This is a genomic window from Pseudoduganella guangdongensis (genome assembly GCF_009857475.1).
GTDB classification, from domain to species: Bacteria; Pseudomonadota; Gammaproteobacteria; order Burkholderiales; family Burkholderiaceae_D; genus Rugamonas; species Rugamonas guangdongensis.
Genome location: NZ_WWCJ01000010.1, coordinates 111997 through 167067, shown reverse-complemented (window position 1 = coordinate 167067; position 55071 = coordinate 111997). Strand labels below are relative to the sequence as shown.

The 55071-nt window shown below is 66.2% G+C and carries 52 protein-coding genes (2 of these 52 cut by a window edge); 28 read left to right on the top strand and 24 right to left on the bottom strand.

What is annotated here, in order from left to right:
* The 6 genes from thiD to GTP41_RS15760 all read left to right on the top strand — a co-directional run.
* On the top strand, window positions 1-805 hold the 3' portion of the coding sequence (gene thiD / locus GTP41_RS15785) for a bifunctional hydroxymethylpyrimidine kinase/phosphomethylpyrimidine kinase (protein WP_161026531.1). 32 nt of this gene lie to the left of the window's left edge; 805 of the gene's 837 nt are visible here — the last part of the coding sequence; its start codon lies off the left edge, out of view; the stop codon is at window positions 803-805.
* 13 nt (window positions 806-818) lie between these two features.
* The gene (thiE, locus tag GTP41_RS15780) at window positions 819-1436 is read left to right on the top strand and encodes a thiamine phosphate synthase (RefSeq protein WP_161026530.1); all 618 of its coding nucleotides are present in this window, start codon (window positions 819-821) and stop codon (window positions 1434-1436) included.
* Window positions 1437-1454: 18 nt separating this feature from the next.
* A complete protein-coding gene (locus tag GTP41_RS15775; protein ID WP_161026529.1) occupies window positions 1455-2084 on the top strand; it encodes an ANTAR domain-containing response regulator in 630 nt (209 codons plus the stop codon).
* 156 nt (window positions 2085-2240) lie between these two features.
* Entirely contained in the window at window positions 2241-2633 is a 393-nt protein-coding gene (locus tag GTP41_RS15770; protein ID WP_161026528.1) for a response regulator, read from the top strand.
* Window positions 2634-2683: 50 nt separating this feature from the next.
* The gene (locus GTP41_RS15765) at window positions 2684-3790 is read left to right on the top strand and encodes an S-(hydroxymethyl)glutathione dehydrogenase/class III alcohol dehydrogenase (protein WP_161026527.1); all 1107 of its coding nucleotides are present in this window, start codon (window positions 2684-2686) and stop codon (window positions 3788-3790) included.
* 230 nt (window positions 3791-4020) lie between these two features.
* Window positions 4021-6225 (top strand): M56 family metallopeptidase, encoded by a 2205-nt coding sequence (locus tag GTP41_RS15760; protein WP_161026526.1) that lies wholly within the window; start codon window positions 4021-4023, stop codon window positions 6223-6225.
* 63 nt (window positions 6226-6288) lie between these two features.
* Here GTP41_RS15760 and GTP41_RS15755 read toward each other — a convergent pair whose 3' ends face one another.
* The 6 genes from GTP41_RS15755 to GTP41_RS15730 form a co-directional block, all read right to left on the bottom strand.
* A complete protein-coding gene (locus tag GTP41_RS15755) occupies window positions 6289-6597 on the bottom strand; it encodes a DUF7709 family protein (RefSeq protein WP_202419752.1) in 309 nt (102 codons plus the stop codon).
* A gap of 283 nt (window positions 6598-6880) precedes the next feature.
* The gene (locus GTP41_RS15750; protein ID WP_161026524.1) at window positions 6881-7417 is read right to left on the bottom strand and encodes a hypothetical protein; all 537 of its coding nucleotides are present in this window, start codon (window positions 7415-7417) and stop codon (window positions 6881-6883) included.
* Window positions 7417-9726, bottom strand: a complete 2310-nt coding sequence (locus GTP41_RS15745) for a UvrD-helicase domain-containing protein (RefSeq protein ID WP_161026523.1) — start codon at window positions 9724-9726, stop codon at window positions 7417-7419. Before GTP41_RS15745 ends, GTP41_RS15750 begins: the two co-directional genes overlap by 1 nt.
* A gap of 44 nt (window positions 9727-9770) precedes the next feature.
* The gene (locus GTP41_RS15740; RefSeq protein ID WP_161026522.1) at window positions 9771-10547 is read right to left on the bottom strand and encodes a BPSS1780 family membrane protein; all 777 of its coding nucleotides are present in this window, start codon (window positions 10545-10547) and stop codon (window positions 9771-9773) included.
* Window positions 10547-11503 (bottom strand): homoserine kinase, encoded by a 957-nt coding sequence (locus GTP41_RS15735; protein WP_161026521.1) that lies wholly within the window; start codon window positions 11501-11503, stop codon window positions 10547-10549. The genes GTP41_RS15740 and GTP41_RS15735 overlap by 1 nt, the downstream gene beginning before the upstream one ends.
* A gap of 35 nt (window positions 11504-11538) precedes the next feature.
* Entirely contained in the window at window positions 11539-11937 is a 399-nt protein-coding gene (locus GTP41_RS15730) for a hypothetical protein (RefSeq protein WP_161026520.1), read from the bottom strand.
* Between the two features lie 130 nt (window positions 11938-12067).
* Here GTP41_RS15730 and polA point away from each other — a divergent pair, with 130 nt between their 5' ends.
* The 7 genes from polA (at window position 12068) to GTP41_RS15695 (ending at window position 20207) form a co-directional block, all read left to right on the top strand.
* Complete coding sequence (polA, locus tag GTP41_RS15725) at window positions 12068-14830, top strand: DNA polymerase I (protein WP_161026519.1); 2763 nt, start codon at window positions 12068-12070, stop codon at window positions 14828-14830.
* A gap of 73 nt (window positions 14831-14903) precedes the next feature.
* Window positions 14904-15755, top strand: coding sequence for a dienelactone hydrolase family protein (locus tag GTP41_RS15720; protein ID WP_161026518.1), 852 nt, complete (start codon window positions 14904-14906; stop codon window positions 15753-15755).
* 147 nt (window positions 15756-15902) lie between these two features.
* Complete coding sequence (locus GTP41_RS15715; protein WP_161026517.1) at window positions 15903-16616, top strand: ZIP family metal transporter; 714 nt, start codon at window positions 15903-15905, stop codon at window positions 16614-16616.
* Window positions 16617-16669: 53 nt separating this feature from the next.
* Window positions 16670-17272, top strand: a complete 603-nt coding sequence (gene tagH, locus GTP41_RS15710; protein WP_161026516.1) for a type VI secretion system-associated FHA domain protein TagH — start codon at window positions 16670-16672, stop codon at window positions 17270-17272.
* A 3-nt stretch (window positions 17273-17275) separates the two neighbouring features.
* Window positions 17276-18046, top strand: coding sequence for a PP2C family protein-serine/threonine phosphatase (locus GTP41_RS15705; protein WP_161026515.1), 771 nt, complete (start codon window positions 17276-17278; stop codon window positions 18044-18046).
* A complete protein-coding gene (locus GTP41_RS15700; protein WP_161026514.1) occupies window positions 18043-19728 on the top strand; it encodes a serine/threonine-protein kinase in 1686 nt (561 codons plus the stop codon). The genes GTP41_RS15705 and GTP41_RS15700 overlap by 4 nt, the downstream gene beginning before the upstream one ends.
* Complete coding sequence (locus tag GTP41_RS15695) at window positions 19728-20207, top strand: TssQ family T6SS-associated lipoprotein (RefSeq protein WP_161026513.1); 480 nt, start codon at window positions 19728-19730, stop codon at window positions 20205-20207. The genes GTP41_RS15700 and GTP41_RS15695 overlap by 1 nt, the downstream gene beginning before the upstream one ends.
* A gap of 2 nt (window positions 20208-20209) precedes the next feature.
* Here GTP41_RS15695 and GTP41_RS15690 read toward each other — a convergent pair whose 3' ends face one another.
* On the bottom strand, window positions 20210-20395 hold the full coding sequence (locus GTP41_RS15690) for a hypothetical protein (protein WP_161026512.1): 186 nt from the start codon (window positions 20393-20395) through the stop codon (window positions 20210-20212).
* Between the two features lie 165 nt (window positions 20396-20560).
* Here GTP41_RS15690 and GTP41_RS15685 point away from each other — a divergent pair, with 165 nt between their 5' ends.
* A complete protein-coding gene (locus tag GTP41_RS15685; protein WP_161026511.1) occupies window positions 20561-21319 on the top strand; it encodes a UCP032817 domain-containing protein in 759 nt (252 codons plus the stop codon).
* A 17-nt stretch (window positions 21320-21336) separates the two neighbouring features.
* Here the strand turns inward: GTP41_RS15685 and GTP41_RS15680 are convergent, their stop codons facing one another.
* Genes GTP41_RS15680 through GTP41_RS15670 form a run of 3 tightly spaced genes read right to left on the bottom strand, consistent with a single transcriptional unit; the run spans window position 21337 to window position 24215 of the window.
* Window positions 21337-22191 carry a sulfurtransferase gene (locus tag GTP41_RS15680; RefSeq protein WP_161026510.1) on the bottom strand — a complete coding sequence of 285 codons (855 nt, stop codon included), beginning with the start codon at window positions 22189-22191 and terminating at the stop codon, window positions 21337-21339.
* 8 nt (window positions 22192-22199) lie between these two features.
* Window positions 22200-23114 (bottom strand): DMT family transporter, encoded by a 915-nt coding sequence (locus tag GTP41_RS15675; RefSeq protein WP_161026509.1) that lies wholly within the window; start codon window positions 23112-23114, stop codon window positions 22200-22202.
* Window positions 23115-24215: an aromatic ring-hydroxylating oxygenase subunit alpha gene (locus GTP41_RS15670; protein ID WP_161026508.1), complete on the bottom strand. Its 1101-nt coding sequence runs from the start codon at window positions 24213-24215 to the stop codon at window positions 23115-23117. It lies immediately after the preceding gene.
* Window positions 24216-24485: 270 nt separating this feature from the next.
* On the opposite strand from GTP41_RS15670, the gene GTP41_RS15665 reads away from it, so the two are divergent.
* The 5 genes from GTP41_RS15665 (at window position 24486) to GTP41_RS15645 (ending at window position 28247) form a co-directional block, all read left to right on the top strand.
* Complete coding sequence (locus GTP41_RS15665; RefSeq protein WP_161026507.1) at window positions 24486-24725, top strand: exodeoxyribonuclease VII small subunit; 240 nt, start codon at window positions 24486-24488, stop codon at window positions 24723-24725.
* Window positions 24722-25612, top strand: a complete 891-nt coding sequence (locus GTP41_RS15660; protein ID WP_161026506.1) for a polyprenyl synthetase family protein — start codon at window positions 24722-24724, stop codon at window positions 25610-25612. The genes GTP41_RS15665 and GTP41_RS15660 overlap by 4 nt, the downstream gene beginning before the upstream one ends.
* Before the next feature lies 1 nt (window position 25613).
* Entirely contained in the window at window positions 25614-27482 is a 1869-nt protein-coding gene (dxs, locus tag GTP41_RS15655) for a 1-deoxy-D-xylulose-5-phosphate synthase (protein WP_161026505.1), read from the top strand.
* A gap of 161 nt (window positions 27483-27643) precedes the next feature.
* Window positions 27644-28042, top strand: a complete 399-nt coding sequence (locus GTP41_RS15650; RefSeq protein WP_229502904.1) for a glutaredoxin family protein — start codon at window positions 27644-27646, stop codon at window positions 28040-28042.
* 19 nt (window positions 28043-28061) lie between these two features.
* The gene (locus tag GTP41_RS15645; RefSeq protein ID WP_161026504.1) at window positions 28062-28247 is read left to right on the top strand and encodes a hypothetical protein; all 186 of its coding nucleotides are present in this window, start codon (window positions 28062-28064) and stop codon (window positions 28245-28247) included.
* A gap of 5 nt (window positions 28248-28252) precedes the next feature.
* Here GTP41_RS15645 and GTP41_RS15640 read toward each other — a convergent pair whose 3' ends face one another.
* Window positions 28253-29362: a hypothetical protein gene (locus GTP41_RS15640; protein WP_161026503.1), complete on the bottom strand. Its 1110-nt coding sequence runs from the start codon at window positions 29360-29362 to the stop codon at window positions 28253-28255.
* A gap of 91 nt (window positions 29363-29453) precedes the next feature.
* On the opposite strand from GTP41_RS15640, the gene GTP41_RS15635 reads away from it, so the two are divergent.
* On the top strand, window positions 29454-30188 hold the full coding sequence (locus GTP41_RS15635; protein ID WP_161026502.1) for a M48 family metalloprotease: 735 nt from the start codon (window positions 29454-29456) through the stop codon (window positions 30186-30188).
* Here the strand turns inward: GTP41_RS15635 and GTP41_RS15630 are convergent.
* Entirely contained in the window at window positions 30168-31394 is a 1227-nt protein-coding gene (locus tag GTP41_RS15630) for an SGNH/GDSL hydrolase family protein (RefSeq protein WP_229502903.1), read from the bottom strand. The genes GTP41_RS15635 and GTP41_RS15630 overlap by 21 nt on opposite strands.
* 101 nt (window positions 31395-31495) lie before the next feature.
* Between GTP41_RS15630 and GTP41_RS15625 the strand changes: the two genes are divergently transcribed.
* Entirely contained in the window at window positions 31496-32377 is an 882-nt protein-coding gene (locus GTP41_RS15625; protein ID WP_161026500.1) for a LysR family transcriptional regulator, read from the top strand.
* Between the two features lie 135 nt (window positions 32378-32512).
* Here the strand turns inward: GTP41_RS15625 and GTP41_RS15620 are convergent, their stop codons facing one another.
* On the bottom strand, window positions 32513-33067 hold the full coding sequence (locus GTP41_RS15620; RefSeq protein WP_161026499.1) for a cob(I)yrinic acid a,c-diamide adenosyltransferase: 555 nt from the start codon (window positions 33065-33067) through the stop codon (window positions 32513-32515).
* Window positions 33068-33197: 130 nt separating this feature from the next.
* On the opposite strand from GTP41_RS15620, the gene GTP41_RS15615 reads away from it, so the two are divergent.
* The 3 genes from GTP41_RS15615 to glcF are packed head-to-tail and all read left to right on the top strand — an operon-like array spanning window position 33198 to window position 36968.
* Window positions 33198-34652, top strand: a complete 1455-nt coding sequence (locus GTP41_RS15615) for an FAD-linked oxidase C-terminal domain-containing protein (protein WP_161026498.1) — start codon at window positions 33198-33200, stop codon at window positions 34650-34652.
* A gap of 2 nt (window positions 34653-34654) precedes the next feature.
* A complete protein-coding gene (gene glcE, locus GTP41_RS15610; RefSeq protein ID WP_161026617.1) occupies window positions 34655-35725 on the top strand; it encodes a glycolate oxidase subunit GlcE in 1071 nt (356 codons plus the stop codon).
* A gap of 1 nt (window position 35726) precedes the next feature.
* On the top strand, window positions 35727-36968 hold the full coding sequence (glcF, locus tag GTP41_RS15605) for a glycolate oxidase subunit GlcF (RefSeq protein WP_161026497.1): 1242 nt from the start codon (window positions 35727-35729) through the stop codon (window positions 36966-36968).
* Here the strand turns inward: glcF and GTP41_RS15600 are convergent.
* From GTP41_RS15600 to GTP41_RS15580, 5 genes are read right to left on the bottom strand one after another with little or no spacing between them, the layout of a single operon-like run.
* Complete coding sequence (locus GTP41_RS15600) at window positions 36965-37948, bottom strand: HD domain-containing phosphohydrolase (RefSeq protein WP_161026496.1); 984 nt, start codon at window positions 37946-37948, stop codon at window positions 36965-36967. The two genes, glcF and GTP41_RS15600, sit on opposite strands and share 4 nt — an antisense overlap.
* Entirely contained in the window at window positions 37945-40938 is a 2994-nt protein-coding gene (locus tag GTP41_RS15595) for an MHYT domain-containing protein (protein WP_161026495.1), read from the bottom strand. The genes GTP41_RS15600 and GTP41_RS15595 overlap by 4 nt, the downstream gene beginning before the upstream one ends.
* A gap of 20 nt (window positions 40939-40958) precedes the next feature.
* Window positions 40959-41444 carry a glutathione peroxidase gene (locus tag GTP41_RS15590; RefSeq protein ID WP_161026494.1) on the bottom strand — a complete coding sequence of 162 codons (486 nt, stop codon included), beginning with the start codon at window positions 41442-41444 and terminating at the stop codon, window positions 40959-40961.
* Window positions 41444-42580 carry a PilT/PilU family type 4a pilus ATPase gene (locus tag GTP41_RS15585; RefSeq protein WP_161026493.1) on the bottom strand — a complete coding sequence of 379 codons (1137 nt, stop codon included), beginning with the start codon at window positions 42578-42580 and terminating at the stop codon, window positions 41444-41446. Before GTP41_RS15585 ends, GTP41_RS15590 begins: the two co-directional genes overlap by 1 nt.
* Before the next feature lie 9 nt (window positions 42581-42589).
* Window positions 42590-43633 (bottom strand): type IV pilus twitching motility protein PilT, encoded by a 1044-nt coding sequence (locus GTP41_RS15580; RefSeq protein WP_161026492.1) that lies wholly within the window; start codon window positions 43631-43633, stop codon window positions 42590-42592.
* A 56-nt stretch (window positions 43634-43689) separates the two neighbouring features.
* Between GTP41_RS15580 and GTP41_RS15575 the strand changes: the two genes are divergently transcribed.
* Both GTP41_RS15575 and proC read left to right on the top strand, forming a co-directional pair.
* Complete coding sequence (locus tag GTP41_RS15575; RefSeq protein ID WP_161026491.1) at window positions 43690-44397, top strand: YggS family pyridoxal phosphate-dependent enzyme; 708 nt, start codon at window positions 43690-43692, stop codon at window positions 44395-44397.
* Window positions 44398-44401: 4 nt separating this feature from the next.
* Window positions 44402-45241, top strand: coding sequence for a pyrroline-5-carboxylate reductase (proC, locus tag GTP41_RS15570; protein WP_161026490.1), 840 nt, complete (start codon window positions 44402-44404; stop codon window positions 45239-45241).
* Window positions 45242-45254: 13 nt separating this feature from the next.
* Here proC and GTP41_RS15565 read toward each other — a convergent pair whose 3' ends face one another.
* The 4 genes from GTP41_RS15565 to GTP41_RS15550 form a co-directional block, all read right to left on the bottom strand.
* Window positions 45255-47480 carry an ATP-binding protein gene (locus tag GTP41_RS15565; RefSeq protein ID WP_161026489.1) on the bottom strand — a complete coding sequence of 742 codons (2226 nt, stop codon included), beginning with the start codon at window positions 47478-47480 and terminating at the stop codon, window positions 45255-45257.
* Window positions 47481-47548: 68 nt separating this feature from the next.
* Entirely contained in the window at window positions 47549-49942 is a 2394-nt protein-coding gene (locus GTP41_RS15560) for a TonB-dependent receptor (protein ID WP_161026488.1), read from the bottom strand.
* Window positions 49943-49961: 19 nt separating this feature from the next.
* Window positions 49962-51077 carry an SO2930 family diheme c-type cytochrome gene (locus GTP41_RS15555; protein WP_161026487.1) on the bottom strand — a complete coding sequence of 372 codons (1116 nt, stop codon included), beginning with the start codon at window positions 51075-51077 and terminating at the stop codon, window positions 49962-49964.
* A complete protein-coding gene (locus GTP41_RS15550) occupies window positions 51077-52324 on the bottom strand; it encodes a parallel beta-helix domain-containing protein (protein WP_161026486.1) in 1248 nt (415 codons plus the stop codon). Before GTP41_RS15550 ends, GTP41_RS15555 begins: the two co-directional genes overlap by 1 nt.
* 113 nt (window positions 52325-52437) lie before the next feature.
* Here GTP41_RS15550 and GTP41_RS15545 point away from each other — a divergent pair, with 113 nt between their 5' ends.
* On the top strand, window positions 52438-53439 hold the full coding sequence (locus GTP41_RS15545; protein ID WP_161026485.1) for a GlxA family transcriptional regulator: 1002 nt from the start codon (window positions 52438-52440) through the stop codon (window positions 53437-53439).
* Window positions 53440-53441: 2 nt separating this feature from the next.
* Window positions 53442-54266, top strand: coding sequence for a transporter substrate-binding domain-containing protein (locus GTP41_RS15540; protein ID WP_161026484.1), 825 nt, complete (start codon window positions 53442-53444; stop codon window positions 54264-54266).
* Between the two features lie 6 nt (window positions 54267-54272).
* On the opposite strand, the gene GTP41_RS15535 is transcribed toward GTP41_RS15540, so the two are convergent.
* Window positions 54273-54647, bottom strand: a complete 375-nt coding sequence (locus tag GTP41_RS15535; protein ID WP_161026483.1) for an ElaB/YgaM/YqjD family protein — start codon at window positions 54645-54647, stop codon at window positions 54273-54275.
* 47 nt (window positions 54648-54694) lie between these two features.
* On the bottom strand, window positions 54695-55071 hold the 3' portion of the coding sequence (gene ubiA, locus GTP41_RS15530; protein WP_161026616.1) for a 4-hydroxybenzoate octaprenyltransferase. The gene runs 478 nt beyond the window's last position; only the last 377 of its 855 coding nucleotides appear in the window; its start codon lies beyond the right edge, outside the window; the stop codon is at window positions 54695-54697.

Here is a 55071-nt window from a genome sequence, read left to right as displayed (position 1 = left end):
CGGCGCCGATCCGTCGGGCGGCGCCGGCATGGCGGCCGACATCCAGGCCATCACGGCCATGGGCGCGCATGCGCTGCCGGTGCTGACCGCCATCACGGTGCAGGACAATAACCGGGTGCACGCGGTGATGCCGGTGGCGCCGGAAGTGCTGCTGCAACAGGCGCGCACCCTGATGGCGCAGGTGCCGGTGGCGGCGGTCAAGATCGGCATTCCGGGCAGCGCGGAGAACGCGCAAGCCATCGCCCAGCTGATCGGCGAGTTGTGCGCCACCCACCACCAGGCGGCGGGCGCCGCGCCGTCCTGGGCGCAAAAGCTGTACCGCGAACCGCCGGTGGTGCTGGACCCGGTGCTGCGCAGCGGGAACGGCGATGCGCTGGGGCGCGACGACGCCGTGCGCGCGCTGGCGCCGCTGCTGCCGCTGGCCACCCTGATCACCCCCAACGGCCCGGAAGCGGCCTCGCTGGCCGGTCGCGCGGCCGGTGCAGCGCACGGCAACGCAATGGCGCACGCGCACGTCTTGCGCGCGCTGGGCTGCCGCAACGTGCTGGTCACCGGCGGCCACGACGAAGACAGCGACCTGGTCATCAACCGCTGGCTGGGCCCGGACCGCCAGCAGAACTGGAGCTGGCCGCGCCTGCCCGGCAGCTTCCATGGCAGCGGTTGCACCCTGGCGGCGGCCGTGGCGGCCCTGCTGGCGCTGGGCGAAGGCATGGCGCAGGCACTGACCAAGGCGCAGGGCTACACCCAGCGCGCACTGGCCGGCTCGTACGCGATCGCGCCCGGCCAGCGCATCCCGCAACGCTAAGGAGCACAGAAGAATGCAAGGACTTTACCTGGTCACCCCCAACTGGGACGACACCGACAAACTGCTGGACGTCACCGAACAGGCGCTGGGCGCGGGCGTGGCCCTGCTGCAGTACCGCCACAAGGACGCCAGCCCGGCGCTGCGGCGCGCGCAGGGCGCGGCGCTGCGCGAGCTGTGCCACCAATACGGCGTGCCCTTCCTGGTCAACGACCATGTGGCCCTGTGCCGCGAGCTGGGCGCCGACGGCGTGCACCTGGGCGGCACCGACGCCCCCATTGCCGAGGTGCGCGCCAGCCTGGGCCCGAATAAGCTGATCGGCGCGTCCTGCTACGGCGAACTGGCGCGCGCCCAGGCGGCGCAGGCGGCGGGCGCCAGCTATGTGGCGTTCGGCGGCTTCTACCCGTCCCGGGTCAAGCAATATGCGGTGACCACCGAACCGTCCATCCTGCGCCACGCGCGCGAAGTGATCGACGTGCCGCTGTGCGTGATCGGCGGCATGACGCCGCAGAATGCGGCGCCGCTGGTGGCGCAAGGGGCGCACCTGGTCGCCGCCATCACCAGTGTTTACCTGGCCGATGACGTGGCGGCTGCGGTCCGGGAATTTCGGTCTATAATCAGCCCATTAGCATAACCATAAGGTTGCCGCCCAATGAATGCCCAGCCTCTGCCAAAGCGCCTGATCCTGATTGTCGACGACGACAAGATCCTGACCGAGTTCCTGGGGGAGTTGCTGGTACGCGCCGGCTACGACACCATGCTGGCGCATTCCGCCGACCAGGCCCTGGCCCTGATCGCCGAGCGCGAACCGGACCTGGCCCTGCTCGACATCCACATGCCTGGCATGTCGGGCCTGGAGCTGGCCAAGCAACTGAACCGCAATACCTCGGTGCCCTTCATGTTCCTGTCCGGGCGCGGCGACGCCGACGCCGGCAAGCAGGCCGCCGCCTATGGCGCGGTGGGCTTCGTGGTCAAGCCGGTCGATGAAAAACACCTGATGCCGGCCTTTGAAGCCGGCCTGGCGCGCGCTGACGAAATCCGCCAGCTGCGCCGTACCGAAATCAACCTGAACGCGGCGCTGGCCGCCGGGCGCGAAACCAGCCTGGCCGTGGGCCTGTTGATGTGCAAATACCAGACCGACCGCAACACCGCCTTCGAAGTGCTGCGCGACCATGCCCGCTCCAGCCGGCGCAAGATCAACGAGGTGGCCGACCAGTTGCTGGCCGCCGAAGAAATGTTGAATAGTTTGCATGCGGCGTTTAGCGCACGCTTCAAAAAATAGGCTTTCGCAGGCCTTGCGCTTGCAGTAGACTATCGGCTGCGGGCCCCACCATGCCCGCAGCCGTCTTCCCCCAGCGGCCGCCCCTCCTTCGCGGCCCGGTACTATCCTTCGGCCCAGCTCCGCCGACAATTCCCCCTGCAGTGCGGAGAACCATTCATGAATATGTCGTTTGATTTGCATCCGGCGCCCCGGGTGCTGCACGTCGATCCCGACGAGGATAGCGCCGTGGTCCTGGCCACTTTGCTGGCGCCCGAAACCCAGGTAGTGCATGCCGCCACCTATGAACAGGCGCACTCGCTGCTGCAGCAGGGCGAGTTTGCGTTGCTGGTGATCGACCCCGACTTGCCGGACGGCGACGGCCATACCCTGATCCGCACGCTGCGCCAGCTGGATCAGCACACGCCGGTGCTGTTGTACTCGGCCAGCCAGCCTTCGCTGCACCACCAGGCGCACGCCTTCCTGCCCAAGCCCTGGACCTCGCCGCGCCAGCTGTGGCGCACCGTGTCGCACATGCTCGGGCTGGATGTCATGGTGCCGGCGCGAACATAAACGTGGTACTTCGGCTATGCTGTCGCTTTTAATACATCGGGAGTCAAACGATGAAGACCAAAGCGGCAGTTGCATGGAAGGCGGGCGCCCCGCTGACCATTGAGGAAGTGGACCTGGACGGCCCACGTGCGGGCGAGGTGCTGGTGGAGATCAAAGCCACCGGCATTTGCCATACCGACCACTACACCCTGTCCGGCGCCGATCCGGAAGGGATTTTCCCGGCCATCCTCGGTCACGAGGGCGCCGGCGTGGTGGTGGATGTGGGCCCGGGCGTCACGTCGCTGAAAAAAGACGACCATGTGATCCCGCTCTACACGCCGGAATGCCGCCAGTGCAAATTCTGCCTGTCGCGCAAGACCAACCTGTGCCAGGCGATCCGCTCGACCCAGGGCAAGGGCCTGATGCCGGACGGCTCCAGCCGCTTCTCGCTGGACGGCAAGCCGCTGTTCCACTACATGGGCACGTCCACCTTCTCCAACTACATCGTGGTGCCGGAGATCGCGCTGGCCAAGATCCGCTCCGATGCCCCGTTCGACAAGGTGTGCTACATCGGTTGCGGCGTGACCACCGGCGTCGGCGCCGTGCTGTTCACCGCCAATGTGGAAGCGGGCGCCAATGTGGTGGTGTTCGGCCTGGGCGGCATCGGCCTGAATGTGATCCAGGCGGCCAAGATGGTGGGCGCTAACAAGATCATCGGCGTCGACATCAACCCGGCGCGCGAGAGCATGGCGCGCCAGTTCGGCATGACCCACTTCATCAATCCGAAGGATGTGGAAAACGTGGTGGACGCGATCGTGCAGCTGACCGACGGCGGCGCCGACTACAGCTTCGAGTGCGTCGGCAACACCCAGCTGATGCGCCAGGCGCTCGAGTGCTGCCACAAAGGCTGGGGCAAATCGATCGTGATTGGCGTGGCGGCGGCAGGGCAGGAGATTTCGACCCGTCCGTTCCAGCTGGTGACCGGCCGCCATTGGCTCGGCTCCGCCTTCGGCGGCGCGCGCGGCCGCACCGACGTACCGAAGATCGTCGACTGGTATATGGAAGGCAAGCTCAAAATTGACGAGCTGATCACCCACACCCTCCCGCTCGACCGCATCAACGAAGGCTTCGACCTGATGGAACGCGGCGAATCGATCCGCTCCGTCGTCATCTACTAAAGCCCGCACAGACGGGGTCTGACCCTTGGGTCCGACCCCGCTTTCCCGGGTAAAAAGCATCCTGGCCGTCCCAAACGGCCGTCCATCGCAAATCCCCGCAAGTGGCGCTACGCTGAGGCTACATTTGTCTCCTGAGTCCCCGCAGCCATAACTAGACAAAAAGTTCTAGACACAAAGATCTAGATCATTTAATCTACATTGCAAGGACACCCCATACCGGAGCCGCACCCATGAGCCAACTGCTGAACGCCGTCATCCCCGCCCTGGGCTGGTCCCTGCTGCACTTCCTGTGGCAAGGCCTGCTGATCGGCTGTATCGCGGCCCTGGCCCTGCACCTCCTGCGCAACGCCCGGCCCCAGGCGCGCTACCTGGTCGCCTGCCTCGCCCTGCTGCTGTGCGCAGCACTGCCCCTGGCCAACTTCGCCTGGCGCCTGGCCGACGCCGCCGACACCGGCTACGTCCTGCCCGCCCCGCTGGAAGCGAGCGCCATCGCCGCCATTCCCGGCGCCGCCGACGGCAAGGGCGTCGAAACCGTACTGGTCGACATCGACGCCATGGCCTCCTGGGAATACCTGCTGCGCCGCCAGTTGCCCTGGCTGGTGCTGCTGTGGGCAGCCGGCGCCGCGCTCATGACCTTGCGCCTCTCGCTCGGCCTGCAATGGGTGCGCCGCCGCACCCTGGCCGAGCACTACCACGCCGACCCGGCCTGGCAAGCCCGCGCCAGCGCGCTGGCCCAGCGCATGGGCATCCGCCGCGCCGTGCGGCTCGGCGTCTCCGACGACACGCTGGACGGCCCGATCACGGCCGGCATCCTGCGCCCGATTGTGCTGCTGCCAGCCTCGCTGGTCAGCGGCTTGCCGCCCGACCTGCTGGAAGCGCTGCTGGCCCACGAGCTGGCCCATGTGCGCCGGCACGACTACCTGGTCAACCTGGTGCAGAGCGGCATTGAGATTTTCCTGTTCTACCACCCGAGTGTGTGGATGCTGTCCAAGCGCATCCGCCTCGAACGCGAACAGATAGCAGACGACTTAGCCGCAAGCACGCTCGGCGAACCGCGGCGCCTGGCACTTGCTCTTTCCGAGCTGGATAAATTCCAGTTCACCACCACACACTTTGCTGCCCCCGCGGCACACGGAGGAGACCTTATGTCCCGTATCAAACGCCTGATTCGTCCCGATGCGCAACCACTGAGCTGGAAGATGGCCACCCCACTGTTAGGTATTTTTGCCGCCTGCGCCGCGTTGTATGCCCACGCCATGCCGCAAGCGGTGTCGCTCCCGGCCGCCAGCGCTGCTGCCGCACCAGCAGCGCTGGCCGCGCCGGCCCCGGATGGGGCCCAGTCCGCCGCCTTGGTTGAGCCGGCCGCGCTGGCCGATGCCGCTGAAGCCGTGGCACCGGCTGCGAACGCGGCACCGGCGTTTGCCGCCGCCGAGGCGGAGCCGATGCTATCCGGCGCCTCGGAGGCCGATGAACTCGACCAGTCTGAGCCACCGGCCCCACCCGCACCGCCCGCCCCACCGGCCCCGGCGGCGCCCGCAGCGCCCGCAGCCGCAGCGCTGCCAGCAGTGACCGAGGCGCCCCCAGCACCGCCGGCCATGGCCGCGCCCAAGGCGCCCAAGCCGCCTAAGGCACCCAAGCCACCCAAGGAAATGCATGCCGACAGCTTCTACATCAATGAGCATCGCGGCGGGATCTCGTACGCCATCATGACTGAAGGCAGAGAGACCATGCATATCAATGGCCGCTATGGCGACCTCAGCGAAGCAGCTCGCATGAAACGCGAACAGAAGGGCGACTTCATCTACGCCCGCAAAGACGGCAAGGCCTACCTGATCCAGGACCCAACGCTGCTGGCCAAAATGAAGGCAATCTGGCAGCCGGCCGAAGCGCAGGGCAAGAAGATGGATGAACAGGGCAAGAAAATGGACGTCCACAGCAAGGAAGTGGATGCCCTGACTGCCCAGGTCGAGAAGGAAGTCGAAGCCGCCATGGGCAGCAAGGAGCAGCAGCGCGCCCAACGTGAAGCCGAGCGCGCCATCGAGCGCAAGATGGAGTTGGCAGCGCGCCAGCAGGAACGTATCGGCCGCGCCATGGAAAAAGCCGCGCGCAAAATGGCCCAGGCCGACGACCAAACCCGCGAGCAGCTTCAGCGCGACATGGAAAAGCTGAGCAAGGATATGGAGCCGCTGAGCGAGGAGATGGCCCGCCACAGCAATGAGCTGGCCGCGCGCCAAGCCGCGATCGCCGCCCGTCAGGCCCCGATGGCCGCCATGCACGCCCGTATCGCCGAAGCCGCCAAACCGCTGGGCGATTTGGGCCGCAAAATGGGCGAGCTCGGCCGCGAGCAAGGCCGCCTCTCGCGCGAAGCCGACCGCGCCTCCCGCGCCCTGATCGAAGAAGCCATCAGCAACGGCAGCGCCAAGCCCATCATGTAAGCAATTCGGGGTCAGGTCTGACAATCGGACAAAGGGTGCCCAAGGGCACCCTTTGTCCGATTGTCAGACCTGACCCCGAATCTTTTTGGCCAACTGACCGACCAAGCGGCGGCCTGGATTGTCGCCTGCGATCCATTCCTCTGGCGGGAACAGGTCGAACAGGCCGACCTTGATGACGGTCGGCACCGCCGCCGCCAGTTCCTGCTCGATCGCGCCGCGCGCACCGGCGTTGTACAGCTCGATATTGCGCAGCATGGTGGCGACGGTGCCGGTTTGCACCTTGCTGCCGTCTTTCAGCTGCACCAGCGGCAGGGTTTCACCGTCGGCGAGGATTTTCTGGTTGATGCTGGCCAGCTCGTTCGGGGTTTGCATATGGTTGCCTTTCATGTTGTGGATACCATATCCTTCCGCCCACCGGTGTTTCAATACGTGGAGCCCAGCTTTGGCAGGTGTGCGATAAACGATGGCCGTTAGACGTGAAGCAACCGAATCTGCGATTGCGGAATGACGTCGCCCTCGAAGGGGGCGTTCCGGGCAAGCGGTCATTTCAAACCTGAAGGCCTATCTCGCGAACAGCAAGGGCTTTTTTTGTAATCAGGGGAGCGCCGATTTTCCGCTGAATGGAAGAAGGGGAGGTCATTGGGAGATTGCACTGCTACCCGAGGGCATCTTGCAACAACCGCAGGGCAGGGTAGTCGGCCAATTGCGGGTAGCGGCGGCGGTAGTAGCAACTCCAGTAGCTGATGGCGCGGCGATGGGTGGTGGCGAGGAATTGCGGGTTGTTGGCGGCAAAGTGCCGCCAGGCTGGTAGCACCTCCGGGGCGAGGCCGGCTTCGATGGCCAGCACGATTTCGACCACGTATTCGCCGAGCATGGCGAACAGGAAGGGGATGACCCATTCGCTACGCTCATGCAGCAGGGCGCGCACGCATCGTTCACGCAGGTATCCATCGTGGTGGCGTGTGCCGAGGCAGTTGCGGATGGTATCGTCGAGTGGGTCGCCGCCGCTTGCAGGCAGCTCGCTGCGGTAGTAGAGACGGCTGGGCAGGATGAGTTCTTCGCCGTTGACGTAGACGCGGGGGCCGAGAGGGTGAGGTTTATGTTGCTCGCCGTGCGCCAATTCCTGCGCGATACTCGCCACGTGTTCGGAAAGCGCGGCCGGAAACGCGAGGATTTCCGGCCGCGTTGCCATCAGACGCGTTCCAGCTTGGCGACCGAGAGGTCGAGCACCTTGATGCCGGATTTGCCGAAGTTGATTTGCGCACGGCAGTTGGCGCCGCTGCCTTCGATGTTGATGATGACGCCTTCGCCGAACTTGGCGTGGGCCACCGATTCACCAATGCGCCAGCCGAGCGAGGCGCCGGAGGCTTGGTTGATGCGTGCGGCCAGGCGGTTGTCGGCGCTTGGCACGGACGGCATTTCATCCCACGCCGATTTGCGCGAGCCGGTGCTGAACCAGTTGCCTTGCTGGACGCGCGCGGTCAGCCACTTGAGCGACTCCTCCGGCAGTTCGTCGAAGAAGCGCGACTTCATGTTGTAGCGGGTCTGGCCGTGCAGCATGCGCGTCTGGCAGAACGACATGTACAGGCGCTTGCGGGCGCGCGTGATCGCCACGTACATCAGGCGCCGTTCCTCTTCCACGCCGCCGTCCTCTTTCGAGCTGCTCTCGTGCGGGAACAGGCCTTCTTCCAGGCCGGTGATGAAGACGTTGTCGAATTCCAGGCCCTTGGCCGAGTGCACCGTCATCAGCTGCAACGCGTCCTGGCCTTCCTGCGCCTGGTTGTCGCCGGCTTCCAGCGAGGCGTGCGAGAGGAAGGCGGAGAGCGGCGACATCACGCTGGCCAGCGGGGCGTCGGCGTCGATGATTTCCACGCCGTCGGCCACCACCACCTGCGCGCCGGCAGTGGCGGAAGCCTGCGGGCCGAGGTGGGCGGGCGCGCCCTGGCCGAAGCCTTCTTCCGACACGAACTGCGTCGCGGCGCTGACCATCTGCTCCAAGTTCTCGACGCGGTCGGCGCCTTCTTTTTCGTTCTGGTAGTGCTGCAGCAGGCCGGAGGAGTCGAGCGTGATGCGCACCAGCTCCGGCAGCGCCAGTTGCTGGGTTTCGAAACGCACGCCTTCAATCAGCTTGGTGAAGCCGGCCAGTGCGCTGCCGGCTTTGCCGACCATGTAGGGCACCGCCGCGTACAGCGAGCAGTTATACGCTGCCGCCGCGTTCTGCAATTGCTCGATCGAGCGCGCGCCGATGCCGCGTGCCGGGAAGTTCACCACGCGCAGGAAAGCGGAATCATTGTGCGGGTTGTCCATCAACTGCAGGTAGGCGATGGCGTGCTTGACCTCGGCGCGCTGGAAGTAGCGCAGGCCGCCGTACACGTGGTACGGCATGCCGGCCGAGAACAGCGCGTGTTCGATCACGCGCGACTGCGCGTTGGAGCGGTACAGGATGGCGATCTCGCGGCGCGTGGCGCCTTCCGCGATGCGCGCCTTGGCTTCCTCGATGATCCACTGCGCTTCCTGCAAGTCCGAGCTGGCTTCGTACACGCGCACCGGCTCGCCGTGGCCGGCGTCGGTGCGCAGGTTCTTGCCCAGGCGGCGGCTGTTGTTCGAGATCAGCAGGTTGGCCGCATCCAGGATGTGGCCGTGCGAGCGGTAGTTCTGTTCCAGCTTGATCAGGTTCTGTACCCGGAACTCGCTCTCGAACGCCTGCATATTGCCGACGTTGGCGCCGCGGAAGGCGTAGATGCTCTGGTCATCGTCGCCCACCGCGAACAGGGCGCCGCCGAACGGCGAGCCGTGGCCGGCCATCAGTTTCAGCCAGGCGTATTGCAGGTTGTTGGTATCCTGGAACTCGTCCACCAGGATGTGGCGGAAGCGTTGCTGGTAGTGCTGGCGCAGCGGTTCGTTGCGCGACAACAGTTCATAGGTGCGCAGCAGCAGCTCGGCGAAATCCACCACGCCTTCGCGCTGGCACTGGTCGTCGTACAGCTGGTACAGCTCGACCAGCTTGCGCTCCAGCGCGTCATAGGCCTCCACCTGCGAGGCGCGCAAACCCTGGTCCTTGTTGTTGTTGATGAAGTACATCACCTGCTTCGGCGGGAACTTCTCGTCATCGATATTGTTCGCCTTCAGCAGGCGCTTGATCATCGACAGCTGGTCCTGCGAATCGAGGATCTGGAAAGTCTGCGGCAGGGCCGCATCCTTGTAATGGGTGCGCAGCAGGCGGTTACACAGGCCGTGGAAGGTGCCGACCCACATGCCGCGCGTATTGATCGGCATCATCGCACCCAGGCGCGCCAGCATTTCCTTCGCCGCTTTGTTGGTGAAGGTCACTGCCAGCACGCCGGCCGGCGACACTTGCCCGGTCTGGATCAGCCACGCGATGCGGGTGGTCAGCACGCGCGTTTTGCCCGATCCGGCGCCGGCCAGGATCAGGGCGTTTTGCGGTGGCAGGGTGACTGCTGCGAGTTGTTCGGGATTGAGGTTGTGGAGGAGATTCTGCATCCCGCCATTATACCCGGCGGGCCGTCCGGGGCGCGGCCTGCAGCTTAGCCGGCGTTGTCAGCGCTGGGGCTGGCCGGGCTGCCCGGGGCGCCGAAAATGCCGCAATACGCGGCGTACACCGCGCACTGGAAGATCATGGCGATGATCATCCACAGCGACTGCACCAGCGCCATGCCGAACAAGCCGCCGCCGGCCAGCAGCAGCACCACCTTGGTGGTCAGCATAATGATCAGCACCCAGCAGGCGAAGAACAGGATAAAGGTGCGCAGGGCGCGCCAGACGGCGAAGAAGCTGTAGAACAGGGACTTGCCCACGCCCATCTTCTGCCAGTAGATCAGTGGCGCCGCAAACAGCATTGCCATGCTGAGCGGCAGGGATAGCAGGAACACCACCAGCATGGCCCAGCCAAAGTTGCCCGCCGCCGCCGCTTCCGGCGTCAGTTTTTGCTCGGCCAGCGCGCGGATGGTGTCGCTGCCGACGATGGACACCATGACCACGGCCAGCAGCGCCGCCGCCAGCACGAACAGGGAGCCCAGGCCGGCCAGGCGTGGGAAGATCGGTTTCTGGAAGATCGGACGCAGCATGTCCGGCGTCAGGCGCTGGTTGCCGTCGATTGCGGCGCAGGCCTGGACGAAGACCGCCGTGAAGACCGGGGCCAGGATGAACTGCGCCAGTTGCCCCAGCAGGGGAATGATGCTGAGCAGGGCGGCAACCACCATAAAGGCCAGCATCAGCAGCATCAGCCCGCCCGGCTGTTTGCGGAACAGGCCGAAGCCTTGGCGGATCCAGGCCAGGCCAGCGCTGGCAGTCAACTTACTCATTAGTACAGCTCCGGTGCCGGGACGGCAATGCGCTCACGCAGGATGCGCTCAAAGTGGGTCGGGTCGTGCGGCGTCAGCATCTGCGCCGCGCGCGGCAGGTAAAAATCGTACAGGCGACTGATCCAGAAGCGCAGCGCGCCGGATCGCAGCAGGGCCGGCCACAGGGCGTGCTCGGTGGCCGTGAACGGGCGCACGGCGTGGTAGGCGTTCAGCATGGCGCGCGCGCGCGCCGTGTCGATGCGGCCGCTGGCCAGGTCGATGCACCAGTCGTTGATGGTCACGGCCACGTCGAACAGCCAGGTGTCGCAGCCAGCGAAATAGAAGTCGAAGAAGCCGGTCAGGCGCTCGCCGTCGAACATCACATTGTCGCGGAACAGGTCGGCGTGCACCGGCCCGCGTTGCAGCGCGTGGTAATCGGCGGAAGCATGCAGCGCTTCCTGGAATTTCATTTCCTCGTGCAGCAGGTGGGCCTGGTCCAGCGCCAGGTAGGGCAGCACGGCGGCGGTGGCTTCGCGCCACCACGGCAGGCCGCGCAGGTTGGGTTGCTGCAGGGCGAAGTCCTGGCCGGCCAGGTGCATGCGCGCCAGCATTGCGCCGACGGCGGCGCAATGCACCGGCTGCGGCGCCATTTGCGGCTTGCCTTCCAGCTTGGCGACAATGGCGGCCGGCTTGCCGTGCAGCGGCACGCACAGCTCGCCTTTGTCGTTGGGCACCGGACCGGGGACCAGCACGCCGTGCTGGGCCAGGTGGCGCATCAACTGCAGGTAGAAGGGCAGCTGGGCGAACGTCAGGTTTTCAAAAATGGTGAGCACATATTCGCCGCGCTCGGTGCTGAGGAAAAAATTGCTGTTCTCGATGCCGGACGCGATACCTTTCAGCGCGACGGCCTTGCCAAGCGGGAATTGGGTGATCCAGTGGCCGACATCTTCCAGTGTGACCGGGGTAAAAACTGCCATGAGTTACCGTTTAAGTGTTCGTGTGGGGCGCGCGCTTATTTGGATGCTGGCGGAGGTGGCGGCGGGCCGTCTTCCTTGTCCGCTTCCTCGGCAGAGCGTTTCTTTTTCTTGCTGAGGATGTCGAACTCCAGCACGGTCCACTGCGGGCCACGGTTGGCCATGCCGGCGGCGTCGCCGGGCAGTGCGCTGCCAGCCGGGGTATTCGGCTTGACGGTGTACGTGCTCTTGCCGCTCTTGACCTTGGCTTCGGTCACGCGGCCACCTTCGCGCTTTTCAACGATCTTGGTTTCCGAGCTGGGCTTGGAGGTGACCGTTACAGGATTGTCAACTTCCTCGATTTTTTCCAGCTGCGGCGGCGGTGGCGCGGATTGCGCAAGGGCGCCGGTGGCCAGCAGGAGGAGGGGGAGGGCAAGCCAGGAAGTTGGGGCGCGCATGATGGGATTTCGCTAGTTTTATCGGTTTAACCATTGTATCAAAAGCCCCCCTGTCCCGTTGCAAAACTCTGCGATAATGGAATATTGCGCTTTACGCCACATCCGTTCTCGCCCCTATTTCGCCCTAATTATGCAAAAGACCCTGTTGCTGGTTGATGGTTCCAGCTACCTGTACCGCGCCTTCCACGCCTTGCCCGACCTGCGCAGCGCGGAAGGTTATCCGACCGGCGCCATGCACGGCATGGTCAATATGCTGCGCCGCCTGCGCGCCGACTATCCCGCCGCCTACATTGCCTGCGTCTTCGACGCCAAGGGCAAGACCTTCCGCGACGATATGTATCCGGACTATAAGGCGACGCGCGCGCCGATGCCGGACGACCTGCGCCTGCAGATCGAGCCGATCCACGAGGCGGTGCGCGCCATGGGCTGGCCGATCCTGATGGTGGAGGGCGTGGAGGCGGACGACGTGATCGGCACCCTGTCGGTGCAGGCCGAGCAGGCCGGCATGGACGTGGTGATTTCCACCGGCGACAAGGACCTGGCGCAGCTGGTCACGCCGCACGTCACCCTGATCAACACCATGACCAATGAGAAGCTGGACGAGGCGGGCGTGCTGGCCAAGTTCGGCGTGCCGCCGAACCGCATCATCGACTACCTGACCTTGATCGGCGACACCGTCGACAACGTGCCGGGCGTGACCAAGTGCGGCCCGAAGACCGCGCTCAAATGGCTGCAGGAATACGGCAGCCTGGAAGGCATCATGCAGAACGCCGACAAGATCGGCGGCGTGGTGGGCGGCAACCTGCGCGCGGCGCTGGAATGGCTGCCGAAAGGCCGCGAGCTGATCACCGTCAAATGCGACTGCGACCTGTCGGCCCACATGATGTCGATTTCCCAATCGCTGGGCGCCAAGGATGAAGACCGCGAATTGCTGCTGGCCTTCTTTACCAAGTACGGCTTCAAGACCCTGCTGCGCGAGTTGTCCGGCCTGACCCCGGCCGCCCCGGCGCCGGGCAGCGCCGCTGCGTCGGCCGCCGCCGCGCCGGCGCCGGGCGCCACCGCCGACCTGTTCGCCGCGCCGCCAGCCACCATCAGCTACGAAACCGTGCTGACCGAAGAGCAGCTGGAAGCCTGGCTGGCGCGCATCGACGCTGCCGAACTGACCGCGCTCGATACCGAAACCACGTCGCTGGAACCGATGCTGGCCGAGATGGTCGGCATCTCCCTGTCCACCGAGCCGGGCATCGCCTGCTACATTCCGATGGCGCACCGCTACCCGGACGCGCCCAAGCAGCTGCAGCGCGACTGGGTGCTGTCGAAGCTGAAGCCGTGGCTGGAAGACGGCAGCAAGCCGAAGCTGGGCCAGAACCTGAAATACGACGCGCACATCTTCGCCAACCACGGCGTGACCCTGCGCGGCGTGGTGCACGACACCCTGCTGCAATCGTACGTGTTCGAGTCGCACCGCACGCACGATATGGACAGCCTGGCCATGCGCCACCTGAACCACAAGACCATCGCCTTTGAGGAAGTGTGCGGCAAGGGCGCCAGCCAGATCGGCTTCGACCAGGTCGAAATCGGCCGCGCCACCGAGTACGCGGCGGAAGACGCCGACATCACCCTGCGCCTGCACCTGGCGATGCACGGCCAGGTCACGGGCGACGAAGGCCTGACCCATATCTACAGCAAGATCGAACTGCCGACCGCCGTGGTGCTGCAGAAAATTGAGCGCAACGGCGTGCTGATCGATGCCGGCCTGCTGGCCACGCAATCGAATGAGCTGGGTGCGCGCATCCTGCAGCTGGAACAGAAAGCCTACGAGCTGGCCGGCCAGCCGTTCAATCTGGGCTCGCCCAAGCAGATCGGCGAAATCTTCTTCACCAAGCTGGAACTGCCGATCGTGAAGAAGACCCCGAGCGGCGCGCCGTCCACCGACGAGGAAGTGCTGCAAAAGCTGGCCGAGGATTACCCGCTGCCGAAAGTGCTGCTGGAGTTCCGCAGCCTGTCCAAGCTCAAGTCGACCTACACCGACAAGCTGCCCAAGATGATCAACCAGGCCACCGGCCGCGTGCACACCAACTATGCGCAGGCGGTGGCGATCACCGGCCGCCTGGCCTCGAACGACCCGAACCTGCAGAACATCCCGGTGCGCACCGCCGAAGGGCGCCGCATCCGCGAAGCCTTCATCGCGCCGCCCGGCTCGCACATCGTGTCGGCCGACTACTCGCAGATCGAGCTGCGCATCATGGCGCATATCTCGGGCGACGAAGCGATGCTGAAAGCTTTCGCGGAAGGCGAGGACATCCACCGCGCCACCGCCGCCGAAATCTTCGGCGTGGCCCCGGCCGAGGTGCAATCGGAGCAGCGCCGCTATGCCAAGGTGATCAACTTCGGCCTGATCTACGGCATGAGCGCCTTCGGCCTGGCCGCCAACCTGGGCATCGACCGCAGCGCCGCGCAGAACTACATCGACCGCTACTTCGCCCGCTTCTCCGGCGTCAAGCGCTATATGGACGAAACCCGTGCCGAAGCGAAAGCGCGCGGCTACGTGCAGACCGTGTTCGGCCGCCGCCTGTGGCTGCCCGAGATCAATTCGCCGAACGGCCCGCGCCGCCAGGGCGCCGAGCGGGCCGCGATCAACGCCCCGATGCAGGGCACGGCGGCGGACCTGATCAAGCTGGCCATGATCGCGGTGCAGGACTGGCTGGAACGCGAAGGCCTGCAATCGAAAATGATCATGCAGGTGCACGACGAACTGGTGCTGGAAGTGCCGGACGCCGAGCTGGCCCTGGTGCAAGAGATGCTGCCCAAACTGATGGCCGGGGTGGCAGAGCTGAAGGTGCCGCTGGTGGCCGAAGTCGGTGTCGGCTGCAATTGGGAAGAAGCGCACTAAACGCCAAAATTTGTCATGACTGACAATTTTTGGCAGTGCGCCGGCGACAAACCTTGTCAACAAAGGAGCATGCATGAAGGAATTGCAGCAAACCGGCCTTGAGCGCCGCGATTTCATCAAAACCGCCATCGGCACCGGCTTTGCCGCCGCCGTCATGCCGGTGGAGGCGCAGACCCTGGTCAGCACCGACACGGCCGGCCTGGTCGCCGGCACCATCCACATCCAAGTTGATGGCCAGACGGTGCCCGTGTACCGCGCCCAGCCTGAAGGCAAGGCCAAACCGCCCGTCATTCTGCTAGTTTCCGAAATTTTCGGCGTGCACGAGCACATCGCCGACGTCGCCCGCCGCTTCGCCAAAGCCGGCTACCTGGCGCTGGCGCCCGACCTGTTCGTGCGCCAGGGCGACCCGGCGCGCGAGCCCTCGGTCGCCGAGCTGATGAAAAACATCATCAGCCGCACGCCCGACGCCCAGGTCATGGCCGACCTTGACGCCGTGGTTGAGTGGGCGCGCACTTACGGCGCCGACACCAGCCGCCTGGGCATCACCGGCTTCTGCTACGGCGGCCGCATCACCTGGCTGTACAGCGCCCACAACCCGAAGGTCAAAGCCGGCGTCGCCTGGTACGGCCGCCTGGCGGGCGAGCCCACCGCGAACTGGCCCAAGCTGCCGGTCGACGTCGCCGCCAGCCTGAAAGCCCCCGTGCTCGGCCTGTACGGCGGCAAAGACCAGGGTATCCCGCTCGAAACGGTGGAACAGATGCGCGCCGCCCTGGCGCGAGCCGGCAACAGCACCTCGCAGATCCACGTCTACCCCGACGCCCCGCACGGCTTCTACGCCGATTACCGCGCCAGCTACCGCCCCGACGTCGCCCAGGACGCCTGGCAACGCGCGCTGGCCTGGTTCAAAGCCGCCGGCGTCGCCTGAGCACCCCGGATGTAGAAGTTAGCAAGAATTCCCGCCGGGCGGTAAAATGCCCGGTTTGCACGCAAAGGAAGTACCATCGATCCCGTCCTGACCTCCATCCTGCTGGCCACCACGATTGCCGGCGTTGCCTCTATTACAGCAGCGGCGGTGTTTTCGTTCGCCTTGCTGTCCAAGGTGGTGGAGAAAATGGTCAGCTTGTCGGTCGGTATCATGCTGTCCACCTCCTTGCTGCACGCGCTGCCGGAAGCGTTCGAGTCAGGCACCGATCCGCGCCACCTGTTCGCGGCGCTGCTGGCGGGTTTGCTGGCCTTCTTCCTGCTTGAGAAATTGGCCATTTTGCGCCATTCGCACCACCACGAGCATGACGGCCACCACCACCACCACGGGCACGACAAGGCCGAGGCGGGCCGCGCCGGCTGGATGATCCTGCTGGGCGACGGCATGCATAACTTCACCGACGGCATCCTGATCGCGGCGGCTTTCCTGGCCGACCCGCAGCTGGGCATCGTTACCGGGGTGGCTATCATCGCCCACGAAATCCCGCAGGAGATCGGCGATTTCATCGTGCTGCTGAACGCCGGCTTCTCGCGCACCCGTGCCTATGTCTACAACTTGCTGTGCAGCTTGCTGGCGGTGGCGGGCGGCCTGCTCGGCTATTTCACCCTGGACAAGGCGACCAACCTGATCCCTTACGTGCTGGTGTTCGCGTCCTCCGGCTTCATTTACATCGCGGTCAGTGATTTGATGCCACAAATGCAACGCCGCGCCACCATGCGCGAAACCATCCCGCAGGTGCTGTTGATCGCGTTGGGTGTTGCGATTGTGCTATTCCTGACCGCCGCCGCGCACGATACACATTAAGTAGTTTCCGTCTGGCATCATTTTTGCTACGCTTAGGGGTATAGGAGACCCCGATGCTCGACACTTCGACCGAACACCACACCGCCGATACCCTGATGGCCGCCTTCCAGCGCGGCGCCGGCGTGCAACCGAACTGGCAACTGACGCCGGAATTCATGGAAATGCTGGGCAAACTGGTGGCGACCTCCATCGGCGGCGCCCACAGCCTGCTGGAGGCGCGCGCCGAACTCAAGCGCGATATCCATGCCGATGCCACCGTGGTGGTGGTGCGCAACAACAATCCCCTCAAATTCCTGCCCGACGGCCAGTCGGCCCTGACCCAGATGCTGCGCAAGAAAATGCCCGGCTTCATGGGCCCGGTCGAGGCGCTGGAGGATGCCTTCGCCGACCTGTCGGCGCACCAGCAATGCGTGATGGCCGGCATGGAGGGCGCGGTGGCGGAGGCGCTCGGACGCGTTGCGCCGGAAGCGATTGCGGCGCGCCAGCGCAGCGGCCTGCTGGGCGCTGCCGTGCCGGCGCTGCGCAAGGCGGCGCTATGGGACCGTTACTGCGCCAAGCACGCGGCCCTGGCCGAGGCGACCGCCGCCGATTTCCACGCGGTGCTGGGCGATGCGTTTTTAGGTGCTTACGAGCGCCGCTTGGATGAAATGGAGTAAATCATGGCGGACCTGTTCCAGCGCCTGGCGCTAAACGTGGCGGAGGTCAGCTCTGTCGGCGGCCGTTCTTCCAATCAGGATGCGATCGGCCGCGCCGAACGCGGCGAGTTGGCCTGTTTCGTCGTGTCGGACGGCGCTGGCGGGCATGAAGGCGGTGAGGTGGCGGCGCGCACGGTGGTGCAGTCGGTGCTCTCCAACTTCAGCGAGAAGCCGGGCTTCAGCGCCGACGCCACGCCGGCCATGGTGGCGGAAGCGGCCATCGCGGTGGCGCGCAGCAAGAAGCAGCGCCCGGCCCTGCAGGGCATGAGCGCCACCGTGGCGCTGGCGCTGGTGGACCGCGCCGGCGGCCAGGCGACGTGGGCGCATATGGGCGACACGCGCATCTACCTGTTCCGCAATGGCCGCCTGCTGCAGGCCACGCGCGACCACAGCATGGTGCAGCAGATGATCGATGCCGGCCTGGCGGCGGGCGCCGATCCGCGTAGCCATCCCAAGCGCAACGTGCTGTACGCGGCCATCGGCACCGACAATGAGGTATTGCCTGCGGTGCAGCCGCCGCTGGCGCTGCAGGCGGGCGATGCGATCCTGATCTGCACCGACGGCCTGTGGGAGTGGGTGGCGGAGCCGCAAATGGAAATGCTGCTGGCGCAGTCGGGCAGTGCGCAGCAGTGGCTGGACGCAATCTGCGCCGTGGCCGACGAGCGTTCCGGCCTGGTGCACAAGGCGCGCGACAATTTCTCGGCGCAGGCCATCTTTATCGGCGAGGCGCCATGAACAAGCCGGCCGAATTACCGAACTGCCTGCCCATCGGCACGCGCCTGGGCGAGTTCGAGATCCGCGAGGTGATCGGGGAGGGCGGCTTCGGCATCGTCTACCTCGCCTTCGACCATTCGCTGCAGCGCACGGTGGCGGTGAAGGAATACATGCCGGCGGCGCTGGCGGCGCGTGCCTCCGACCATACGGTGTCGGTGCGTTCCAAGCGCCACGCGGAGGCCTTCGGCGCGGGCCTGCGCAGCTTTATCAATGAGGCGCGACTGCTGGCGCAGTTCGACCATCCGGCGCTGGTGAAGGTGTACCGCTTTTGGGAGGCGCATGGCACGGCGTATATGGCCATGCGCTATTACGAGGGGCGCACCTTCAAGGCGGTGTGCCGCGATAATCCGGAGCTGGTAAACGAGGCTTGGCTGAAGCGCCTGCTGCAGCCGGTGCTGGGGGCGCTGGAGGCGCTGTATGCGGCCAATATCCTGCATCGCGACGTCTCGCCCGAGAACATCATGATCCAGCCCGACGGCCAGCCGGTGCTGCTCGATTTCGGCGCGGCGCGCCAGATCGTGCAGGACATGGCGCAGTCGCTGACCGTGATCCTGAAGCCCGGCTTTGCGCCGGTGGAGCAATACGCGGACGACGAGTCGATGCGGCAGGGCCCCTGGACCGATATCTATTCCTTGTCGGCGGTGATGTATGCGGCCATTACGGGCAAGGCGCCGCCGGCTGCGGTGGCGCGCATGCTGAACGATCCGATCGAGCCGCTGGCGATCGCAGGGCGTGCCGGCTACAGCAACCAGTTCCTGGATGCGATTGATCGCGGCATGGCGGTGCGGCCGGAAGTGCGTCCGCAATCGATCGCGGAGTTCGCGGCGCTGCTTGGCCTGCAGGATGCGCCGGCTAGCCAGGCGCCGTCTGCCAGCCGCGCGCCGGCGGGCAATGCCGCGCCAACTGCCGCACCGCAGGCCGCTGCCGCGCCAGCCGGCGAGCAGAAGGCGCGCGACGCTGCTCATGTGCCGGCGGCTGTTCCCGCGGCGGCCACCGAAGCCGCTGCGCCCGCCAGGCGTCCGAGCCGCAGCAAGCCGGCCTCGGACAGCGGCAAACCGGGGGCAAAACCGGTCGCCAAGCCAGGGCAGAGCAGCGCCAAGGCCGCGCCGCCGTCCCGTCCTGCCGGCGCAGGCAGCAACAAAATGATCGGCGCCGGCGTCGCCGCGCTGCTGCTGGTCGTCGCGGGCGCCTTCTGGTTCGCCGATGGCAGCCCGGTCACCCCGGTCACCCCGGCCGTGGCGGAATCGGCCGGCGTGGAGGATAGCCCGGCCAGCCAGTCCGCCAATGAAGCTTCGGTGGCAGCCGCCATCGCCGCGGGCGCCAGCGCCGCCGCGAGCGAAGCGCTGGCCACGCCGGTCAACGCCAACCCGGTCGCCAGTGCCGCCGCCGGCGCGGTCCCGGACGCCGCCGCCCAGGAAGCACCCGCCGCCCCGACCAGCGGCAACCTCACCATCGCCGTTCAGCCCTGGGCTACAATCTATGTGGACGGCGTACAGAAGGGCATCACACCGCCCCTGAAAAAAATCACGCTGCCCCTGGGCGAACATGAAGTCCGCCTGGAGAACCCCAACTTCCCACCCCATGTGCGAAAGATCACGATCGACGCCAGGAAGCCCGTGACGATCAAGCACGATTTCGGATAATGACAAACAAGATCTACCTGTTAGCCCCCCTCGTCCTGCTGCTGCTCGCCGGTTGCGAAACAATGAACCCGCAAGCGCAGCAAGAGGCGCCGGTAAGCGCAGCAGCGAAAGAGCCGGCGCCTGCCGCCGCCAAACCGGCAGCGGCACCGGTGCCGGTCGCCGCGCCGGAACTGCCGCCTGCGCGCAAGGCGCTGAACGCCGGCATCGACCTGTATAAGGCCGGTAATTTCAACGGCGCCATCAAGCTGTTGACGACGGCGCCGGAGCTGGCCAAGGCCGAAACGGCGGTGCAAGTCGAAGCGCTGAAGTACACGGCCTTCAGCTATTGCGTCACCAGCCGCAGCACGCTGTGCCGCCAGCATTTCGTCAAAGCCTTCAAGCTCGACAAATCATTTGACCTGAACCAGGGTGAGAAGGGCCACCCGCTGTGGACGCCTTCGTTCGAGCGCGCCCGCAAAGAGGCCGGCATCAGGAAGTAGGCTTAGTGGACCAGACGCAGCGTCGGCGTGTGGCGCAGGAGCTTGGCGATCTCCTCGTCCCGGAAACCGTTCTTTTTCAGGAAAACCCAGGCGTGGATGCTGCCCACCTCGATATTGATGCGCATGGCAATCTGGATCACGTCCTGCGCAGCAAAATCCGCAGCCGCCAGCTCTGTTCTGTTCGTCATATAGTTGCCCTCGCGACAAAGCTCCTTATCCCAGAAGGGCTCTCAAGCTTATAGTCACACTTTCCCGACAAAATTTCCAACGGATTGGCGCTTGGTGCGGCAAGCGCGCCACGTTGTCATACACTTGTCACAATCTTTCTCTAGGCTGGGATCATGATCTGGACAATGCTGAATACATGGTACGCGCAACACCTGATGCAAAGTTCGCGCCACGGCAAGGCCCTAAAGGAACTGCCACCGAGCCTATACGATTACTGGAAAAGCAGCGCCCGCAACGAATACCACGGCATCCCGACGGATGCCGTTTTTTTTGCCCGCGCGGCGATCGGCCTGCTGGACTTCTTCGAGTGCGCCGCCCAGGGCAGCGAGCCCTGCGCCTTGCCTTCGAAGGCGGCTGATTCGGTGTGGCACGCCTGGCTGCGGCTCGCGCCGCTCAAGCTCGAGGTGTTCTGCCGCAAGCATTTTGGCCGCGTGGTGCCGCATGTGGAAGGCGCGGCCATGGGCGGGAGCCTGGACGATGCGCTGGCCGTGTGCCTGGTGCGGGCGCGCGAGGCGGCAGGGCTGGCGCCGGAAGGTCCGCGCCTGCCGTCGCTCTTCCTGCTCGACAAGAAGGTGAAAATGCCGTTCGGTTTCGGCTACAGCGTGCAGCATGGCCGGCCCGGCTACAGCCAGCTGGATGCGGCGGGCCGCTTCGACCCCGCCATCGCCTGCCCGCCGCAGCTGGCCGCTGCCGGCCTGCTGGGCGCCGGCCTGATCAGCGCCGTCCAGTATGCCGAATTCGAAGAGCGGGTGCGCCAGCAAGCCAATAGCAGCGGCAGCAGTTGCGGTTCCGGCTGCGGCAGCTCACTCGACTGCAGCAGTAGCTCCTCCAGCTGCGACAGCGGCAGTAGTTGCGGCAGCAGCTGCGGCGGAGGCGGCGACTAGGGCCGGGTGCCTGCCAGTCAGGCGGGGCCGGTGGCGATGGGGCGGGTGCGGTCGGCGCACCATTCGGACCAGGAGCCGGGATACAGGGCAGCGCCGCCCATGCCGGCCACTTCCAGGGCCAGCAGGTTGTGGCAGGCGGTGACGCCGGAGCCGCATTGCATCACGGCCTGGCCCGGCGCGCCGACGATGGGGGCCAGCTCCTGCTGGAGCGTGGCGGCATCTTTGAAACGGCCGTCGGCTTGCAGGTTGTCTTTGAAGAAGCGGTTGCGGGCGCCGGGAATGTGGCCGCCTACCGGGTCGATCGTTTCGTTCTCGCCGCGGAAGCGGTCGTTGGCGCGGGCGTCCACCACCTGGTAGCGGGCGCTGGCGAGGTTTTGCACGAGGTCGGCCACGTTCACGGTGCGCACCAGGGCCGGCTTTTCCGCGATGTCGCCGCGCGGGCGTGCGGCGACTGGGGTGACCAGGGGCTGGCCGGCGGCGCTCCAGGCGGCCAGGCCGCCGTCGAGCACTGCGACGGCATCATGGCCGATCCAGCGCAGCAGCCACCACAGGCGGGCGGCGTACATGCCGCCGTGGGCGTCGTAGGCGACGACTTGCGTGCCCTCGCTGATGCCCCAGGCGCGCAGGGTTTCCACCAGGCGCGCGCGCTCGGGCAGCGGGTGGCGGCCACGGAACACGCCATCGGCCCCGCTCTTGGGACCGGACAGGTCGCTGTCGATATTGGCGAATTGCGCGTTCTGTATGTGACCTTCGGCAAAGACGTGGCGGCCGAAATCCGGGTTCAGCAGGTCGTGGCGGCAGTCGAGGATGACCCAGTCCGGGTCGGTCAGGTGCTGTGCCAGGGTGGTGGCGTCGATCAGGGTGGTGTGCATGGGGCTCCTCAGACTTCGCTGGCAATCGGGTCGGTGTTGGCGATGGCCTTGCCGCGCTCCGTGTTGCGGGTATTGTAGAAGGTGGCGGCGACGCCGGACAGCACGATAATGCCCATGCCCAGCCAGCTCAGCCAGTCGAAACTATCGGCGAACAGCAGCACGCCCCAGGCGCTGGAGAACACTATGCCGCTGTACTGCAGGTTGGCCACCACCAGCGTCTTGCCGACGCGGTAGGCGCGCGTCATGGCGACCTGGGCGGCGGTGGCGCACAGGCCGGTGCCGAGCAGGAGCAGGGCGCCGTAGCCGCTGTCGAGCGGGGTCCAGTGCCAACCGGAGCCGGCCACGTGGCCGCCAAAGCCGGCCACGAAGTTCATGCCGGCGAAGTAGAACACCACGCGCGATTCCGGCTCGCGGGCCAGGCCCAGTTTGCGCACCTGCATATAGGCCATGGCGGTCAGTACGGAGGAGCCGAGCGCCACCAGGGCGGGCGTGAGCTGGTTGGCGTGGAAGGCCGGCTGCAGCAGGCAGGTGACGCCGACGAAGCTGAAGCCGATGGCCAGGATCAGCGGCCATTCGACGTGGTTCTTGCGGTGCCACCAGCCGTGGCCGAACAGCCAGAGTGCGATCCAGATCGGCGACAGGTAGTTCAGGGTCATGGCCGTGGCCAGGGGCAGGGCGGCGATGGTGTAGTACCACAGCCAGAGCGAGGCCACGCCGACCACGCAGCGCCACAGGTGGGCGAAGGGCATCGTGGTCTTGAATGATCCGCCTTGCAGGCGGATCATGGTGCCAAGGATCAGCAGGCCGATAATCCCGCGGTACATCACAATCTCTGAAGTGCTATAGAGGTCGGAGGCCAGCTTCACGCACACGCCCATGGCGGCGAACAGGAAACTGGCAAGTAGCATCCAGAGTGATTGCATTTAGACGTCCAGTTTGCTCCGGTACCATTCATGGAAGTGCTGCATGCCATCTTCCATCGGTGATTGATAAGGGCCGGCGTCGTTTTCGCCCCGCTCGAGCAGGATCTTGCGGCCGGCGTCCATGCGGGCGCCGATTTCATCGTCCTCGACGCAGGTTTCCATATAGGCTGCGCGCTCGGCTTCGATGAATTCGCGTTCGAACAGCACGATTTCCTCGGGATAGTAGAACTCCACCACGTTGCGGGTGCGGTTCGGCCCTTCCGGCCACAGGGTCGAGACCACCAGCACGTGCGGGTACCACTCGACCATGATGTTCGGGTACAGGGTGAGCCAGATGGCGCCGTGCTTGGGCGGCTCGCCGTTGCGGAACTTGAGCAGCTGCTCGTGCCACTTCTGGTAGGTGTCGGAGCCGGATTTCTTCAGGCCGCGGTTCACGCCCACGGTCTGCACGCTGTAGTCCTGGCCGAATTCCCAGCGCAGGTCGTCGCAGGTGACGAAGCTGCCCAGGCCCGGGTGGAAGGGCTCGACGTGGTAATCCTCCAGGTAGACCTCGATAAAGGTCTTCCAGTTGTAGTCGCACTGGTGCACTTCCACGTGGTCCAGCATATAGCCGGTGAAATCGAGGTCCTTGGTCACCGACAGGGTGCCCAGCTTCTCCATCACGTTGTAGCCGTTTTGCTCGAACAGCAGGCCGTTCCAGTTTTGCAACTGGACTTTGGGCAGGTTCAGGCACGGGGTGTCCGGGAAGTGCGGCGCGCCAATCAGCTCGCCCTTCAGGTCGTAGGTCCAGCGGTGCAGCGGGCAGACAATGGTCTCGGTATTGCCGCGGCCATTGAACATGAGCGCCTGGCGGTGACGGCAGACGTTGGACAACAGTTCAATGCCATTGGCGTTGCGCACCAGCATGCGGCCTTCCTTCTCGGCCGCCAGCGTGGCAAAGTCGCCAACGTTGGGCACCATCAGCTCATGGCCGACGTAGCGCGGTCCCTTCTTGAACAGTTCCTGCATTTCACGCTGCAGCAGCGTTTCGTCAAAATAGACGTGGACCGGAAGTTGCGCGTTGGAACGCGCCAGCTTGGCGTGGCTACCCAGATCGGACATCCAAACCCCCCTTAATTAAATATCAAACCAAGAAGAGAAAGATCCGCAAAGACCTGAATTCAGATAATAAAAACGGTATTTCGGACAGAACCAGAGATTATAGCGTGAAATGGACTATCTTCGCTGAACTCTCTTGGGCCGGTCGCGCGCCAGCGCCCGGCGGCGCGGGATGGCATGATTTGCAACGATTTTCGCCGCATTAGAGTGCCGTTTTTAGACCGGCAACAGGACTTTGCTCTAAAATAGCGGGCTATATTAAAGTTATATGCCATGCCAAAGAAAATGAATGCGCCCGCCACCTTCGAGGAAGCCATGGCCGAACTGGCCCAGCTGGTCACCCAGATGGAAGCCGGCCAGTTGCCGCTGGAAGCCTCGGTCGCTGCCTATGCGCGCGGCTCCGAATTGGTGAAGTTCTGCGCCGGCCAGCTGGACAAGGTTGAAGCCCAGGTCAAAGTGCTGGAAGGCGATATGCTCAAGCCTTTCGCCGAAGGCGAGGAGGCAGCCCAATGACCGCACCGTTCCAGGATTGGATGAAAACCGTCCAGGCCGGCATGGAGCAGGATTTGTCGTCCTACCTGCCGGCCGGGGACGTGGTGCCGGCCAAGCTGCACGCCGCCATGCGCTACGCCGTCCTCGATGGCGGCAAGCGCGTGCGCCCGCTGCTGGTGCATGCCGCCGGCGCGCTGACCGGCGCCGACGCGGCGGCCCTGAGCCGCGCCGCCGCCGCCTTGGAAATGATCCACGCCTATTCCCTGGTGCACGACGACATGCCTTGCATGGACGACGATGAACTGCGCCGCGGCAAACCCACCGTGCATGTGGCCTTCGATGAAGCGACCGCGCTGCTGGTGGGCGATGCGCTGCAAGCGCAGGCCTTCGGCGTGCTGGCCGGCGTCGATTCGGTGCCGCCGCAGCGCCTGGTGGGCATGCTGCGCCTGCTGGCCGATGCCGCCGGTTCGGCCGGCATGTGCGGCGGCCAGGCGATCGACCTGGATAGCGTGGGCCTGAGCCTGACGCTGGAACAGCTGGAGCGCATGCACCAGTTGAAGACCGGCGCGCTGCTGCGCGCCTCTGTCGTGCTGGGCGCGCTGGCGGGCAAGGAGTTGACGCAAGCCGAGCTGGCGGCGCTGCACGCGTACTCGCGCGCCATCGGCCTGGCCTTCCAGGTGGTGGACGATGTGCTGGACGCCACGGCCGATTCGGCCACCTTGGGCAAGACGGCGGGCAAGGATGCGGCGGATAACAAGCCCACCTATGTCTCCATCCTGGGCCTGGAACCGTCGATCGCCCTGGCGGAAAAACTGCGGCAGGATGCGCATGCTGCGCTGGCGCCGTTCGGAGAACAAGCTCTGCGCCTGCGTGAACTCGCGGACCTGATCGTGCAGAGGAAAGCTTAAAATGAAACTGCTTGACACCATCAACAACCCGGCCGACCTGCGCAAGCTGCCGCGCCACCAACTGACCCCGCTGGCCGAGGAGCTGCGCTCCTTCCTGCTCGACTCCGTGTCCAAGACCGGCGGCCACCTGTCGTCCAACCTGGGCACGGTGGAGCTGACCGTCGCGCTGCACTATGTCTTCAACACGCCGCAAGACCGCATCGTGTGGGACGTGGGCCACCAGACCTATTCGCACAAGATCCTGACCGGGCGCCGCGACAAGTTCCATACGCTGCGCCAGTTCGACGGCATTTCCGGCTTCCCGCGCCGCGTGGAATCGGAGTACGACACCTTCGGCACCGCGCACTCGTCGACCTCGATCTCCGCTGCGCTGGGCATGGCCATGGGCGCCAAGATCAAGGGCGAGCACCGTCATTCCATCGCCGTGATCGGCGACGGCTCCATGACCGCCGGCATGGCGTTCGAGGCGCTCAACAACGCCGGGGTGGAGAAGGACTGCAACCTGCTGGTGATCCTGAACGACAACGATATGTCGATTTCGCCGCCGGTCGGCGCGCTGAACCGCTACCTGGCGCGCCTGATGTCGGGCCAGTTCTACGCCGCGTCCAAAAACGTGGCCAAGTCGGTGCTGCCGGCGCCGCTGCTGGAAGTGGCCAAGCGCCTGGAAGAACATGCCAAGGGCATGGTGGTCCCGGCCACCATGTTCGAGGAGCTGGGCTTCAACTACATCGGCCCGATCGACGGCCACGACCTGGATTCGCTGATCCCGACCCTGCAGAACATCAAGCAGCTGAAAGGCCCGCAGTTCCTGCACGTGGTGACGCGCAAGGGCCAGGGCTACAAGCTGGCCGAGGCCGAGCCTATCCTGTACCACGGCACGCCCAAGTTCAACCCGGCGGAAGGCATCAAGCCGGCGCTGGCGCCGTCCAAGAAAACCTATACCGAAGTATTCGGCGACTGGCTGTGCGATATGGCCAAGGCCGACAAGCGCCTGGTCGGCATCACGCCCGCCATGCGCGAGGGCTCGGGCATGGTGCGCTTCGATAAGGAGTACCCGGAGCGCTACTTCGACGTCGGCATCGCCGAGCAGCACTCGGTGACCTTTGGCGCCGGCCTGGCCTGCGAAGGCTTGAAGCCGGTGGTGGCGATTTACTCGACCTTCCTGCAGCGCGCCTATGACCAGCTGATCCACGACGTGGCGCTGCAAGACCTGGACGTGACCTTCGCGCTGGACCGCGCGGGCCTGGTGGGCGCCGACGGCGCGACCCACGCCGGCAATTACGACCTGGCCTACCTGCGCTGCATCCCGAACATGGTGGTGATGGCGCCGTCCGACGAGAACGAATGCCGCCAGATGCTGACCACGGCCTACCATTACCCCGGCCCGGCTGCCGTGCGCTATCCGCGCGGCGCGGGCATCGGCGCGGCCATCCAGCAGGAGCTGACGTCGCTGCCGATCGGCAAAGGCGAGATCCGCCGCAAGGGCCAGAAGATCGCCATCCTGGCTTTCGGCTCGATGGTGGCGCCTTGCATGGGCGCGGCCGACCTGCTGAACGCCACCGTGGCGAATATGCGCTATGTGAAGCCGCTGGACGTGGAACTGGTCAAGCAGCTGGCTGCCGAGCACGATTACCTGGTTACGGTGGAAGAGGGCTGCATCATGGGCGGCGCCGGCGCCGCCGTGGCGGAAGCGCTGTCGGCGGAAGGCATCTGCAAGCCGATCCAGATGCTGGGCCTGCCGGACAAGTTCATCGACCATGGCGACCCGGCCAAGCTGCTGGCGCTGGTGGGCCTGGACGCCGCCGGTATCGCTGCGTCAATCAAGGCGCGCTTTGGCGACGAGCCGCGCCTGGTGGTCAACAACGGCTAAACCAGGCCACTTTGAAAAACGGCGCTGCGGCGCCGTTTTTTATGCCTAGCATATTAATAGTGTTGCAACATTGCACATGCGTACATCTTTCAGCTTGAGCAAGCTGGACTCTTCCATTAACGTTGGCTGCGGCGTTCGTTATTCATTTGTCGAGTATCCATATGAGCAAAGGTACGATGATCAAGCATGTGAAAACCCTGGGCATGTATGCCCTGATCCTGGCCGCGGGCCTGGGTGTTGGCGTCGGCGTGGCGAAAGTGCCAGCCATGTTCAAGAAGGACTATGTGCAGGGCGACTACAGCGCCTACTACACGCAGCACAAGTCGAAGGTGGTGTTGTACGGTACCGAGACCTGCCCGTTCTGCGCCAAGGCGCGCGAGTACTTCAAGCAGAACAAGATCGCCTATGTCGACCTGGACGTCAGCAAGCCCGGTCCGGCGCAGCAGGAGTTCAAGAATTTTGGCGGCAGTGGCGTGCCAATGCTGCTGATTGGCGACCGCCGCATCAACGGCTTCATCCCGAAGGTGATTGAAGAAGCACTAAAAACTCAAACTAACTGATAATTTTTGGAGGAATGCGATGATCAAGAAGCTTGCCATGTTCCTGTTCGCGGCCGGCCTGGCCGCCGGCGCCTACGCCGCCGGCACGCCTGAGTGCTACGAAGCGTGCTCCGTCGAACTCGACGAGTGCGTGGAAGCCGGTGGCAACTGGTACAACTGCCGCGCCGACTTCTTCGCCTGCAGGAAGTCCTGCGACGCGCAGTAAAAGCCTTAGGGCAGGCGTGCCACGCGTAGCGTCGGCGCCTGCTTATCGCGGGCATCGAGCGTGACGGCATAGCGGCCGGCATGCTCGACCTTCAGTTTCAGGCTCTTGCCGCGTTGGACCAGCGGCGCGGCCACATCTTGCGCCAGTTGGCGCTTTTCTCCCTCGTTCGCTGTGCCGAGATTGATCGCATGCAGCCCGCGCGTGCCGGCCTTCAGCGAATGCGTGCCTTTTTCCAGCTCCAGCTCCGCGACGTAGATGCCGTCTTCCAGCTTGCGCAGCAGGCTGCGCTGATCGCGCTCGTTGATTGAACCGCTGACGAACAGGGCTTGCAGCCATGGGTTGGCCTTCTCGTCGGCCGTGAGTTCGGGCGCGTAGCGCAGTTCGATGCGCGCGTTGTCCGACCATTCCACTTCCCCGAGCGGGACCTGGAAACCGAAATCCCCCGTTTCGAGCGTCTTGCGGCGCTCACCGTCGACCATTTCCGCGCCATCGATCATGCGCAGGCTGGCGAAGGTGAAGTTGATCTTCTTTTTGTCGACGCTGATGTCGCACCAGTTGCTGGTCATCGCCACCGTGTTGACGAAGAGCGTCAGCATCAGGCCGACCTCTTTTTTGGCGATGGCGACCATCACCTGGCACTCCAGGCGCAGGTCGCCCAGGCGGCGCACGTTGTCCGGCAGGCCGGGTGTGCGCACTTCGGGGCGGCCTTTCAGCACGCCTTTCTTGCGGTTCAGTATCAGGTCGGCGTCGTCGTCGATAGCCGACTGCACGCGCGGCACGCTGAAGGTGCCGTCCGCCGCGATCGGCACCGGGATCGGGTCGCCGTTGCCGACGATGCGCAGGTAGAGCGGTTCCTCGGCGGCGGCGTTGGCCGCGTCCTGTTCCACGCTCGCGCTGCTGCGGGGCGCGAGGCGGAAGCGCAGTTCCGGCACGGCCGGCGCCAGCGCGCGATGCTTCTCGAAAGCCTCCAGTCCGGCCACGACGGCGCGATAGGAGCGCATATCCGGGTTCTTCACGCCCTGAACCTCGACGCTCGGCGTCGCCTCCTGGGCCCCTGTGCCAGCCGCTGCACAGGCGAGCAGCATGGCGAAAACATAGTGTTGATATTTTTGCATGCGCGCAGTCTAGCAGAGCGCGGCTTGTCTTGCACCTGGCTCGCTCGTCGCCTAAATTGGTATAAATCGTTTATGCTAATCGGAGGCGTGTATGCGCTGCTTGCTGCTTGCATGGATGGCGATGGCTGCGCAAGCTGCGGCGCAGGTGCCTGATTCGGGGCGCTGGCAGGAGCTGCGCTTCTCTGCGGAGGAGGTGGGGCTGCGCTCGGAGGACAGCTTTATCGAGCTGACCGTGGTGCAGGCGGCGGCGGGCCGGCTGGATCGCGACCGGGTATTGCTGGCGCGGGTCAAGCGCATCACCGATAGCCTGGTGCGCGCTGCCGTCGTGCTCAAACCGGATGCTGCGGCCTGGCCGTGGGAAGTGCGCCTCACCGACGATCCGGCGGTGGAGGCCGAAAGCCGGGCCGGCGGCAAGCTGCTGCTGGGGCGTGCCTTCATTGCCCGGCTGGCGCTGGACGACGGCGAACTGGCCTTCCTGCTGGCGCATGAAATCGCCCATGCAGTTGCGGAACACGCGCGCGAGACGCTGTCCGAAGCGCTGCTGGACAGCCGGCGCGACTTGCCGCTGGACGTGGTGGAGGAACGGCTGGCGTCCGACATCCCGCTGCAGTTTCGCCTGTCGCGCCTGACGGCTATCCAAGAGCGCGAGGCCGACCAGTTGGGCATCCTGATCGCGCACCGCGCCGGCTGGCCCAGCGACGCCTCCCTGCGCTTCTACCGCAAGCTTGCCGCCGACGAGGCCGGGGCCTCCCTTTTCGCCAGCCATCCCAGCGCCACCTCCCGCCTCAGTCTCGCCAAGGGCATGTCACGTTTGCTTGGTGATTAAGGCTGCGGCGCGTGCCATTTCGGCGTAACCGGCGTCGCTTGGGTGCAGGTGGTCGCCGGAGTCGTAGGCGGGCAGCAGGCGGGCCGGGTGGGCCGGGTCGCGCAGGTGCTGGTCGAAGTCGATCACGGCGTCGAACTCTCCGCTGTTGCGTATCCATTGGTTCACCTCGTGGCGCACGCGGTCCTTGGCGGCGGAATGGTAGCCGGCGAAGGGCGTGCCGTGCAGGGCGCCTTCGAACGGGAGCAGGGTGCCGCCAACAATCCGGACCTGGCGCGCACGGGCTGCCGCGATCAGGGCGCGGTAGCCGGCGATCATGGCGCTGGCCGTGGCCGGTGGTTCCTGCGGCGCGAACGCGCTGCCGGGCCACCCGATATCGTTAATCCCCAGCATGACGATCACCGTGTCGACACCGGGCTGCGCCAGCACGTCGTGTTCGAAGCGGGCGATGGCTTTCTCGCCCATACCATTGGACAGCAGACGCGCGCCGGAAATGCCGGCATTGAGGACGACGACGCCTTCGGCCTGGTCGGCCAACTGGTCGGGCCAGCGCCGGTTGCGGTCGGGCGTGGAGCCGTTGCCGTCGGTGATGGAGTCGCCTAAGGCTACAAGCGTGCGCTGCGCCGGGCCGCGAACTTGCACGGCGCTCAGGAAGGCGCGTCCTGTCAATGCTTGTGCTCCGGACAGGCTGGCTGCGGCGACATGGTTGCCGCCCACGGTGAACGCAGTCTGCTGCGCGCCCCAGTGGAAGGTGGCCAGGGGCGTGTGTTGCGGCAACCAGGTGGAGACCGTCAGGCGCTGCCTCGCAGCTACCGGCAGGCGGACTGCGTCGCTGGTGGCGGACCGCCCGGGTGCGATGCTGACGCTGCGCTGGCCGGCGAAGGTGAGCGCCACGCCGCTGCCGCTTTGCCGGAAGGAAGCTGGCTGCGTGCCGTGCTCCTGGGTCGCCGCCAGCCGCGCCTCGCCGATGACGAGCGGCGTCTTGCCGTAGCGGTTCGACCAGGTGACGCGCACCTGCTCCCCGCCCACGCTGGTGCGCAAAGTCTCGCGCACGGTCTGCCCCTCCAGCGCGGCGGGCAGCATGGTCGGCAAGGCGAATTCGGCGCCCCAGGACGGCATCGGCGCGGCATACCAGGTGGTGCGCCATTCCTGTGCGTGGACGGTGGCGGCGGCCAGCAGCGCGGCCAGTGGAAAGAGCAGGCGTTTCATGGTGTTCTCCATCTCGAATAAGGTGGAGTCATGGTCGTGTATTCCAGTATGGACTGCTAGACTGGAAAATAGACTATAGTTAAGTCCAAAATGGAATAACTATGGACACCCTACGCTCCCTCCAGTGTTTTGTGCGCGCCGTCGAATTGGGCAGCCTGTCCGCCGTCGCGCGCGAGCAGCACACCACGCAGTCCAATATCAGCAAGATCGTCGCCGCCCTGGAGGAAGATCTCGGCGTGCGCCTGCTGGAACGCAGCACGGCCAGCCTGTCTCCCACCGTGCCCGGCCGCCGTTTTTACGAACGCGCGCGCGGCGTGCTGGAAGAATATGCCGACGCAGTGGCCGACGTGCGCGGCGAGAGCGCCGCCGCCAGCGGCCTGCTGCGCATCAACGCGCCCGTCGCGCTGGGGCAGTTCCGCCTTAACGGCTTTGTGCAGGAATTCCTGCGGCAATACCCCGGCATCGAGGTGGAGCTGATCCTGAACGACCGCATGGTGGATATGGTGGAGGAGGGCGTCGATATCGCCGTACGCCTGGGCGGCGAGCTGCCGCCCAATGTGGTGGCGCGCCGCATCGGCGCCTCGCCGCGGCTGCTGGTGGCCGCACCCTCCTACCTGAAGGCGCATGGCACGCCGCAAGCGCCGCAAGACCTGGCCGCGCATGAATATATCCGCTTCGCCTGGGCCAGCAGCGGCGACGCGCTGGAGCTGACGGACGGCACGCGCAGCGTCACCGTCGCCACCCATGGCCGCTACCGCGTCAACAACGCCCTTGCCATCCGCGACACCCTTGCCGCCGGCGGCGGCATCGGCCTGTGCCCGGAATGGCTGGTGCAAGACCTGCTCGCGCAGCGCAAGCTGCGGCGCGTGCTGCGCGACTGGCAAGGCAGCGCGCAGGAACTGCACCTGCTCTACCCCAGCCGCCGCTATCTGCCGCACCGCGTGCGGCTGATGCTGGACTTCCTGCAGCAGCGTTTTGGCTAGTTTCCTGGGATTTTGCGTTTAAGCTCGGGCAACCGGAATGGCAGGAATAGCCAAGGTGCTCGCGCTCATTCGCGACATGATTCGCCATCCGGAGTCTCCACATCGTCCGGTCGGATTCGTTACATGAGAGGCATCTCAGCCGCGCTTGCGGTCGTGGTGCCACAGCACGTCGCTGCCGCCGGCGAAGCGGTTCAGCACGCGGGCCAGCACGAACAGCAGGTCGGACAGGCGGTTCACGTACTGGCGCGGGAAGTCGTGGATGGTTTCCACTTTGCCCAGGGTGACGATGGCGCGCTCGGCGCGGCGGCACACAGTACGGCAGACGTGCGATACCGCGGCGGCGCGCGAGCCGGCCGGCAGGATGAACTCGGTGAGCGCCGGCAGGGTGGCGTTGTATTTGGCCAGCAGCGCGTCCAGGCGCTCGACATGTTCTTCCTTGATCATCTGGTAGCCGGGAATGCACAGCTCACCGCCCAGGTCGAACAGGTCGTGCTGGATCGATACCAGCTCTTCGCGCAGGTCGTCCGGCAGCGGTTCGGCCAGCAGCACACCCAGGTTGGAATTCAGCTCATCGACTTCGCCGATGGCCTGGATGCGTACATTGTCCTTGTCCACGCGCGAGCCGTCGCCCAGGCCGGTAGTGCCTTTGTCGCCGGTACGGGTGGCGATTTTGGAGAGTCGGTTGCCCATTGCAGCCTCATTTTGTCGTTAACGGTGGGAGGATACGACAAATTACCAATGGTTGGGCGGGGAATTCAGCGGCGTGGTGGGATTTGAACTTACAATGAATTAAGAAAAATACCATCCACCCCGGGAACTCATGAACAGCACTGCCGTACTCGCCGCATTGCGGGCGGCCCTGCCGCCCTCCAGCGTGCTGTCCGACACCGAAGATACGCGCCCCTACGAATGCGACGGCCTGACGGCCTATCGCCAGCTGCCCCTGGCCGTGGCTTTGCCGGCGGACGAGGCGCAGGTGCTGGCTGTCCTGAACATTTGCCGTGAGTTCAAGGTGCCCATCGTGCCGCGCGGCGCCGGCACCGGCTTGTCCGGCGGCGCCATGCCGATCGAGGGCGGGGTGGTGCTGTCCACCGCGCGCATGAACCAGGTGGTGCGCATGGACGCCTATGCGCGCACGGCGGTGGTGCAGCCGGGCGTGCGCAACCTGGCCATTTCCGAAGCGGCCGAGCCGCACGGCCTGTATTACGCGCCCGACCCGTCCTCCCAGATCGCCTGCACCATCGGCGGCAATGTGGCGGAAAACTCGGGCGGCGTGCATTGCCTGAAGTACGGACTGACCGTGCACAATGTGCTGCGCGTGCGCCTGCTGACCATCGAGGGCGAGGCGGTGGAACTGGGCAGCGAGGCGCTCGATGCGCCGGGCCTGGATTTGCTGGCGGCTGTCATCGGCTCCGAAGGCATGCTGGGCATCGTGACCGAGGTGACCGTCAAGCTGGTGCCGAAACCGGCCACCGCGCGCGTGATCATGGCTTCCTTTGCCGACGTGGTCACCGGCGGCAACGCGGTGGCGGCGGTGATCGCGGCCGGCATCATCCCGGCCGGGCTGGAGATGATGGACCGCACCTCCTCGCGCATGGTGGAGCCGTTCGTGCGCGCCGGGTACGACACCGATGCCGCCGCCATCCTGCTGTGCGAGGCGGACGGCACGGAGGAGGAAGTGACGGAGGAAATCGCGCGCATGAGTGCCGTGCTGCAGGCGGCTGGCGCCAGCGCGGTGCAGGTCTCGGCCAGCGAGGCCGAGCGGCTGCGCTTCTGGTCGGGCCGCAAGAACGCCTTCCCGGCAGCGGGCCGCATTTCGCCGGACTACTACTGCATGGACGGCACCATCCCGCGCAAACACCTGGCGCGCGTGCTGCTCGGCATCGCGGAGATGGAAGGGCGCTATGGCCTGCGCTGCGCCAATGTGTTCCACGCCGGCGACGGCAACCTGCATCCGCTGATCCTGTTCGATGCCAACCGGCCCGACGAGCTGCAGCGCGCGGAGGCTTTCGGCGCCGAGATCCTGGCGCTGTGCGTGGAGGTGGGCGGCACCATCACTGGCGAACACGGCGTGGGCATTGAGAAGATCGATTCGATGTGCGTGCAGTTCAGCGATGCCGAGCTGGCGGCCTTCTTCGCGGTCAAGCGCGCCTTTGATCCCTTGTCGCTGCTGAATCCGAACAAGGCGATCCCCACGCTGAACCGCTGCGCGGAGTTTGGCAAAATGCATGTGCGCGCGGGCCGTTTGCCGCATGCCGGCTTGCCGAGGTTCTGATGATGGATGCGATCCTCGAGCAGTTCCGTTCGCGCATCCTGGCGGCCAGCGCGGAAGGTGCGCCCTTGCTGCTGCGCGGCGGCGGCAGCAAGGACTGGTATGGCCAGCATGTGACGGGCGATGTGCTGGATACGCGTGCCTACGCGGGTGTCGCCGATTACGAGCCGACGGAGCTGGTGCTCACGGCGCGCTGCGGCACGCCGCTGGCGGAGATCGAGGCCTTGCTGGCGCGGCATGGGCAGATGCTGGCGTTCGAGCCGCCGCGCTTCGGCGCCGCCTCGACCATCGGCGGCGTGGTTGCCAGCGGGCTGTCGGGGCCGCGCCGGGCGGCGGCAGGGGGCTTGCGCGATTTCGTGCTGGGCGCGCAGCTCATGGATGGGCGCGGCGCGCTGCTGTCCTTCGGCGGCCAGGTGATGAAGAACGTGGCGGGTTACGATGTGTCGCGCCTGCTGGCGGGTTCGCTGGGCACACTGGGGCTGATCACCCAGGTATCGCTCAAGGTGCTGCCGGTGCCATTGCGCGAGGCGACCATCCGTTTTGAGATGGACGAGCTTGCGGCGCTGCGCTGCGTGAACGAGTGGGCCGGGCAGCCCCTGCCGATTTCAGCCACCTGCTGGCACGCTGGCGCCCTGACCGTGCGCCTGTCGGGGGCGCAGGCGGCGGTGAAGGCAGCGCTGGCGCGCCTGGGGGGCGATGCCTTGGCCAATGGCGAGGCCTTCTGGACCGGGCTGCGCGACCAGCAGCGCGATTTCTTTGCCGGGCCGGGCGAGCTGTGGCGGCTATCCGTGCCGCCGGCCGCCAGCGCGCTGGTGATGCGCGGTGAGCAGTTGATCGAGTGGGGCGGGGCGCAGCGCTGGTTGCGCGTGGAGCAGCCGGTGGCCGATGATATCCGGCGCGTCGCCGCAGCCGTCGGCGGCCACGCCACGCGCTACCGGCTGGCGCCGGCTGCAAGCGGCGCGGGCGCGGGCGCGGGCGCCTTTCATCCGCTGGCGCCGGCCGTCGCGCGCATCCATGAGCGGCTCAAGGCTGCCTTCGACCCGGCGGGCATTTTCAACCGGGGGCGGATGTACTGATATGCAAACCACGCTGGCAGACTTCATCAAGGGCACGCCCGAGGGCGACGAGGCGGAAGCGATCCTGCGCGCCTGCGTGCATTGCGGCTTTTGCACCGCTACCTGTCCCACCTACCAGTTGCTGGGCGACGAGCTGGATGGGCCGCGCGGCCGCATCTACCTGATCAAGCAGGTGCTGGAGGGCGCGCCCGTGACGGCCAGCACCCAGCTGCACCTGGACCGCTGCCTGACTTGCCGCAATTGCGAAAGCACCTGTCCCTCCGGCGTGAAATACGGCCGCCTGGCTGATATCGGGCGCAAGGTGGTCGAGCAGCGCGTGCCGCGCCGGCTGCCCGAGCGCATCAAACGCTATATGTTGAAGGAGGCCCTGCCGCGCCAGTGGCTGTTCAATCCTGCGCTGCGCGTGGGCCAGGCGCTGCGGCCCTTGCTGCCGAAACCGTTGCGCGACAAGCTGCCGCCGCGCCGGGCCGCGACCGTGTGGCCGCTGCGCGCGCAGGCGCGCACCATGCTGGTACTGGACGGCTGCGTGCAGCCCGGCCTGGCGCCCAATATCAACGCGGCGGCGGCGCGGGTGCTGGATACCCTGGGCGTGCAGTTGCTGGCGGCGCCCGGCGCGGGTTGCTGCGGCGCGCTGCGCTTCCACTTGAACGACCAGGCGGCGGCGCTGGACGATATGCGCCGCAATATTGACGCCTGGTGGCCGCTGGCGGCGCGCGCCGAGGCGATTGTGATGACCGCCTCCGGCTGCGGTGTCACGGTGAAGGAGTATGGCCACTTGCTGGCGCACGACCCGGCCTTTGCGGAAAAGGCGGCGCGCATCAGCGCCATGACGCGCGACCTGAGCGAGATACTGCCGGAGTTCGAGGCGGAGCTGGCGCGGCGCGTGCACGCGCGCCAGGTTAGGGCGGAGCCGGTCGCCTGGCATCCGCCGTGCACCCTGCAACACGGCCAGCAAATACGCGGCAAGGTGGAAGGCCTGCTGCGCGCCATCGGCGTGGAAGTGCGCCTGTGCCGCGATGCCCACCTGTGCTGCGGTTCGGCGGGTACCTATTCCCTGCTGCAGCCGCAGTTGTCGCTGCAGTTGCGCGAGCGCAAGCTGGCGGCGCTGGCCGATACCGGCGCGGCGCGCATCGTCTCAGCCAATATCGGCTGCCAGGGCCACCTGCAGTCCGGCACGGAGACGCCGGTTGAGCACTGGATCGAGCTGGTCGACCGCGCCCTGCACGGCGGCCCGGGCGGCTAGCGCTCGGCCCACTTCTCCATGATCTGCGTGATTTCGGGCAGCTGGTCGAGGAACACGTCGACCAGGCGCGGCTCGAAATGGCTGCCGCGCTGCTCGCGCAGCCAGGCGCAGGCGTCCTCCAGCTTCCACGCCGGTTTGTAGGGGCGCACCGAGGTGAGGGCGTCGAACACGTCCGCCACCGCCACGATGCGGCCGGCCAGCGGGATGTCCTCGCCGCTTAATTTGTTCGGATAGCCGCTGCCGTCCCACTTCTCATGGTGGGCCAGGGCGACGTCGTGCGCCACCGCCAGCAGGCCGCTGTCGTGGCGGCCAATGATGTGGGCGCCGATATTGGGGTGGGTCTGCATGACCTGCCATTCCTCCGCGCTCAGGCGGGCCGGCTTTTGCAGGATGTGGTCGGGAATGCCGATCTTGCCGATATCGTGCATCGGCGCGGCCACGAACAGGTTGTCCACCTCGTCCTCGTCCATGCCGCAGCCCTGGGCGATCAGGCGCGCGTAATGGCTCATGCGGATCACGTGCAGGCCGGTTTCATTGTCCTTGTATTCTGCGGCCAGGCCCAGGCGCTGCACGATGGCGAGGCGGCTGGCGCGCAGTTCATCCATGCGCACCAGGGACAAGTGCAGCTTGACGCGCGCCTTCACCACGGCCGGGCTGATCGGTTTGCTGATGAAGTCCACCGCGCCGGCGTCGAAACCGTCCACCTCGTCAGCGCTGTCGGTCAGGGCGGTGACGAAGATGACCGGGACCGGGGCGGTGAGGGGATTGGCTTTCAGGGCGCGGCATACGTCGTAGCCCGTCATGCCGGGCATCATCACGTCGAGCAGGATCAGGTCCGGCATTTCGTTGGCGGCCAGCTCGATGGCGCGCGCGCCCTCCTTGGCGAACAGCAGGCGGTAATGGTCTTGCAGGATTTGCCGCAGCAGTTGCAGGTTGCTGGATTCGTCGTCCACGACCAGGATGGTGGCTTGCTTCGTCATTGCTCATTCCTTTGCAGCAGCGCTTGCAGCCGGCTGCGCGCGTTGTCGAAATCGAAGTCGTCGACGGCGCGCTGCAGGCCGTCGAGCTGGGCTGGCGGGACGCTGCCGCGCATGCTGGCCGTCAGTTCGGCCAGCACCGCCTGGTCGAAGCTGCCGCGCTCCAGCGATTCCATCAGGGCCATGCCCAGGGCCTGGATGCGCTGTGGGTCCGGGCCGGCGGCGGGCGCCGGGGCGGGCGCGCTGGCATGGGCCTGGCCGGCGCTGCGCGCGGCGGCGATGGCGGGGCCGAACTGGGCCAGCGCCTGTTGGGCGGCGGCGGCTTGCACGGCCTTATCGCTGCCATGCAAAGCCGTTTCCAGCGTGCCCAGGGCCTCGGCCAGCAGCTCCAGGCCAAGATTGGCAGCGGCACCGCGCACCTGGTGCGCCAGCGTCAGCGCCGTCTGCAGCTCGTTGCTGGCCAGGGCTTGCGAGAGTTCGGCCGCCGCGTCTTCATAGCGCTCGGCAAAACCGTGCAAGGCGCGCTGGTAGGCCGGCCCGTTGTCGCCCCAGCGCTGCAGGGCGCGCGCCGCATCCAGCACTTGCGTCGCGGCGGCGGCCAAGGTCGCCGGGCGCGGTATCCCGGCCGGCATGCCCAGCACGCGCGCCAGCTCGGCGGTGAGCGCCGCCAGGTCCACCGGCTTGGTGGTGAAGCCGTCCATGCCCGCCTCGCGCGTGGCGTCGCGGTCGCGTTCCAGCACGCTGGCCGTCATGGCGATGATGGGCGTGCGCGGACGCTCCTTGGCCGCTTCGCCGGCGCGGATGCGGCGCGTCGCTTCCAGCCCGTCCATGCCCGGCATCTGCACATCCATCAGGATGGCGTCGAACTGCGCCTCGCACACCAGCTTGACCGCCATCGCGCCGTCGTTGGCGCCGGTCACGGTGTGGCCCAGCTTGGACAGCAGCAGCATCAGCACTTCCAGGTTCTGCGGCACATCGTCCACCGCCAGCACGCGCAGCGGCGGCAGCAGGATGGCCTGGCGCTTGGAGTGCACCGGCCCGCTGCGCGCCTCCAGCAGCGGCAGCAGCACGTGGAAGGTGCTGCCCTGGCCCAGGGTGCTCTCCACGCGCAGGCTGCCGCCCATCAGCTCCGTCAGCTGCTTGCAGATGGTGGTGCCCAGGCCGGTGCCGCCGAAGCGCCGGTTCATCGAGGCGTCGGCCTGCACGAAGGGATCGAAAATCGCTTCGATGCGGTCGGGCGCAATGCCGATGCCGGTGTCGCTGATGGCGAAATGCAGCATGCGGCGCTCGCCCACCTGTTCGGCGTTCACGGCCAGGGTGACCTCGCCGCTGCCGGTGAACTTGACCGCGTTGTCGAGCAGGTTGGTCAGCACCTGGCGGATGCGCAGCTCGTCGCCGTGCAGCCAGGTCGGCAGCGCCGGGTCGTAGCGCAAGTGCATGCCCAGGCCCTTGCTGCGCGCCGCATTGCCCAGGGTGGAGGACAGTTCGTCGACCAGGGCCAGCAGGTTGAAGTCGTGCAGCTCCAGCTCCACCGCGCCCTTATCCAGCTTGGCGGTGTCGAGGATGTCGTTCAGCAGGCGCAGCAGGGAGCGGCCGGCGCTGCGCACCGTGTCCAGGTGGCGCCGCTGCGAGGCGCTCAGTTGGCCCTGCAGCAGCACGTCGGTGAAGCCGAGGATGGAATTCATCGGCGTGCGGATCTCGTGGCTCATATTGGCCAGGAAGGCGGCGCGCGCGGCGGCGGCCTGCTCGGCGCGCTCCTTGGCCTGGCGCAGGTCCTGCTCCATCACGCGCCGGTTGCTGATGTCGAGGATGACGCCGTCCAGCCATACGATGTCGCCGCGCTCATCGGTGACCACGGCGCCGTTCTCCCACATCCAGTGGGTGCTGCCGTCGCGGTGGGTGATGCGGTATTCCAGCGTGAAGGGGCGCCGCTCCGCCAGCGCCAGATCCAGGCCGCGCGTCACGGCCGGCAAATCGTCGGGGTGGATCAATTCACCGAACAGGCGCCGCGGCGGCTCGCCCAGGAAATCGGCCGGTGGATAACCGGTCATGTTTTCCACCGCGTCGCTGACGAACAGCATCGGCCAGTTGGGCAGGTTCAGGCTGCGGTAGGCGATGCCGGGGATATTCCCGACCAGGGTGCGCAGCTGCTGCTCGCTGGTGCGCAGCGCCTGTTCCAGTTCGCTCACGTGGCGGAACAGGGCGCGGTAGCGCAGCAGGCCGTTGGCCGAGGCCACCAGCGCCGTCAGCAAGGCCGTGACCAGGGTGACGGCCAGCGCCAGGAAGCCGGCGTTGGCAATGCCGCTGGCCGGTTCGTACGGCGCGCGGCCGACGAAGCGGGCCGCCGCCATGCCGGTGTAGTGCATGCCGGCGATGGCGCAGCCCATGATCAGGCCCGCCAGCACCAGGGTGCCGGTTTCGCCCAGGCGCGCGCGCAGGCTGCGCACGCCGCGCAGGCCGACATGCACCCACAGTGCCAGGCAGGCCAGCGCCACCGCCACCACGATGGAGAGCGCGAACATCCACGGGTCGTAGCGCAGTTCGAGCGCGGAGCGCATGGCGGCCATGCCGGTGTAGTGCATGGCGCCGATGCCGGCGCCCATCAGCAGGCCGCCCACCAGCAGGCTGCGCGTGCCGATGCGCTGGCGCCCGATCAGCGACAGGGCCACCGCCGACGCGGCCAGGCTGGGCAGCATGGAGAGCAGGGTGGGGCCGGGCGCGTAATGCACCGGCGTGCACAGGTTGAAGGCCAGCATGCCGATGAAATGCATCGACCAGACGCCGCTGCCCAGCGCCAGGCTGCCGGTGGTGAGGGCCGCCATGCGCAGGCCGAGCTGGCCGGCGCGCGCCGCCTGCGCCGCCATGTGCAGCGCCATGGCCGAGGAAAAGGCGGCCACCAGCACCGACAGCGCGACCAGCCAGGGGTCGTAGATGCCATACGTGAGCAGCGCCGGATCGGCGGGCGGGGAAAACAACTCGATCAGCGCTTGCATGGCGGTACCGCTGCCGCGGCCTATTGGGACAGCAGCTTACGGATTTCGCCCGCCAGGTCTTCCGGCTTGGTGGTCGGGGCGTAGCGGTCGTGGATGCTGCCGTCCTTACGCACGAGGAACTTGGTGAAGTTCCATTTGATGCCTTCCGTGCCCAGGATGCCGGGCGCATTCTTCTTCAGGTGCTTGTACAGCGGGTGCGCGGCGTCGCCGTTGACGTCGACCTTGGCGAACATGGGGAAGCTGACGCCGTAGTTCTTTTCGCAGAAGGCGCCGATCTCGCCGGCGTCGCCCGGTTCCTGCTGGCCGAACTGGTTGCAGGGGAAGCCCAGCACTTCGAAGTCCTGGCCGGCGAACTCCTTATGCAGCGCCTCCAGGCCCTGGTACTGCGGCGTGAAGCCGCATTTGCTGGCGGTGTTTACGATCAGCAGCACCTTGCCTTTGTATTGCTGCAGATTGACGGGTTGGCCGGACAGGCTGTCGGCGTTAAAGTCGTAAACGGTAGTCATCACACGATCCCCAGGTGTTCAGTGCCGGCCGACAGGTCGCGGTTCTTGGCTTCTTTCGATTCCAGCTTGATGGCCAGGCGCAGGTCGTTGACCGAGTCGGCATTGCGCAGCGCGTCCTCGTAGGTGATGGCGCCGGCCTCGTACAGGTCGAACAGGGCCTGGTCGAAGGTCTGCATGCCCAGTTCGCGCGAGCGCTTCATCAGCTCCTTGATCTCGTGCACCTGGCCTTTGAAGATCAGGTCCGCGATGAGCGGGGAATTCAGCATGATTTCCACCGCCACCGCGCGCCCCTTGGCGTCCTTTTTCGGGATCAGGCGCTGCGAGATCATGCCCTTCAGGTTGAGCGACAAGTCCATCAGCAACTGCTGGCGGCGCTCTTCCGGGAAGAAGTTGATGATACGGTCCAGCGCCTGGTTGGAGCTGTTGGCGTGCAGGGTGGCCAGGCACAGGTGGCCGGTTTCGGCGAAGGCGATCGCGTGGTCCATGGTCTGGCGGTCGCGGATCTCGCCGATCTGGATCACGTCCGGCGCCTGGCGCAGCGTGTTCTTCAGCGCGATTTCCCAGTCCTCGGTGTCGACTCCCACTTCGCGCTGCGTGATGATGCAGTTGCGGTGCGGGTGCACGAATTCGACCGGGTCTTCAATGGTGATGATGTGGCCGTAGCTGTTGGCGTTGCGGTGGCCCACCATGGCCGCCAGCGTGGTCGATTTGCCGGAGCCGGTGGCGCCGACCATGATCACCAGGCCGCGCTTGGACATGATCACGTCCTTCAGCACCGGCGGCAGGCCCAGGTCGTCGAATTCCGGGATGGTGCTGTTAATGGTACGCAGCACCATGCCGACCGAGCTCATTTGCACGAAGGCCGAGACGCGGAAGCGCCCCAGGTCGCCCGGGCTGATGGCGAAGTTGGCTTCCTTGGTCTGCTCGAACGATGCGGTCTGCTTGTCGTTCATGATCGAACGCGCCAGGTCGGAGGTATGGGCCGGCGTCAGGGCCTGCGCCGATACCGGCGTCATTTTGCCGTCGATCTTGATGGCCGGCGGGAAGCCGGCGGTGATGAACAAGTCCGAGCCTTTTTTGCTGACCATCAGGCGCAGCAGGTCGAACATGAATTTTGATGCCTGGTCGCGTTCCATAGTGGGAGATCAGCCTGGGAAATTGTCGGGGATCTTGGCGGCGGAGCGCGCGGCTGCCGACGAGATCAGGTTGCGGCGGACCAGGTCCGTCAGGTTCTGGTCCAGCGTCTGCATGCCGACGTTGTTGCCGGTCTGGATCGCGGAATACATCTGCGCGATCTTCGCTTCGCGGATCAGGTTGCGGATGGCCGGGGTGCCGATCATGATCTCATGCGCGGCCACGCGGCCCGAGCCATCCTTGGTCTTGAGCAGGGTTTGCGAAATGACGGCCTGCAGCGATTCGGACAGCATGGCGCGCACCATTTCCTTTTCCTCGGCCGGGAACACGTCGATGATACGGTCGATGGTCTTGGCGGCGGACGAGGTGTGCAGGGTGCCGAACACCAGGTGGCCGGTCTCGGCCGCCGACAGCGCCAGGCGGATGGTTTCCAGGTCGCGCAGCTCGCCCACCAGGATCGCGTCCGGGTCTTCCCGCAGCGCCGAGCGCAGCGCGTTGTTGAAGGACAGGGTGTGCGGGCCGACTTCGCGCTGGTTGATCAGGCACTTCTTCGATTCGTGCACGAACTCGATCGGGTCCTCGATGGTCAGGATGTGGCCGTACTCGTTCTCATTGAGGTGGTTGACCATGGCCGCCAGCGTGGTCGATTTGCCGGAGCCGGTCGGGCCGGTCACCAGCACCAGGCCGCGCGGCTTCATGGCGAATTCGGCGAAAATCTTGGGCGCGTTCAGTTCTTCCAGCGTCAGGATCTTGGACGGAATGGTACGCAGCACGGCGGCCGCGCCGCGCTCCTGGTTGTAGGCGTTGACGCGGAAGCGCGCCAGGCCCGGAATGGCGAAGGAGAAGTCGCATTCCAGCATTTCTTCGTAGGCCTTGCGCTGGCCGTCGTTCATGATGTCATAGATCATGCCGTGCACGTCCTTGTGCTCCAGCGGCGGCAGGTTGATGCGGCGCACGTCGCCGTGCACGCGGATCATCGGTGGCAGGCCCGCCGACAGGTGCAGGTCTGATGCCTTGTTCTTGACGGAGAATGCGAGTAGTTCGGAAATGTCCATTTATAATCCCTGTGCTTTTTTGATAGCCAAAAGCCTTGGCCCTGTCCCATTCGATTATGTCCACAATAGCCCATAACTTGCAAGTTGTTACTGAAGCAATCAACGTTGCTTCGCAAGAAGCGCAGCGCGCGCCCAACGCGGTCCAGCTGCTGGCCGTTTCCAAGACGTTCCCGGCGCAGGCCGTGCTGGAGGCGGTGCTGGCGGGCCAGCGCGCGTTCGGCGAGAACTATGTGCAGGAAGGCGTGGAGAAGATCCACGCGGTGGCGCAGGCGCGCGGCTGCACGCCGCTGGAGTGGCATTTCATCGGGCCGATCCAAAGTAACAAGACGCGTCTTATAGCGGAAAACTTCGATTGGGTGCACACGATTGAACGCGAGAAGATTGCGCAGCGCCTGTCGGAGCAGCGTCCCGCCGGCCTGCACCCGCTGCAGGTCTGCATCCAGGTCAACACCAGCGGGGAGGCCAGCAAGAGCGGCGTGCTGCCCGGCGACGCGGCGGCGCTGGCGCGCGCGGTGGCGGCCTTGCCGCGCCTGCAGCTGCGCGGCCTGATGGCGATTCCGGAACCGGAAGACGATTTTGACAAGCAGCGCGCGGCCTTCCGCGTACTGCGCGAACTGTACGAGCGGCTGCGCGCGGACGGCGTGGCGCTCGATACCCTGTCGATGGGCATGTCGGCCGATATGCGGGCGGCGATCCATGAAGGCGCGACCATCGTGCGCGTGGGCAGCGCCATTTTCGGCGCGCGCCAATATAACAAAGGATGAAGTGATGAAGATTGCATTCATTGGCGGCGGCAATATGGCCGCGGCGCTGATCGCCGGGCTGGCAGGCAAGCTGACGCCGGGCGCGAATATCCATGTGGTGGACCCGAATCCGGCCTCGCTGGAAGCCCTGCAGCGCCAGTACGGCGTGACGGTGGCGGCCGCGCTGGCGGACAGCGCGGCTGGCGGCGCCGAGGTGCTGGTGCTGGCGGTCAAGCCGCAGGTGATGCATGAGGTGACGCAGCAGCTGCTGCCGCTGCTGCAGGCGGCGCAGGCGGCCGGGCGCGCGCCGCTGGTGTTGTCGATTGCGGCCGGCATCCGCGCCGCCGACCTGGCGCGCTGGCTGGGCGGCTATCCGGCCATCGTGCGCACCATGCCGAATACGCCGGCCCTGATCGGCATGGGCGTAACGGGCATGGTGGCGTCGGCCGGCGTGAGCGCGCCGCAGCGCGCGGCGGCCGACCAGATCCTGCGCGCGGTGGGCGCCACGGTGTGGCTGGACGACGAGTCGCAGATCGACGCGGTGACGGCGGTCTCTGGCAGCGGCCCGGCCTATGTCTTCTATTTCATCGAGGCCATGCAGCAGGCGGCCGAGGAGCTGGGTCTGACGGCGGAGCAGGGCAGGCAGCTGGCCATGGCCACCTTCACCGGCGCGGCCCAGCTGGCGGCGCAGTCGCCGGACCCGGTGCCGGTGCTGCGCGAGAAGGTCACCTCGAAGGGCGGCACCACCTATGCCGCGCTGACCAGCATGGAAGCGAGCGGCGTCAAAGCCGCCATCGTCGGCGCCGTGAAAGCCGCCGCCGCGCGCGGCAAGGAACTGGGCGAACAGCTCGGCAGCGCGGCCTGAGGCCGGTGCGGCCTCAGGCCGCGAGCTGGGCCAGCAGGCGCGCCAGCTGTTCGTCCAGCTGCCCGGCCAGCGGCGCGATGGCGGCCAGCTCGCCGCGGTCGGCCAGCGCCTCGACGCGGCCGCACAAGGCCGTCAGCTCGCGCGCGCCGAACAGGCCGGCGCTGCCCATCAGGCTATGCGCGTGCAGCGCCACCGCCGCCGCGTCGCCGTCGGCCAGGCCCTGGCGCAATGCGGCCAGCTGGCGCGGCGCTTCCGCCGTGAAGGCGGCGCGCACGGCGGCGCTGTTGGCGCTGCCCCCGGCGCCGTCGGCGGCAGCCACTGCGGCTGCGCCCTGGCGCCCGGCGTGCCCATTCAGGCCGAACATGGCGTCCAGCTCCGCCCGTCCCGGTGCGGCTTGTGCCAGCAGGGCGATCTGGCGCCCGATTTCCGCATGCAGGCTGGCCTCTTCGATCGGCTTGGGCAGGAAGCCGTTCGCGCCCGCCTCCATAAAGCGCTGCCTTTCCTCTTGCGCCGCGTTGGCCGTCAGCGCCACCACTGGCACGTCTGGCCGGCGCACGCCCATGGCGCCGGCGCGCAGCAGGCGCAGGGCCGCAATGCCGTCCATGCGCGGCATGCGGCTATCCATGATCACCAGGTCGAAGTCCTGCCGCGCCAGCATCTCCAGCGCCGCCGCGCCGTCGTCGGCGATGGTCACGCTATGCCCCATCTCCGACAGCAGCTCGCGCAGGATGATCTGGTTGGTGCTGCCATCCTCCGCGCACAGCAGGCGCAGGGCGACGGCATGCGGCGCCAGGCGCGCCACCGGCAGCGCCACGGCGGGCTGGCCCGCTTGCAGCGGCAGGCGCACCTCGAACACGCTGCCCGCGCCCGGCTCGCTGCGCACCGATATCTGGCCGCCGAAGGTGTCCACAATCAGTTTGCAGATCGCCAGTCCCAGGCCGGCGCCGCCATATTTGCGCGAGGTCGCCGCATTGCCCTGTTCGAACTTGCCGAACAGGCGGCCGATCGCCTCGCGTTCAATGCCGATGCCGGTGTCGCTGACGGCCAGCACGACGCCGCCATCCGGCGCCGCGCGCGCCGCCAGGCGCACTTCGCCGCGCTCGGTGAACTTGACGCCGTTGCCCACCAGGTTCATCACCACCTGCCGCAGGCGCACCGGATCGCCGCGCCACCATCGGCCCAGGGCGGGGTCCAGTTCAGCCACCAGCGAAATGCCCTTGGTCTCGGCGCGGTCGGCCAGCAGCGCCACCACATCCTGCAGCAGGGCCGGCAAGTCGAAGTCGATCGACTCGAACGGCATCTTGCCCGCCTCCAGGCGCGAGAAGTCGAGGATGTCGTTGATGATGTGCAGCAGAACCTCGGCATTGCCAAGGCCGATGCGCAGCTTGCGGCGGGTATCGGCCGACAGCGTGTCGTCGCGTTTGGCCAGGCGCAGCATGCCGATCACGCCGCCCAGCGGCGTGCGCACCTCATGGCTGATCATGGCCAGGAATTCGGATTTGAGTTCATTTGACAGTTCCGCCGCCTTGCGCGCGGCCATCGATTCGCGCAGCTCCACTTCGCGCGCCTGCAGGATGGCGATCTGGCTCTCCAGCGCTTCGTGTACCGCGCGCTGGCGCGCCAGGGCGCCGGCCAGGCCGTGCAGCAGGTAGGCGCAGGACACCACCAGCAAGGCCGCCACCAGCAGGAAATTCAGCGCCACCAGGGTCCAGTGCATGGACAGGCCCACATCGAGCTGGCCGAGGCCCGGGTCGATGCCGCCCCAATAGCCGGCGGCAAACAGCGTCACGCCGCAGCAGGGCAGGGCCAGTAGACCGGCGCGCAGGCCCAGCAGCACGGTGCACAGCACCGGCACCGCCAGCAGGTAGGGCTGGCTCAGGAGGCCGATGGAAAACAGCAGCACGAGCGCCAGCAGGTAGCAGATGGCGAGAAAGGTGAAGGCGCGCAAGCCGTAGCGCACCGAGCGGCACGCGTACAGCATGCCGGTGCAGGCCAGGGCCACCACATCGGCCCCGATCATGCCCCAGTTCTGCTGTTGCACCCCGGCCCAGATGCTGGGCACCATGGTCACCAGCCCAAGGCAGAAGGCGACCGCGCACAGGCCTTGCAGCAGGTTGTTGCGCCAGGTTTGCAGTTTGTCGGCGTTCTGATTCAGTGCATCCAGCCGGCGCGCGAAGAAGGCGCCCGGCCCGGCGTCTTGCGCGGGCCGGCCAGGGATGGCTGGATCGGGGAACGACATTGCGGCGGGTAGGTGAGGGTGAAAAAGTTGATTCTACTACACGCCTAATTTCACCAGTATGACGCCGCCTACATATTCAGGCGCAGCTCCACCCCCACCCGGCGCGGCGGATTGACCATGGCGTACGGCGTGCCAAGCAGGTTGGTGGTCATATTGCCGATGCTCGTCACATAGCGCTTGTCGAACAGGTTGTTGACGAACAGCGCCACCGCCCACTTGTGGCTGGCCGCCTCGTAGCCGGCGCGGAAATCGGTGCGGTGCGTGGCGCTGCCGGTGCGAAAGCGCGGCGTGACCAGGCAGGCGCCCTGCAGCGCGTCGGCATTGCAGCGCGTGGCGCCGCTGTAGGCGTGCTGCAGCGTGAAGTTGATGTCGCCGCCCGCCACGCCGCGCAGCCAGTAGTCGGCGCCCAGCGCAGTGGTCCATTTCGGCGTGCCGACCGCCTGCCCGTCGAGCTTGATGCCGTCGTTGGTGGTGAAGCTCTTGTAGGTCTGGTCGATGTAGGCCGCGCTCATGTTCAGGCGCAGGTCGCGTGCCGGCTGCCAGCGCGCTTCGAAGTCCAGGCCGTGCGCCTCCTGGTCGCTGCTGGTAACCTGGTAGGTCGGTATCGCGGAGCCGTTATTGACCAGGGCCAGCGACTGCAGGTTGCTGAACTTGTAGTGGTAGAGGGAGGCGTTCACCAGCAGCTTGTACTGGCGGTAGTAGTTCTTCATGCCCACTTCGTAGTTCCACACCTTTTCCGGCTCGTAGCTGGCGTTCACCTGCAGCGCGTTGAAGCCGCCCGACTGGTAGCCCTTGGCGATGGAGCCGTACACCATCATGTCTTCATTGAGCTTGTAGTCCAGCACCGCGCGCGGGCTGGTGTCGCTCCACTTGCTGCGCTTTTCCAGCGGCTTGGCGCTCGCGCCGGGGCTGGTGAATTCGATGTTCTGGCCCATGGCGCCGAGCGCCATCATCATTTCCATTTCCGTCAGCGCGCCCATGGCCACCAGGGCGTCGAAGAAGCCCAGGCCCTGCAGGCGCTGGACCGAGGCGTCCAGGGCGGCGGCGTCGCGCAGCGGGCTATACCAGCTAAAGCGCTTGTCGTCGCGCGTGTAGCGCAAACCGGTGGTCAGGTTCAGCTTGGGCGCCAGGTGCCAGATCACGTCGCCATAGAGCGCGCTAGCCTTGTAGCGCCCCGCCACGTGCATGTTTTCCTGCCACGGGTTGCCCAGCAGGCCGGCCGGGATGCCGGCCATGGCCGCCGCGCCTTCCAGCAGGCTGAAGACGGGCAGGTTGGCCACGTTGCCGAAGATGGTGTCGAGCGTATTGGTGTTGGTGTTGACCTGGCTGGTCTGGTTGGCCTTCTCGTGGTAGAAGCTGAGGCCCGCCACCCAGTCCGCCATGCCGGTATTGGCGGACAGGCGGAACTCCTGTTGCCAGCTGCGGTTGCGTTCCGCGTTCTCGGTGTCGACGTAATGTGTGATGCGGTTGGTGCCGTCGTTGTCCTGCCGGTTGCGCGAGTCGAAGCGGCGCACGCCGGTGATGGAGTTGAAGGTGGCCCAGCCCAGCGGCAGCTCCACGCGCAGGGTGCCGCCGTGGAAGTCGCGCGTCTCGCCATTGTTGGCGGCGTCGTTGTAGACCGGCGCCGTGCGCGGGTCGAGATAGTTGGCGGGATTGACCGGCACCGACGGCAGGCCGGCCACCAGGCCGATGGCGGGGCGCGCCATGTGGTCCAGCTTTTCCGCTTCAACCGACAGCAGCACCTTGGCGCGCGCCGGGGCGTCCCAGCGCAGGGTGGCGCGCACGCCGGTGTCGGTGCCGTGCTGCAGCGAGGCGCCCGTGGCGGCATCCTTCAGCCAGCCGTCGCTGGCGTGGTGCACGGCGGTGATGCGCAGCGCCGTGCTGTCGGACAGCGGCGCATTGGCCAGCAACTCCACATTGCGCGTCTTGTACTTGCCGTAGCGCAGGCGCGCCTCCAGCTCGTTGTCGCGGCCCGGCTCGCGCGTCACCACCGAGATCGCGCCGGCGGCGCTGTTGCGGCCGAACAGGGTGCCTTGCGGCCCTTTCAGCACTTCGATGCGCTGCACGTCGTTGAAGTTCATCACCGCGCCGCCCGTCTTGCCGGCATACACGCCGTCGATATACACGCCGACCGGGGCGTCGGTGCCGATGCCGAAATCGCCGGTGCCGATGCCGCGCAGCGACATGGAGGGCTGGGTCGGCTGCTCGGCGCTGACCGACAGGCCGGGGATGTAGCCGTTCATCTCGGCCAGGTTGGGCGAGGCCAGCTTGTCGATCTGCTCGGCGCCGATGATCTGCAGCGCGATCGGCACGTCCTGCGCCTGCTGCGTGCGGTTCTGCGCCGTGACCACCACGACGTGGGTTTCCTCCTTCGGCGGCTGGTCGGCGGCGCTGGCCGCGCCGCAGCAGGCGAGCAAGGCGCTGGAAATGCTGGACGACAGGACTTTCTTGCGCAGCTTCATGCGGTCTCCCTTGGTAGGTTCAATTGCAGCTTTCCTGCATCGCGCCGATCCAGGCGCGGATCAGTTCCACGCCCTCGCGGTGCGAGGTGGTGCGTCCCAGCTCCGGCATCATGACCCCGGTTTCCGTCGATTTCAGGCGGAACACGAAGATCGAATCATCCGGTTTGCCCGGGTTGATGCCGAAGGAATTGCCGCCGGTGCCGGCGCCCGCCGCCACCGGCGGCTTGCACAGGCCCAGGTGCTGGTTGGCCGGCGCGCCGATCTCCAGGTGCAGGGCGGTGGTGTTGGCCGTGCCTTTGTCGTTGTGGCAGTGCGCGCAGTTGATATCGAGGTAGGCGCGCGCGCGGGCATCGATGCTGGCTTTCGGGTCGCGCCAGTCGGCGTTGCGCGGCGCCTGGGCCGACGGCGGCGCGCCGTGCAGGTAGCCGGCGGCGGCCAGCTGTTCCAGCTGCCCGCCCAGGTTGATGTGGCGCGCCTTCAGGCCGAGCGGCTCGAACTTCTTGCTCTTCAAATCCGCCACATGGCAGGAGGCGCACTGGTTCACGTTCGGCACCACATAGGTGAACTTTTGCTTGCCCTGCGGCGTCGCCATCTCCAGCGGGATCTGCTCGCCGGTGCGCTGCAGCACGGCCTCGGTCTGCTGCGCATTCCACACATAGGGCAGGGCGATCCAGCCTTCCGCACGGCGCACCAGCAGGCGCGTTTCCATCAGCCGCACTTTTTTCAGGTCAAGCCGGCTGGCGTCGCCCTTGTCGTCGCTGGCCAGCACTGCCTGGCCGGCGCCGTCGCGCGGGTAGTAGAAGGTTTTGCTGATGATGGTGCCGACCGGGAAATCGAAGGCCGCATCGGCCTGGTAGGCGGCCGAGACGCCCTTCGGCATCCACACCGTGCGCAGCTTGTGCGCGTAGTCGCTGAACAGGGGCGTGTTCAGGGTGTAGGGCAGCACTTCCTGGTTCAGCACCAACTGCCCTTCGCTGGCGGCCAGCAGGCGCCAGTCGCTGAGTTTTTCGGGGCGGCCTTCGGCGATGAAGTTGACCGGTTCGGGCGGCGGGGCGGGGCTGCGCGCGCAAGCCGCCAGGGCGAGCGCGCACGCTGCCACGGCGGCCGCCCGCAGGGGGCGGAAAGGGAACGTCATCAGGATTGCGAGCTCAGTTGCGGGATGCTGACCGGCGGCAGCTTGGCCAGCTGGCAGCGGTGCGGCGCCGAATCGGCTTTCGGGTTGGCGTACTTGTTCGGGCCGTCCGCATTCAGCACTTCCGCCCCATCCTGCACGCAGATGCGCGCGTCGGCCGGCATCACGCCGTTTTTCGCCAGCGCCTTGTCGGCATAGCCGTCCCACAGCACGTCGGGCAAGTGGCCGGACAGGCCGTACAGCGCCAGTTTCAGCGCTTTCAGGTCCAGGCCGTCGGGCGCGTCGCCGCCGCCCTTGAAGCGGTTGTCGTAGACGTAGATCGCTTTCGGGTAGGGGTCGTAATCCTTGGCCACGCCCTTTTCGGTGAAGTAGCCGGTCGAGTGGTAGCTGGAAATGATGACGTTGGCGGTCTGGTTGTTGGCAATGTCGTTGTCGAAGATCTCGACCTTCGAATTCGAATTGATCACCACCCCGGAGCCGGCTGGCACGCTGGCCACGGCGGTGCCCTTGGCGGCGAAGTTGCCCAGGTTGTTGCCTTCGACCTTGTTCTGGAACACGCGCGTGCTGTGGCCCGGCTGGTCCAGGTTGGGCATATTGAATACCAGGATGCCGCCGGTATTGCCGGTGGCGATGTTGCCGTACACGTCGGCGTTGATGGTGTTCTCGATTTCGATGCCGGCCACATTGGCGTGGGCGCGCGAGTTGCGTACCACCACATTCTGCGACTGGCCGACGTAGATGCCGGCGTCGGAGGCGGCGATCGCCACGCAGTCTTCGATCAGCACATTTTTCGTCTTGACCGGGTAGATGCCGTAAGCGCCGTTGCTGACCTTGGAGCCGCCGGTCCACTGCACCTTCACGCTGCGGATGGTGATGTGGTCGCCGTCGTTGATCTTCAGCCCATCGCCTTTGGAATCCTCGATGGTCAGGCCCTCGATGGTGAAGTGGTTACCGTAGACCAGCAAGCCTTCCGGCCCGGTGATTTGCGGCTTGAAGGAGAGGATGGTCTTGTCCATGCCGGCGCCGCGGATGGTCACGCCGTCCGCGCGCAATTGCAGGCCGCTGGTGAATTTGTACTTACCGGCCGGGATCTCGATCACCGCCCCCGGTTTGGCGTCGAGCAGTTGCTCCTGCAGCTTTTTCTGGAACGCGAGATCGGCGGCCGAAGCAGGCGGCGGCAGCGATGGCATGGTCTTGGTACAGGCCGACAGCAGGCCGCACAGCGCGATGGCGCCGATGGCTTTCAACATACTTCGTCTCCCCAGCTTGTTGTTGTAGAGATGCAGCAGCCAAGCCAGTATATCTGTCCATTATTGAATTGTTATCGTCAATATCGGCCAAATCCAATGCTAGTATCGGCCACATGAAAGCGCCGGTTACAGTTGCCATCTATGTCGGGGACGATTGCTGGGGAGGCCTGGCCTTGCTGGCGCGGGAGGGCTTTGCCATCGCCGGCACCCTGCATGCGCGCAATCCCGACCTGCGGGCGTCGGAGCTGTTCCGCGTGCGCCTGGTGGCGATGGGCAGCGCGCCGGTGCGTTCCTTTACCGGGCCCGCGCTGCAGCCGGAACTGACCCTGGCCGATATGCCGGCGCCGCAAGTGGTGATCGTCCCGCCGTTCTACCTGCCGCTGGCGGCACGCGCGCCGATCGCGCCGGCCCTGGCCGGCTGGCTGCTGCAGGTGCACGCGCACGGCGCCCTGATCGTCGGCATGGCGGGCGGCATGCGCCTGCTGGCCGAAACCGGCTTGCTCGACGGGCGCGAGGTGACCGGCAACCTGTCCGACCAGCGCGTGTTTGCCCGCCACTATCCGGAAGTGCGCTTCACGCCCGATGCGCCGCTGCTGATCGACGACCGCATCATCAGCGCCGGCTCGGTCAATCCCTGCCTGGACGCCTGCAGTTACCTGGTCAGCCACTTTTACGGCGAAGCTGCGGCGCACAAATTCAGCCGCTATACCAATACCGTGACCCAGCCAACCTACGAGCGCGTGGCGATCCGCAACACCGCCTTCAAGCAGCACGGCGACCAGCGCATCCGCCAGGCGCAGGAATACATCGAACGCTGCTTCAAGCAGGATTTGACGGTGGAAGGCGCGGCGCAGCGCACGGCCATGAGCGTGCGCAATTTTTCGCGCCGCTTCCAGCATGCGGTGGGCATGCCGCCGCATCTCTACATTGCGCGCTGCCGCGGCGAGTACGCCAAGGACTTGCTGGCGCGGCCCGGCCTGTCGATGCTGCAGGTGGCGCTGCAGTCGGGCTTTCGCAGCGAGGCCATGCTGCGCCGCACCTTCGGCCAGCTGTTCGGCATGTCGCCCACGGCCTACCGCAGCGGCGCGGCGCCGCCGTCCGGCCGCCAGGCGTGAGAATGATTGCCCTGCCGCAGAGTTTTGGCTATGCTGACGCGATGTGGATCCGGCCCTTCCTGTGCCTCACCCTGATGCTGGGCTGCGCTGCCGCGGCGGCCCAGCAATGCGATGCCGGTAGCGGCGGCCGCAAATTCACGGTCGGAGTGGAAAAGCTGCAGTACCTGCCGCTGCACACGGTGGATGGCAACAACCGTTACGGCGGCTTTGCGCGCGAGGTGCTGGACGCCTTCGCGGCGCAGCACGGCTATGCCTTCGACTATGTGCCGCTGCCGATCAACCGCTTGTACAGCCGCTTCCTGAGCGAACGCACGCTGGATTTCAAGTACCCGGACAACCCCAAGTGGCGTGAAGAGCTGCGCGCCGGCCTACGGCTGAGCTACAGCGAGGTGGTGGTGTCGACCGAGGAAGGCGCCATGGTGTTGCCGCAGCGGCGCGGCAAACCGCTGTCAGCGCTGAAGACGCTGGGGACGGTGTTGGGCTTCACGCCCTGGCCCTACCAGTCTGCCATCGACAGCCGGGCGCTGGAGCTGACCACCTCCAACAGTACGGACAGCCTGCTGCGCCTGGGCCTGGCCGGCCATCCGGATGCGGTCTATGTGAATGTGGACGTGGCCAGCCATATGCTGGCGTCCGAGCTCAAGGCGGGCGGCGGGCTGGTGTTCGACCCCGGTTTGCCGCATGCGCGCTCCGACTTCCGCCTGTCCACCATGCATTGCCGCGCCGTGGTCGAGCAGTTCAACCGCTTCCTGCAACGCGAACAGGGACTGCTGGCGCGCTTGCGCGCCAGCTACCACATAGGCGACGGCGGCAACCGCAGCCGCTGAGGCGGTTTAGCGGCGTGCGATCAGCAGGCCGACAATCACGCCGATGGCGGCGCCGGCGGCCACCGATTTCCAGGGATGGTCGTGCACATAGTGGTCGGTGGCCTGGGCCGCCATCTTGCCGCGCGCGATGACGCTGTCTTCCAGCTTCAGCAGGTCGCGCTTGGCGGTGCGCAGCGTGTCCTCGAACCTGGCTTTGACCATGCCCAGGTCCTCGGTATTGGCGGTGGCCGCATTGCGCAGCCAGGTTTCCGCATCCTGCACCGCTTGCTTGAGGTCGCCCATCAGGCGCTCGCGCGCCTCCGCGCTTTCATTGTGGGCATGGCTTTTGCCATTGGCAACGGCGCCACCGTTGGGTTTTGCTGCTTGGGGTGTCTGGTCCATGATCGCCTCTTTTCGGTGAACTGCACTCAGGTAAATTCCAGTATAGGTCAGCGCAGCGCGTAGTCGAGCACGATGCCTGCGAATACCGCAGCGCCGAGGTAGTTATTGTGGCGGAACGCCGCAAAACAAGGCGCACGCTCGCGGCCACGGATCAGGAAGTAGTGGTAAACGGCGCAGCCGGCGGCGATCGCCATGCCCAGCAGGAAGGGCCAGCCCAGGCCGAAGTGCTGGCCGACCAGCAGCAGGATGGCCAGGTGCACGCCATAGCAGAGCATGATGGCGGCCACGTCGAAGCGGCCGAAAGTGATGGCGGAAGTCTTGATGCCGATCTTCAGGTCGTCGTCGCGGTCGACCATGGCGTACTCGGTGTCATAGGCCACGGCCCAGAACACGTTGCCGAGCAGCAGCAGCCAGGCCACCGCCG

What these genes read in the sequence shown, in the direction of transcription:
- thiE (WP_161026530.1), top strand. Translation starts at nt 819, where the DNA reads ATGCAAGGACTTTACCTGGTCACCCCCAACTGGGACGACACCGACAAA.
- GTP41_RS15775 (WP_161026529.1), top strand. Translation starts at nt 1,455, where the DNA reads ATGAATGCCCAGCCTCTGCCAAAGCGCCTGATCCTGATTGTCGACGAC.
- GTP41_RS15770 (WP_161026528.1), top strand. Translation starts at nt 2,241, where the DNA reads ATGAATATGTCGTTTGATTTGCATCCGGCGCCCCGGGTGCTGCACGTC.
- GTP41_RS15765 (WP_161026527.1), top strand. Translation starts at nt 2,684, where the DNA reads ATGAAGACCAAAGCGGCAGTTGCATGGAAGGCGGGCGCCCCGCTGACC.
- GTP41_RS15760 (WP_161026526.1), top strand. Translation starts at nt 4,021, where the DNA reads ATGAGCCAACTGCTGAACGCCGTCATCCCCGCCCTGGGCTGGTCCCTG.
- GTP41_RS15755 (WP_202419752.1), bottom strand. Translation starts at nt 6,597, where the DNA reads ATGCAAACCCCGAACGAGCTGGCCAGCATCAACCAGAAAATCCTCGCC.
- GTP41_RS15750 (WP_161026524.1), bottom strand. Translation starts at nt 7,417, where the DNA reads ATGGCAACGCGGCCGGAAATCCTCGCGTTTCCGGCCGCGCTTTCCGAA.
- GTP41_RS15745 (WP_161026523.1), bottom strand. Translation starts at nt 9,726, where the DNA reads ATGCAGAATCTCCTCCACAACCTCAATCCCGAACAACTCGCAGCAGTC.
- GTP41_RS15740 (WP_161026522.1), bottom strand. Translation starts at nt 10,547, where the DNA reads ATGAGTAAGTTGACTGCCAGCGCTGGCCTGGCCTGGATCCGCCAAGGC.
- GTP41_RS15735 (WP_161026521.1), bottom strand. Translation starts at nt 11,503, where the DNA reads ATGGCAGTTTTTACCCCGGTCACACTGGAAGATGTCGGCCACTGGATC.
- GTP41_RS15730 (WP_161026520.1), bottom strand. Translation starts at nt 11,937, where the DNA reads ATGCGCGCCCCAACTTCCTGGCTTGCCCTCCCCCTCCTCCTGCTGGCC.
- polA (WP_161026519.1), top strand. Translation starts at nt 12,068, where the DNA reads ATGCAAAAGACCCTGTTGCTGGTTGATGGTTCCAGCTACCTGTACCGC.
- GTP41_RS15720 (WP_161026518.1), top strand. Translation starts at nt 14,904, where the DNA reads ATGAAGGAATTGCAGCAAACCGGCCTTGAGCGCCGCGATTTCATCAAA.
- tagH (WP_161026516.1), top strand. Translation starts at nt 16,670, where the DNA reads ATGCTCGACACTTCGACCGAACACCACACCGCCGATACCCTGATGGCC.
- GTP41_RS15705 (WP_161026515.1), top strand. Translation starts at nt 17,276, where the DNA reads ATGGCGGACCTGTTCCAGCGCCTGGCGCTAAACGTGGCGGAGGTCAGC.
- GTP41_RS15700 (WP_161026514.1), top strand. Translation starts at nt 18,043, where the DNA reads ATGAACAAGCCGGCCGAATTACCGAACTGCCTGCCCATCGGCACGCGC.
- GTP41_RS15695 (WP_161026513.1), top strand. Translation starts at nt 19,728, where the DNA reads ATGACAAACAAGATCTACCTGTTAGCCCCCCTCGTCCTGCTGCTGCTC.
- GTP41_RS15690 (WP_161026512.1), bottom strand. Translation starts at nt 20,395, where the DNA reads ATGACGAACAGAACAGAGCTGGCGGCTGCGGATTTTGCTGCGCAGGAC.
- GTP41_RS15685 (WP_161026511.1), top strand. Translation starts at nt 20,561, where the DNA reads ATGCTGAATACATGGTACGCGCAACACCTGATGCAAAGTTCGCGCCAC.
- GTP41_RS15680 (WP_161026510.1), bottom strand. Translation starts at nt 22,191, where the DNA reads ATGCACACCACCCTGATCGACGCCACCACCCTGGCACAGCACCTGACC.
- GTP41_RS15675 (WP_161026509.1), bottom strand. Translation starts at nt 23,114, where the DNA reads ATGCAATCACTCTGGATGCTACTTGCCAGTTTCCTGTTCGCCGCCATG.
- GTP41_RS15670 (WP_161026508.1), bottom strand. Translation starts at nt 24,215, where the DNA reads ATGTCCGATCTGGGTAGCCACGCCAAGCTGGCGCGTTCCAACGCGCAA.
- GTP41_RS15665 (WP_161026507.1), top strand. Translation starts at nt 24,486, where the DNA reads ATGCCAAAGAAAATGAATGCGCCCGCCACCTTCGAGGAAGCCATGGCC.
- GTP41_RS15660 (WP_161026506.1), top strand. Translation starts at nt 24,722, where the DNA reads ATGACCGCACCGTTCCAGGATTGGATGAAAACCGTCCAGGCCGGCATG.
- dxs (WP_161026505.1), top strand. Translation starts at nt 25,614, where the DNA reads ATGAAACTGCTTGACACCATCAACAACCCGGCCGACCTGCGCAAGCTG.
- GTP41_RS15650 (WP_229502904.1), top strand. Translation starts at nt 27,644, where the DNA reads ATGAGCAAAGGTACGATGATCAAGCATGTGAAAACCCTGGGCATGTAT.
- GTP41_RS15645 (WP_161026504.1), top strand. Translation starts at nt 28,062, where the DNA reads ATGATCAAGAAGCTTGCCATGTTCCTGTTCGCGGCCGGCCTGGCCGCC.
- GTP41_RS15640 (WP_161026503.1), bottom strand. Translation starts at nt 29,362, where the DNA reads ATGCAAAAATATCAACACTATGTTTTCGCCATGCTGCTCGCCTGTGCA.
- GTP41_RS15635 (WP_161026502.1), top strand. Translation starts at nt 29,454, where the DNA reads ATGCGCTGCTTGCTGCTTGCATGGATGGCGATGGCTGCGCAAGCTGCG.
- GTP41_RS15630 (WP_229502903.1), bottom strand. Translation starts at nt 31,394, where the DNA reads ATGAAACGCCTGCTCTTTCCACTGGCCGCGCTGCTGGCCGCCGCCACC.
- GTP41_RS15625 (WP_161026500.1), top strand. Translation starts at nt 31,496, where the DNA reads ATGGACACCCTACGCTCCCTCCAGTGTTTTGTGCGCGCCGTCGAATTG.
- GTP41_RS15620 (WP_161026499.1), bottom strand. Translation starts at nt 33,067, where the DNA reads ATGGGCAACCGACTCTCCAAAATCGCCACCCGTACCGGCGACAAAGGC.
- GTP41_RS15615 (WP_161026498.1), top strand. Translation starts at nt 33,198, where the DNA reads ATGAACAGCACTGCCGTACTCGCCGCATTGCGGGCGGCCCTGCCGCCC.
- glcE (WP_161026617.1), top strand. Translation starts at nt 34,655, where the DNA reads ATGGATGCGATCCTCGAGCAGTTCCGTTCGCGCATCCTGGCGGCCAGC.
- glcF (WP_161026497.1), top strand. Translation starts at nt 35,727, where the DNA reads ATGCAAACCACGCTGGCAGACTTCATCAAGGGCACGCCCGAGGGCGAC.
- GTP41_RS15600 (WP_161026496.1), bottom strand. Translation starts at nt 37,948, where the DNA reads ATGACGAAGCAAGCCACCATCCTGGTCGTGGACGACGAATCCAGCAAC.
- GTP41_RS15595 (WP_161026495.1), bottom strand. Translation starts at nt 40,938, where the DNA reads ATGCAAGCGCTGATCGAGTTGTTTTCCCCGCCCGCCGATCCGGCGCTG.
- GTP41_RS15590 (WP_161026494.1), bottom strand. Translation starts at nt 41,444, where the DNA reads ATGACTACCGTTTACGACTTTAACGCCGACAGCCTGTCCGGCCAACCC.
- GTP41_RS15585 (WP_161026493.1), bottom strand. Translation starts at nt 42,580, where the DNA reads ATGGAACGCGACCAGGCATCAAAATTCATGTTCGACCTGCTGCGCCTG.
- GTP41_RS15580 (WP_161026492.1), bottom strand. Translation starts at nt 43,633, where the DNA reads ATGGACATTTCCGAACTACTCGCATTCTCCGTCAAGAACAAGGCATCA.
- GTP41_RS15575 (WP_161026491.1), top strand. Translation starts at nt 43,690, where the DNA reads ATGTCCACAATAGCCCATAACTTGCAAGTTGTTACTGAAGCAATCAAC.
- proC (WP_161026490.1), top strand. Translation starts at nt 44,402, where the DNA reads ATGAAGATTGCATTCATTGGCGGCGGCAATATGGCCGCGGCGCTGATC.
- GTP41_RS15565 (WP_161026489.1), bottom strand. Translation starts at nt 47,480, where the DNA reads ATGTCGTTCCCCGATCCAGCCATCCCTGGCCGGCCCGCGCAAGACGCC.
- GTP41_RS15560 (WP_161026488.1), bottom strand. Translation starts at nt 49,942, where the DNA reads ATGAAGCTGCGCAAGAAAGTCCTGTCGTCCAGCATTTCCAGCGCCTTG.
- GTP41_RS15555 (WP_161026487.1), bottom strand. Translation starts at nt 51,077, where the DNA reads ATGACGTTCCCTTTCCGCCCCCTGCGGGCGGCCGCCGTGGCAGCGTGC.
- GTP41_RS15550 (WP_161026486.1), bottom strand. Translation starts at nt 52,324, where the DNA reads ATGTTGAAAGCCATCGGCGCCATCGCGCTGTGCGGCCTGCTGTCGGCC.
- GTP41_RS15545 (WP_161026485.1), top strand. Translation starts at nt 52,438, where the DNA reads ATGAAAGCGCCGGTTACAGTTGCCATCTATGTCGGGGACGATTGCTGG.
- GTP41_RS15540 (WP_161026484.1), top strand. Translation starts at nt 53,442, where the DNA reads ATGATTGCCCTGCCGCAGAGTTTTGGCTATGCTGACGCGATGTGGATC.
- GTP41_RS15535 (WP_161026483.1), bottom strand. Translation starts at nt 54,647, where the DNA reads ATGGACCAGACACCCCAAGCAGCAAAACCCAACGGTGGCGCCGTTGCC.